This is a genomic window from Hymenobacter cellulosivorans (assembly GCF_022919135.1).
Taxonomy (GTDB): Bacteria; Bacteroidota; Bacteroidia; order Cytophagales; family Hymenobacteraceae; genus Hymenobacter; species Hymenobacter cellulosivorans.
Genome location: NZ_CP095049.1, coordinates 5,580,221 through 5,637,891, shown reverse-complemented (window position 1 = coordinate 5,637,891; position 57,671 = coordinate 5,580,221). Strand labels below are relative to the sequence as shown.

The 57,671-nt window shown below is 58.4% G+C and carries 45 protein-coding genes, 1 tRNA gene and 2 pseudogenes (1 of these 48 cut by a window edge); 20 read left to right on the top strand and 28 right to left on the bottom strand.

The genetic code is table 11. The annotated features are described in order from the left end of the window. Nucleotides 1–656 precede the first annotated feature (656 nt). The 12 genes and pseudogenes from MUN80_RS23820 to MUN80_RS23765 all read right to left on the bottom strand — a co-directional run bounded on the left by MUN80_RS23820 (nucleotide 657) and on the right by MUN80_RS23765 (nucleotide 15,500). Nucleotides 657–2,197 (bottom strand): annotated as a pseudogene (locus MUN80_RS23820) (carbon-nitrogen hydrolase family protein). A 521-nt stretch (nucleotides 2,198–2,718) separates the two neighbouring features. After that, nucleotides 2,719–3,516 carry a hypothetical protein gene (locus MUN80_RS23815; protein WP_244717051.1) on the bottom strand — a complete coding sequence of 266 codons (798 nt, stop codon included), beginning with the start codon at nucleotides 3,514–3,516 and terminating at the stop codon, nucleotides 2,719–2,721. Between the two features lie 215 nt (nucleotides 3,517–3,731). Beyond that, the gene (locus MUN80_RS23810; RefSeq protein WP_244717049.1) at nucleotides 3,732–4,892 is read right to left on the bottom strand and encodes a hypothetical protein; all 1,161 of its coding nucleotides are present in this window, start codon (nucleotides 4,890–4,892) and stop codon (nucleotides 3,732–3,734) included. Nucleotides 4,893–4,965: 73 nt separating this feature from the next. Then, nucleotides 4,966–5,622 (bottom strand): CoA transferase subunit B, encoded by a 657-nt coding sequence (locus MUN80_RS23805; RefSeq protein WP_244717047.1) that lies wholly within the window; start codon nucleotides 5,620–5,622, stop codon nucleotides 4,966–4,968. A gap of 81 nt (nucleotides 5,623–5,703) precedes the next feature. After that, on the bottom strand, nucleotides 5,704–6,033 hold the full coding sequence (locus tag MUN80_RS23800; RefSeq protein ID WP_244717045.1) for a cupin domain-containing protein: 330 nt from the start codon (nucleotides 6,031–6,033) through the stop codon (nucleotides 5,704–5,706). 12 nt (nucleotides 6,034–6,045) lie between these two features. Continuing rightward, nucleotides 6,046–6,750 carry a CoA transferase subunit A gene (locus MUN80_RS23795; RefSeq protein WP_244675404.1) on the bottom strand — a complete coding sequence of 235 codons (705 nt, stop codon included), beginning with the start codon at nucleotides 6,748–6,750 and terminating at the stop codon, nucleotides 6,046–6,048. A 156-nt stretch (nucleotides 6,751–6,906) separates the two neighbouring features. Continuing rightward, nucleotides 6,907–7,860 (bottom strand): bifunctional riboflavin kinase/FAD synthetase, encoded by a 954-nt coding sequence (locus MUN80_RS23790; protein ID WP_244717043.1) that lies wholly within the window; start codon nucleotides 7,858–7,860, stop codon nucleotides 6,907–6,909. A 53-nt stretch (nucleotides 7,861–7,913) separates the two neighbouring features. Next, nucleotides 7,914–8,738: a tRNA pseudouridine(55) synthase TruB gene (gene truB, locus MUN80_RS23785; protein WP_244717041.1), complete on the bottom strand. Its 825-nt coding sequence runs from the start codon at nucleotides 8,736–8,738 to the stop codon at nucleotides 7,914–7,916. After that, complete coding sequence (locus tag MUN80_RS23780; protein WP_244717039.1) at nucleotides 8,735–9,523, bottom strand: undecaprenyl-diphosphate phosphatase; 789 nt, start codon at nucleotides 9,521–9,523, stop codon at nucleotides 8,735–8,737. The genes truB and MUN80_RS23780 overlap by 4 nt, the downstream gene beginning before the upstream one ends. Beyond that, nucleotides 9,524–9,850: a DUF3098 domain-containing protein gene (locus tag MUN80_RS23775; protein ID WP_244717036.1), complete on the bottom strand. Its 327-nt coding sequence runs from the start codon at nucleotides 9,848–9,850 to the stop codon at nucleotides 9,524–9,526. 94 nt (nucleotides 9,851–9,944) lie between these two features. Then, entirely contained in the window at nucleotides 9,945–10,838 is an 894-nt protein-coding gene (locus MUN80_RS23770) for a cell division protein FtsX (protein ID WP_244717034.1), read from the bottom strand. A gap of 54 nt (nucleotides 10,839–10,892) precedes the next feature. Further along, entirely contained in the window at nucleotides 10,893–15,500 is a 4,608-nt protein-coding gene (locus MUN80_RS23765) for a translocation/assembly module TamB domain-containing protein (RefSeq protein ID WP_244717032.1), read from the bottom strand. Between the two features lie 238 nt (nucleotides 15,501–15,738). On the opposite strand from MUN80_RS23765, the gene tsaD reads away from it, so the two are divergent. The 6 genes from tsaD to MUN80_RS23735 all read left to right on the top strand — a co-directional run bounded on the left by tsaD (nucleotide 15,739) and on the right by MUN80_RS23735 (nucleotide 21,850). Then, nucleotides 15,739–16,749: a tRNA (adenosine(37)-N6)-threonylcarbamoyltransferase complex transferase subunit TsaD gene (gene tsaD / locus MUN80_RS23760; protein ID WP_244717030.1), complete on the top strand. Its 1,011-nt coding sequence runs from the start codon at nucleotides 15,739–15,741 to the stop codon at nucleotides 16,747–16,749. A 122-nt stretch (nucleotides 16,750–16,871) separates the two neighbouring features. Next, nucleotides 16,872–17,345 (top strand): SsrA-binding protein SmpB, encoded by a 474-nt coding sequence (gene smpB, locus MUN80_RS23755; RefSeq protein WP_100338930.1) that lies wholly within the window; start codon nucleotides 16,872–16,874, stop codon nucleotides 17,343–17,345. A 171-nt stretch (nucleotides 17,346–17,516) separates the two neighbouring features. After that, nucleotides 17,517–18,317 (top strand): C40 family peptidase, encoded by an 801-nt coding sequence (locus MUN80_RS23750; RefSeq protein ID WP_244717028.1) that lies wholly within the window; start codon nucleotides 17,517–17,519, stop codon nucleotides 18,315–18,317. A gap of 472 nt (nucleotides 18,318–18,789) precedes the next feature. Continuing rightward, the gene (locus MUN80_RS23745; protein WP_244717026.1) at nucleotides 18,790–19,287 is read left to right on the top strand and encodes an HNH endonuclease; all 498 of its coding nucleotides are present in this window, start codon (nucleotides 18,790–18,792) and stop codon (nucleotides 19,285–19,287) included. Nucleotides 19,288–19,515: 228 nt separating this feature from the next. Further along, nucleotides 19,516–20,583, top strand: a complete 1,068-nt coding sequence (locus MUN80_RS23740; RefSeq protein WP_244717024.1) for a fatty acid desaturase family protein — start codon at nucleotides 19,516–19,518, stop codon at nucleotides 20,581–20,583. Nucleotides 20,584–20,782: 199 nt separating this feature from the next. Next, nucleotides 20,783–21,850, top strand: a complete 1,068-nt coding sequence (locus MUN80_RS23735) for a fatty acid desaturase family protein (RefSeq protein ID WP_244717022.1) — start codon at nucleotides 20,783–20,785, stop codon at nucleotides 21,848–21,850. A gap of 87 nt (nucleotides 21,851–21,937) precedes the next feature. On the opposite strand, the gene MUN80_RS23730 is transcribed toward MUN80_RS23735, so the two are convergent. Continuing rightward, nucleotides 21,938–22,816 (bottom strand): alpha/beta fold hydrolase, encoded by an 879-nt coding sequence (locus MUN80_RS23730; RefSeq protein WP_244717020.1) that lies wholly within the window; start codon nucleotides 22,814–22,816, stop codon nucleotides 21,938–21,940. A 459-nt stretch (nucleotides 22,817–23,275) separates the two neighbouring features. Between MUN80_RS23730 and MUN80_RS23725 the strand changes: the two genes are divergently transcribed. From MUN80_RS23725 to MUN80_RS23715, 3 genes are all read left to right on the top strand, one after another. Beyond that, entirely contained in the window at nucleotides 23,276–24,823 is a 1,548-nt protein-coding gene (locus MUN80_RS23725) for a hypothetical protein (RefSeq protein ID WP_244717018.1), read from the top strand. 167 nt (nucleotides 24,824–24,990) lie between these two features. Continuing rightward, nucleotides 24,991–25,728 (top strand): class I SAM-dependent methyltransferase, encoded by a 738-nt coding sequence (locus tag MUN80_RS23720; protein ID WP_244717016.1) that lies wholly within the window; start codon nucleotides 24,991–24,993, stop codon nucleotides 25,726–25,728. 29 nt (nucleotides 25,729–25,757) lie between these two features. Further along, nucleotides 25,758–26,729 (top strand): glycosyltransferase family 2 protein, encoded by a 972-nt coding sequence (locus tag MUN80_RS23715; protein ID WP_244717014.1) that lies wholly within the window; start codon nucleotides 25,758–25,760, stop codon nucleotides 26,727–26,729. A gap of 15 nt (nucleotides 26,730–26,744) precedes the next feature. Here MUN80_RS23715 and MUN80_RS23710 read toward each other — a convergent pair whose 3' ends face one another. Next, a complete protein-coding gene (locus MUN80_RS23710) occupies nucleotides 26,745–27,344 on the bottom strand; it encodes a hypothetical protein (protein WP_244717012.1) in 600 nt (199 codons plus the stop codon). A gap of 176 nt (nucleotides 27,345–27,520) precedes the next feature. On the opposite strand from MUN80_RS23710, the gene rpsA reads away from it, so the two are divergent. The 3 genes from rpsA (at nucleotide 27,521) to cphA (ending at nucleotide 32,747) form a co-directional block, all read left to right on the top strand. Beyond that, the gene (rpsA, locus tag MUN80_RS23705) at nucleotides 27,521–29,548 is read left to right on the top strand and encodes a 30S ribosomal protein S1 (protein ID WP_244717010.1); all 2,028 of its coding nucleotides are present in this window, start codon (nucleotides 27,521–27,523) and stop codon (nucleotides 29,546–29,548) included. 216 nt (nucleotides 29,549–29,764) lie between these two features. Then, nucleotides 29,765–29,835, top strand: a tRNA-Cys gene (locus MUN80_RS23700). A 269-nt stretch (nucleotides 29,836–30,104) separates the two neighbouring features. After that, nucleotides 30,105–32,747 carry a cyanophycin synthetase gene (cphA, locus tag MUN80_RS23695; protein WP_244717008.1) on the top strand — a complete coding sequence of 881 codons (2,643 nt, stop codon included), beginning with the start codon at nucleotides 30,105–30,107 and terminating at the stop codon, nucleotides 32,745–32,747. 83 nt (nucleotides 32,748–32,830) lie between these two features. On the opposite strand, the gene MUN80_RS23690 is transcribed toward cphA, so the two are convergent. Further along, on the bottom strand, nucleotides 32,831–33,778 hold the full coding sequence (locus tag MUN80_RS23690; RefSeq protein ID WP_244717006.1) for a DUF8428 domain-containing protein: 948 nt from the start codon (nucleotides 33,776–33,778) through the stop codon (nucleotides 32,831–32,833). 113 nt (nucleotides 33,779–33,891) lie between these two features. Between MUN80_RS23690 and MUN80_RS23685 the strand changes: the two genes are divergently transcribed. From MUN80_RS23685 to kdsA, 3 genes are read left to right on the top strand one after another with little or no spacing between them, the layout of a single operon-like run. Next, complete coding sequence (locus tag MUN80_RS23685) at nucleotides 33,892–34,500, top strand: methyltransferase domain-containing protein (protein WP_244717004.1); 609 nt, start codon at nucleotides 33,892–33,894, stop codon at nucleotides 34,498–34,500. Nucleotides 34,501–34,510: 10 nt separating this feature from the next. Continuing rightward, complete coding sequence (locus tag MUN80_RS23680; RefSeq protein ID WP_244717002.1) at nucleotides 34,511–34,792, top strand: hypothetical protein; 282 nt, start codon at nucleotides 34,511–34,513, stop codon at nucleotides 34,790–34,792. Between the two features lie 42 nt (nucleotides 34,793–34,834). Next, the gene (gene kdsA, locus MUN80_RS23675) at nucleotides 34,835–35,659 is read left to right on the top strand and encodes a 3-deoxy-8-phosphooctulonate synthase (protein WP_244717000.1); all 825 of its coding nucleotides are present in this window, start codon (nucleotides 34,835–34,837) and stop codon (nucleotides 35,657–35,659) included. Between the two features lie 72 nt (nucleotides 35,660–35,731). Here kdsA and MUN80_RS23670 read toward each other — a convergent pair whose 3' ends face one another. Together MUN80_RS23670 and apaG are read right to left on the bottom strand one after the other, a co-directional pair. Beyond that, nucleotides 35,732–36,502 (bottom strand): O-methyltransferase, encoded by a 771-nt coding sequence (locus tag MUN80_RS23670; protein WP_244716998.1) that lies wholly within the window; start codon nucleotides 36,500–36,502, stop codon nucleotides 35,732–35,734. 153 nt (nucleotides 36,503–36,655) lie between these two features. After that, nucleotides 36,656–37,042: a Co2+/Mg2+ efflux facilitator ApaG/CorD gene (gene apaG / locus MUN80_RS23665; RefSeq protein ID WP_100338944.1), complete on the bottom strand. Its 387-nt coding sequence runs from the start codon at nucleotides 37,040–37,042 to the stop codon at nucleotides 36,656–36,658. Nucleotides 37,043–37,150: 108 nt separating this feature from the next. On the opposite strand from apaG, the pseudogene MUN80_RS23660 reads away from it, so the two are divergent. Next, nucleotides 37,151–37,815, top strand: a pseudogene (locus MUN80_RS23660) (uracil-DNA glycosylase). A gap of 100 nt (nucleotides 37,816–37,915) precedes the next feature. On the opposite strand, the gene lepB reads toward MUN80_RS23660, so the two are convergent. The 9 genes from lepB to MUN80_RS23615 form a co-directional block, all read right to left on the bottom strand. Beyond that, nucleotides 37,916–39,118, bottom strand: a complete 1,203-nt coding sequence (gene lepB / locus MUN80_RS23655) for a signal peptidase I (protein ID WP_244716996.1) — start codon at nucleotides 39,116–39,118, stop codon at nucleotides 37,916–37,918. A gap of 141 nt (nucleotides 39,119–39,259) precedes the next feature. Further along, nucleotides 39,260–39,979 carry a 4-hydroxy-tetrahydrodipicolinate reductase gene (dapB, locus tag MUN80_RS23650; protein WP_244716994.1) on the bottom strand — a complete coding sequence of 240 codons (720 nt, stop codon included), beginning with the start codon at nucleotides 39,977–39,979 and terminating at the stop codon, nucleotides 39,260–39,262. Beyond that, the gene (locus MUN80_RS23645) at nucleotides 39,976–40,635 is read right to left on the bottom strand and encodes a DUF5683 domain-containing protein (RefSeq protein WP_244716992.1); all 660 of its coding nucleotides are present in this window, start codon (nucleotides 40,633–40,635) and stop codon (nucleotides 39,976–39,978) included. The genes dapB and MUN80_RS23645 overlap by 4 nt, the downstream gene beginning before the upstream one ends. A gap of 10 nt (nucleotides 40,636–40,645) precedes the next feature. Further along, nucleotides 40,646–41,608, bottom strand: coding sequence for a ParB/RepB/Spo0J family partition protein (locus MUN80_RS23640; protein WP_244716990.1), 963 nt, complete (start codon nucleotides 41,606–41,608; stop codon nucleotides 40,646–40,648). Nucleotides 41,609–42,061: 453 nt separating this feature from the next. After that, nucleotides 42,062–43,693, bottom strand: coding sequence for a family 43 glycosylhydrolase (locus tag MUN80_RS23635; RefSeq protein WP_244716988.1), 1,632 nt, complete (start codon nucleotides 43,691–43,693; stop codon nucleotides 42,062–42,064). A 51-nt stretch (nucleotides 43,694–43,744) separates the two neighbouring features. Next, on the bottom strand, nucleotides 43,745–44,794 hold the full coding sequence (locus MUN80_RS23630; protein WP_244716986.1) for a glycoside hydrolase family 43 protein: 1,050 nt from the start codon (nucleotides 44,792–44,794) through the stop codon (nucleotides 43,745–43,747). Between the two features lie 159 nt (nucleotides 44,795–44,953). After that, the gene (locus tag MUN80_RS23625; RefSeq protein WP_244716984.1) at nucleotides 44,954–46,525 is read right to left on the bottom strand and encodes a RagB/SusD family nutrient uptake outer membrane protein; all 1,572 of its coding nucleotides are present in this window, start codon (nucleotides 46,523–46,525) and stop codon (nucleotides 44,954–44,956) included. A gap of 32 nt (nucleotides 46,526–46,557) precedes the next feature. After that, the gene (locus tag MUN80_RS23620) at nucleotides 46,558–49,659 is read right to left on the bottom strand and encodes a SusC/RagA family TonB-linked outer membrane protein (protein WP_244716982.1); all 3,102 of its coding nucleotides are present in this window, start codon (nucleotides 49,657–49,659) and stop codon (nucleotides 46,558–46,560) included. Nucleotides 49,660–50,102: 443 nt separating this feature from the next. Continuing rightward, on the bottom strand, nucleotides 50,103–51,203 hold the full coding sequence (locus MUN80_RS23615; protein WP_244716980.1) for a glycoside hydrolase 5 family protein: 1,101 nt from the start codon (nucleotides 51,201–51,203) through the stop codon (nucleotides 50,103–50,105). A 463-nt stretch (nucleotides 51,204–51,666) separates the two neighbouring features. On the opposite strand from MUN80_RS23615, the gene MUN80_RS23610 reads away from it, so the two are divergent. Then, nucleotides 51,667–52,737 carry a glycoside hydrolase family 43 protein gene (locus tag MUN80_RS23610; RefSeq protein ID WP_244716978.1) on the top strand — a complete coding sequence of 357 codons (1,071 nt, stop codon included), beginning with the start codon at nucleotides 51,667–51,669 and terminating at the stop codon, nucleotides 52,735–52,737. A gap of 164 nt (nucleotides 52,738–52,901) precedes the next feature. After that, a complete protein-coding gene (locus MUN80_RS23605; protein WP_244716976.1) occupies nucleotides 52,902–53,945 on the top strand; it encodes a LacI family DNA-binding transcriptional regulator in 1,044 nt (347 codons plus the stop codon). Nucleotides 53,946–54,031: 86 nt separating this feature from the next. Here the strand turns inward: MUN80_RS23605 and MUN80_RS23600 are convergent, their stop codons facing one another. Further along, entirely contained in the window at nucleotides 54,032–54,844 is an 813-nt protein-coding gene (locus MUN80_RS23600; RefSeq protein WP_244716974.1) for a ParA family protein, read from the bottom strand. Between the two features lie 102 nt (nucleotides 54,845–54,946). Beyond that, complete coding sequence (locus MUN80_RS23595; RefSeq protein ID WP_244716972.1) at nucleotides 54,947–55,627, bottom strand: metal-dependent hydrolase; 681 nt, start codon at nucleotides 55,625–55,627, stop codon at nucleotides 54,947–54,949. Between the two features lie 150 nt (nucleotides 55,628–55,777). On the opposite strand from MUN80_RS23595, the gene MUN80_RS23590 reads away from it, so the two are divergent. Continuing rightward, nucleotides 55,778–57,445 (top strand): ABC transporter substrate-binding protein, encoded by a 1,668-nt coding sequence (locus MUN80_RS23590; protein ID WP_244716970.1) that lies wholly within the window; start codon nucleotides 55,778–55,780, stop codon nucleotides 57,443–57,445. A 95-nt stretch (nucleotides 57,446–57,540) separates the two neighbouring features. Then, nucleotides 57,541–57,671: the 5' portion of a TonB-dependent receptor gene (locus MUN80_RS23585; RefSeq protein ID WP_244716968.1), read on the top strand. Its footprint extends 2,317 nt past the window's final position; the window shows 131 of its 2,448 coding nt (coding positions 1–131); its start codon is at nucleotides 57,541–57,543; its stop codon lies off the right edge, out of view.

Sequence of the window (57,671 nt, the reverse complement as noted above, 5' to 3'; positions counted from 1 at the left end):
CTGGCCTCGAGAAGGCGGGAAATAAAAAACGGTCCTTCCGAGAGGAAGGACCGCGTATGTAACCAGCCATCAATGTAAAAAATACCAATTCGCAGAAGCCGTAGGCTGTGTCGCGTGGGCATCGCAGCCGGTCGGGTGCCCACAAGGACCTCCTTTTGCTGAATGCTAGAACTACCGTTTCGCTGAACAGTTGTGCGCTCAGTAGTTATAAAAACAATGTGTGTTTTAGGGCCCACCGTTGCGGTTTTGAGAATATAGTAAGTGGTAGTGTCGCCCGAAAATTGAGTGGGGCTTGCGGCGCGCTGAACCGCCAGCCAACGGGGGTAAGCTTTCCGAACGATGACAAAGCGCCCCCTCTTTAGCTCCCATGCGGCGGGGTGACTGCTGGAATCGAGCAAGTGCCGATAGAGGTAGGTTGGGGTCGCCAGTTCCATAATGCGGACACGGACACAAAACCCGAATTGAAGATGAGTTTCGTGTACTGTTTTGGTAGACGTTTCCTGCTCCATTCGGCAGGCTCAGTGGGTAGCCACAGATGTAGCCGCTACACAAGACTTGCGGGGTACGCGAACTACACAGTTCGCGCTACTTCCTGACCATAAAAAAGGCCCCGCATCCTGCCAGGACACGGGGCCTTTGTACTTACTTACTATAGCTTACCCGGCGGCAATGGCCTTGCGCTTGCTCACGCGGGGGTGGCGTTCCTCCGAGCCCTGGGCCAGCAACTCGTCGTCGCGCTCAGACTTCTTGATGGTCCAGCTCAGCGAGTAGAGGTCCTTGCGCCGGTCGCGCAGGTTGCGCACGGCCCCGCTGGTGTTCAGGTCCTTGAGCAGGTCCAAATCCAGGTCGGCAATCAGGGTCATCTCTGTGTTGGGCGTAGCCTCGGCCACGATGGCGTCGTGGGGGAAAGCAAAGTCCGAGGGGCTGAACACGGCGCTCTGCGAGTACTGAATGTCCATGTTCTCTACCCGGGGCAGGTTGCCGACCGAGCCGGTAATGGCCACGTAGCACTCATTTTCGATGGCCCGGGCCTGGGCACAGATCCGCACGCGCTGGTAGGCGTTCTTGGTGTCGGTCCAGAAGGGCACGAACAGGATTTTCACCCCTTCGTCGGAGAGCATACGGGCCAGTTCGGGGAACTCCACGTCGTAGCACACCAGGATGCCGATTTTGCCGAAGTCGGTATCGAAGCACTTGAGCTTGTCGCCGCCGCGCATACCCCAGTAGGAAGCCTCGTCGGGGGTAACGTGCAACTTGTACTGCTCGTCCACGGTCCCGTCGCGGCGGCAGAGGTAGGCCACGTTGTGCAGCTTGCCGTCCTCGTACACGGGCATGGAGCCGGCCACGATGTTGATGTTGTAGCTTACGGCCAACTCCATCATCTTGGCCTTAATGGGCTCGGTGAAGGCCGCCATGGCCCGGATGGCCACAGCAGGAGAGTCCTCGTTGGTGAGGGCCATCAGCGGAGCGTTGAAAAACTCGGGGAACATCACGCAGTCGGCCTTGTAGCCCGAGACGGTATCGACGAAGAACTCCATCTGCTGCAACAAGTCTTCCAGGCTGCGAGTGGCCCGCATCTGCCACTGCACGATGCCGATCCGGACGTTGCTTTTCTGGTTGCCGATGAGCTTTTCCTCTTCCTCGTAGTACACGTTGATCCACTCCAGCAGCGTAGCAAAGGCCTTACTTTCGGAGTCGTAGGGCAAATAGCCGCGGATGATTTTGCGGACGTGAAACTCGTTGCTGAGCTGGAAGGTGAGGATGGGGTCGGTGATTTCCTTGTTGCGCACCATCTCCACGTACTTGGCCGGCGTCATCTCGTTGGCGTAGGCCGCGTAGCCCGGAATCCGGCCGCCGGCCACCATGGCCCGCAGGTTCAGATTTTCGCAGAGCTCCTTGCGGGCGTCGTAGAGGCGGCGTCCCAGGCGCAGGGAGCGGTACTCGGGGTCCACGAACACGTCGACGCCGTAGAGCGTGTCGCCGTCGGGTTGTGGGTGTTGAACTTGCCCTGCCCGGTGATTTTGGCGTAGGTATGCTTGTCGCCAAACTCGGAGTACTGCACGATGATGGCCAGGGCGGCGGCTACCACCTGCCCATTGTCCTCGATGCAGATCTGGCCCTCGGGAAACTTACGAATCAGGGCGCCGAATTCCTCGGCCGACCAAGCGCCTTCCATGTTGGAGTACACCTTGTCCATAATCTCCTTTACCGCCTTGAAGTCGGAGCGGCGCAGGGTGCGCAGCACCAGCTTGTGGGCCGGTACGGCCGTGGGGGTAAGCAGCTCAGGGTGAGTAGTCGATTTGTCTACTTTCTTAGCGTGGCTGCCGCTCGTTTTGCCATTTGCAGAAGTGGCCATATAAATCGGGGAAGAAGTGTCAAAAGTGAAAGACAAAGATACCAGGTGCGGGACCTGGGTCAGTATTCTACGGCAGCACAACAACTTTGGCAGAAAAAAGGCTTCCACGGGTAGGTTCAAGTCTGGCGTCGGGCTATACGTGTGCCGCTGCCAGTCCGGGTTGGCAGCTGTAGCCCAACAGCTAAACCATTCTGTCTGCGCACGGCACCAGCTACGTCGTGGTGATAACCCCGCCCGACGGAGCCGAACCAGTGGAAATCAGCTTTATCCGCCGCCTGCTGGTTGATGCCACTGCCGATGAACAGCCGCTGGCCATGTTCGGCACCGAGTAAAAGCCGGCCCCGGCCCGCTAGCCTGCATTCTTACCGCAGGGGCCGGGCAAACACCGGAATAAAGTGTCGGGCCCCGCCGCTCGACTCCAGCCGCGGGTGCCTGACTTTCTGCTCGTCGTAGTAGTAAGAGTTGCTCATGTACTGGGTTTCGAGCGTAAACATGGCCGGGGCTGCCGACTCGGCCAGGGCCGGGCGCGACACCGTGGCCTGCCGGCTCTGATTGTCGAGCCGGATAATAGAGCTATCCGTTACCCGCAACGAGTCCAGGTTGCGGGCGCGCCTACTGAGCGTATCCTGGCCCGCCGAGACTTTCACCAGCTGATACTCCTCGTCGTAGCCCTTGCGGATAGTCAGGGCCAGGTGGGCAGGCCCCGGCTGCTGGTAGAGCGACTCCAGGGCCAGCCAGTAGCCCAGTTGCCCGGAGTTGGCGCTAGTGGCTGTATAGTACCGGAAGTCCGGGCGTAAGAACGTGGCGGCAGGCTGGGCAGCGTTGATTTCCTGTATACCTACGCGCTGGCCGTTCTCGAAAAACTCCATGTAGTCATGCCCGGTGCCCTGCTTGGGGTATTTGAACTGCGCAAGCTGGCCGGGTTGGAGCCTCACCTGCAACAGCACCTTGTGGGTCGGCACAGTGACAAACTGGTAGTTAACCTCCCGAAAGCGCAGCAGCCGGATTTCCAGCGCTACCTCGCGGGCCGCTTGGTTGTAGAGCAGTAGGCGGTGCGTGAGCTTGGGTGTCTGTTGCTCCCACACGTCCCAGACCAGGAAGTTTTTCGACCAGATGCCCACCACAATCTGGCTGGCCCGGGTGGGCAGTTGAAGCAGCAAGAATAGGACGAGCAAAAAGTGTCGCACGAAAAACATGTAAGAGCGTGTAGGGCCCGCTCAGGTAGCAGGCCTAGGCGTTGAAGGTATGAATAGCGCAGTAGAGAGCCGTGCTGAGCCACGCCGCTACCGGCAGCATGAGCACCCACGACAAGCCAATGCGGGCAATTTTGTGGGTGTTAGCCGCTCGATTCGGGTCGCCTCGTGTACCGGTGCGGCTACTGGCGCACGAGGCGGCGCACCACCGTACCCTGGCTGGTGCCGATACGAAGCAGGGCCGAGCCGCGGAAAGCGCCGAAAGCCGCGGCGGGCACTACTACCGGCGCCTCAGTGGCCATGAGCTGGCGCTCAAATAGCAGGCGGCCGGCTAAATCCGTGGCCCGGAGCGTGAGCAGACCAGCCGGGACGCGCAGCAGCAGGGCCTCGGTCGAAGCGGCGGGGTTGGGGTAGGCGGCTACGGCGGCCAAGGCGGCACTTGGTGGGGTGCGGGCCAGCACCAGGCGGCGGTATACGTCGCGGTACTGCACGGCCGTCACGGTTTCGGTACCCCCGATTTCCTGGGTCGTGATAGTGAGCAGTGGAACGTGGTGCGTTTTGGCCAGCCACTTGTACTCCCGCGTGACGGGCACCGTGAAGCCCAGGCCAGGCATGTTGCCAACAGCAATGCTGTCGTGGTCGAGCAGCTTGCTCACTACCCGGATGGTTGGGAACGTGCCGAAGGGCGTGGTGAGCGTACCCCAGGCATCTACCTTGTTTACGCGCTTGCGCTTGCGGCTCAGGTAGCCCGTAGATGCCGCCGCGCTGGGTGTTTCGAAAAATGACAGGCAGGAATCTGGGGCGCTGGCGTAGCTCAGCGGAAAGTGGTAGATGATATCCTGCTCGGCTGCGGTGCGGTACGTTACCGGTACGGTGAAGCCGGCCAACGTGCCGCCGAAGCCTACTGAGCGGTAGTCCTGCGCGGCGGCCGTGGCGGCCGATACGGCGTAGAACTGGTAAGGGTCGGTGATGGGAAACAAGCCAGTAGCCGCTACCGGCAGGGGTTCGGGAGCGGCCACCGTGGCCCGGTTAGGCCCGGCAAAAGCCCCGAAGGAAAGTTGATAGATAGGTGCCGTAGCACTGACGGCCACGTAGCGGTCCACGGTTTGACCTGTCGCGACCAGGCCAGCGTAGTTCCAGGTTTGGTTGGCCCCGCGGCGGCTCAGGGGCGGGGCATTGGCCGGCAACATCGGCGCGGCCAGGCTTAGGCGCAGCGAGTCGACGGGGGCCTGGGTGGTTACGGCCGGCATATCGGTGCGGGTAATGATAGGCGACACCTGGGCCCGGGCCGGAGCGGCGGCTAGCGTGAGCAGAGCAAAGAGCGAGTAAAAAGTCCGGCGCATAGGCAGCAATAAGGGCGTATCCGAGAAGAGAAGTGTCTTCCAAGATACGCCCCCTACAGCTAACCCCAAAGTTTTACAGGCTCATCTCCGGTACGCCACTTTCGGGAATAACCAGCTTGCCGGCCGTAGCCGCCTGAATCTGCTCCACCGACACGCCCGGAGCCCGCTCGCGCAGCACGAAGCCGTCGGGCGTCACGTCGAGCACGGCTAGCTCGGTCACGATTTTCTTGACGCAGCGCAGCCCTGTGATGGGCAGGGTGCAGGCGGGTAGCAGCTTGCTACTGCCGTCTTTGGCTACGTGCTGCATAGCCACGATGATGTTCTTGGCCGAGGCTACCAGGTCCATGGCACCGCCCATCCCTTTTACCATTTTGCCCGGAATCTTCCAGTTGGCAATGTCCCCGTTTTCGGACACCTCCATGGCGCCCAGAATGGTCAGATCCACGTGTTCCCCGCGAATCATGCCAAAAGAATCGGCCGAGCTGAAGATGCTGGAGCCGGGCAGGGTGGTCACGGTTTGCTTGCCGGCATTAATCAGGTCGGGGTCCACTTGGTCATCGGTAGGGAAGGGGCCCATGCCGAGCAGGCCGTTTTCACTTTGCAGCTCCACGTTGATTCCTTCGGGAATGTAGTTGGCTACCAGCGTCGGGATGCCAATGCCGAGGTTGACGTAGGAGTTGTCTTTTACTTCCTGAGCTATTCGTTTGGCAATGCCGTGTTTGTCAAGCATAAGATAGGGGCGCGGGAATGGCCCGGTTAGGTGGGAAGAGGGGCGCGTGGCACACGCCCGTTGGGATAGTAAGCGGTGGGGCTAGGCGCTTTCCCCGCCAACAGGGCCGTAGAGAATAGCCCAAGTGGCGAAGTCGGACGAAAACACCTCGAAGAAGTGCGGCATGCCTGCCGGTACAAAAAGCAGGTCGCCGGGGTGGCACTGAATCATTTCGCCGGCCCGGTTGAACACTGCCTCGCCGCTAATAACGACGTAGACCTCGTCCTGGGGGTGGGGCGTCTGGGTGTCGACTTCACTGGGCGCGAAATACTCGGTGCGCATGCTGCCGTGGCGCAGTAGCACGGTGAAAGGAGGGTTGCCTTCCTTCTGAATCTGGGCCTGGGCCTGCAGCAAGGAGATATTCGCGTCCATGAGGAAGGCAGGTTAGATGGTGGCGGGGCGCACGGTACGCTGCTCGATGCGCTTTTCGTAGTCTTTGCCCTGGAAAATACGCTGCACGAAGATGCCGGGCGTGTGAATCTGGTTGGGGTCCAGCTCGCCGGCGGGCACCAGCTCTTCCACTTCGGCTACGGTAATCTTGCCGGCCGTAGCCATCATCGGGTTGAAGTTACGGGCCGTACCTTTGTAAATCAGGTTGCCGGCCGTATCGCCTTTCCAGGCTTTGACGAAGGCAAAATCGGCGTGCAGGGCGGTTTCCAGCAGGTACATCTTGCCGTTGAACTCCCGACTTTCCTTGCCTTCGCCCACCTCGGTGCCGTAGCCGGCCGGGGTGTAGAAGGCCGGAATGCCGGCACCGCCGGCCCGGCACCGCTCAGCCAGGGTGCCCTGCGGAATCAACTCTACTTCCAGCTCGCCCGAGAGCAGCTGCCGCTCAAACTCGGCATTCTCGCCTACGTAGCTTGAAATCATCTTGCGCACCTGCTTGGTTTGCAGCATCAGCCCGATGCCGAAGTCGTCGACGCCGGCATTGTTGCTAATGCAGGTCAGGTTCTTGACGCCCAGGCGCAGAATTTCCTGGATGGAGTTTTCGGGAATGCCGCACAGGCCGAAGCCGCCGAGCATCAGGGTCATACCATCGGTGAGGCCGTGCAGGGCCGCCTGAGCATCGGCTACTACTTTATTAATCATGGGGTGGGAAAGGAGGGTTTGTGGGTCGAAAATAGCAAGATGCCCGGGAGTAGGCGCGGCACGGGGCGAAAAACGTGGGGGCTAAGCCGGAAAAGAGAAGCCCAGCCGCCTGGGCAGACGACTGGACTTCCTGGATGGTTGCTGCGGTGGCTTACCTCAGCCGCCGACCAAGTGCTGGCGGGCATCCTCGGCGTCCTTAGCCAACTGGGCTTTGAGCTCGTCGAGTCCGTTGAACTTCTGCTCGTCGCGTAGGCGGGCCACCAGCTGCACGGTCAGGGGTTGGTCGTATAGGTCACCGTCGAAGTCGAGCAGGTGGGTTTCCACGGTCTGGTCGAGGTTGCCGGCCACGGTGGGGCGCACCCCGATGTTGAGCATGGCTTGGTGGTGAGTGCCGGCGGCGGTGGTGGCCATGACGGCGTACACGCCCCGGGCCGGCACCAGCTTCAGGGGCTCTTCTACTTGCATGTTGGCCGTTGGGAAGCCGATGGTGCGGCCCAGCTGCTTTCCGCGTACCACGGTGCCGGTCAGCGGGTAGCTGTAGCCCAGGTAGCGGTTGGCCGTTAGCACGTCGCCGGCCTCCAGGGCCCTCCGGATGCGGGTGCTGCTCACAGCCAGGGCGTCCACGTCCTCGCGCGGAATTTCTTCTACTTCCAGTCCGTAGCGGTCGGCATGCTGGCTCAGGTGCTCAAAGCCACCTTCCCGGTTTTTGCCAAAGCGGTGGTCGTAGCCAATGACCAGCTTACGGGCACCTACTGTGTCGAGCAGAATCTGCTGGATGTACTGCTCGGAGGTCAGCTCCGAAAATTCCTTGGTAAAGGGCACAATTAGCAGATAGTCCACGCCGAAGTCGGCCAGCTGCTTGGAGCGCTCTTCCAGGGTGGAAAGCAGCTGAATGTTCAGGGGCTCGGGATGCGTGAGCGGCGGCTCCAGCACCAGGCGCGGGTGGGGCCAGTAGGAAATGACCACCGAAGGGCCGCCGGTTTGCTTGGCTACTTCCAGCAGGCGGCGCAAAATCTTCTGGTGCCCCAGGTGCACGCCGTCGAAAGTGCCGGTCGTAACGGTGGCATTGCCGAGGTGAGGAAACTGCGCCGGGTCGTGAAAGACTTCCATCGGAGGGAAATAAGTGAAGTGGTGAATGAGCGAAGTCTCGCCCGGGTAGCTTTTTACGAAGCCGAAGCCGTTGGGTCTGAGTCGGGAGCCGGATTGGTGCTGGCCTGGAAATACTCCAGGCCGGCGCGCTGCTCGGGGCGGCGGGCTTTAGCCGGGCGCGGGGGCCGGTTGGCGTCGCCCTCGGGCCGCGGCAGCCGCAGGGCTTCCAGGGTTTCCATCGTCAGGGCATCCTCCACGCGGTACTCGCCAATGCGGGTGCGAATAAGCTTGGTCAGGTGAGCCCCGCAGCCCAAGTGCTGGCCAAAGTCGCGGGCCAGGCTGCGGATGTAAGTGCCTTTTGTGCATACCACCCGGAAATGCACGTCGGGCAACGCAATGCCGGTCAGCTCAAACTCCTTGATGGTAACTTCCTTGGACTTGATTTCGGCCGTATCGCCGCGGCGGGCTACCTCGTAAGCCCGCTCCCCGTTGATTTTTACGGCCGAGTACAGCGGCGGCGTCTGCTGAATTAGGCCAGTGAAGGCCCGGGCGGCTTCCTGCAGTTGCTCGGTCGTAATGTGGGCGTAGGGCAGCTCAGCGTCCACGGGCGTTTCCAGGTCGAACGACGGGGTGGTCTGGCCCAGGCGGAAGGTACCGGTGTACTCTTTTTCCTGGGCCTGAATCAAGTCAATCTGCTTGGTTTTCTTGCCCGTGCACAAGATCAGCAGGCCGGTAGCCAACGGGTCGAGGGTGCCGGCGTGGCCGATTTTCTTGATGCGCAGCGTGTTCTTGACCTTGCGCACCACGTCAAACGAAGTCCAGGTCAGGGGTTTGTCGAGCAGCAAAACCTCGCCGGTTTCAAAGTCGAACGTGCGCTGAACCGTATTTTCCTGGCTCATATCAACTGCAGATTAATTCCCAGGGCAATCATGACCAAAATGGTGACGCCCACGATGATGCGGTACATGCCAAAGGCGCGGAAGCCGAACTTCGAGACAAAGTTTACGAACGACTTGACGGCCAGCAGCGCCACGATAAAGGCTACCACGTTGCCGAAAGCCAGCACTTTCAGGTCGCCGGCCACGGGCGCATTCACCTTGTAAGTTTTGTACATCTCGTAGGCCGTAATCACGAACATGGTAGGCACGGCCAGTAGAAAGGAGAAATCGGCGGCCGAGCGGCGGTCGAAGCCCTGGGCCAGGCCGCCCACGATGGTAGCCGCTGAGCGCGACACGCCGGGCACCAAAGCCAAACACTGAAACAGGCCGATTTTGAGGGCCTGCAGCGTGCTGGGCGTCGTTACCTGCTTGCGCGACTCGCTAAACCAGCGGTCCACAAAGAGCAGCACGATGCCGCCCACGACCAGCGAGGAGGCCACCACTGTCACGCTCTTGAGCAGGTCGGCAATGACGTCTTTGAGCAGAAAGCCCAGCAAGCCAAAGGGCACAAAGGCCACGGCCAGCTTCACGTAGAAGTCGAAGCTCTGCAGAAAGCGGCGCCAGTAAAGCACCACCACCGACAGGATAGCCCCAAACTGGATGGAGGTAATATAGGTTTCGGTAAACGGTAATTGGCCGATACCCAGCAGGTTGGCCACGATAATCATGTGGCCGGTGCTGGAAACGGGTAAAAACTCGGTTAAGCCTTCGACAATAGCCAGAATTAGGGCGTGCCAGTAGTTCATTTAGGAACGCTTGTAGGTAGGAGCCGTGGGAGCGGGGGCTACCGGAGCCACGGGAGTGCCGGGCTGCGGGGCCGTTTCGGTGCGGGTTACGGTGTCGGTAGCCACAGGAGCAGCCTCACCGGGCTTGGCCATGATGGCCCAGAACTCGATGATAAAGCCCACAGCCAGCAAGATCGGGCCCAGGGTGATACCCAGGAAACCTTCGCCGTAGTCGGCCGAGTCCAGGGTCATGGTGATGAAGCCCGCGGCCAGAATAGCCAGCCCGAGCCACATCAGACGGTAGTTGCGCTTGCCGAAGGCAAAGCGGGGAGTTTGCGTGGGTTCCATAGGTAGTTGTTAGTTGCTGGTTGTCAGTTGTTAGGTTGTTCTGCTTGTCGGTATATTCTAACAACTGACAACCAGCAACTAACAACTAAAAAAATCAATATAAATCGTCGAGTGACATGCCCAGGTACTTGCGCACGGCGCGGTAGGAGCTCAGAAAGCCGATGCCGCAGCCCAGCAGCACCATGCTTACCATCAGGATGCCGATGAGGCGCTCATCGCGCAGCAGGCGGAGCTCCTCCAGCTGCAAATAGGCGTATTGAAGGCCGGCTAGCAGCAGCAGCGCGGCAATGGTGCCGCTGGCAAAGCCCTGCCAGGTGGCCCGGCGCAGGAACGGCCGCTGAATGAAAAAGGACGTGGCGCCTACCAGCTGCATGCTCCGGATCAGGAAGCGCTGCGAGAACAAGGCCAGCTTGATGGTGTTGTTAATCAGGACCGTGACGACTAGGGTTAGCACTAAGGCAAAGCCCAGCAGCACCAAGCTGATCTTGCGCAGGTTCTTATTGACCGAGTCGATAAAGCTCTGCACATATTCGACCTCGAATACGCCCGGCTCGGCCCGCAGCTCCTGCACGATGCGCCGCATCTGGGTCGAATCAGTGTAGTCGGCGCTGATTTTCAGCAGGTAGGCGTCCCGCAGCGGATTGTCGCCGAGGAACTGCACGACGTCTTCGCCGGTCTGGTCCAGAAACTGTTTGGCACCTTCTTCCTTGGACAAGAACCGGACCTGGGGCTGGTCATTCTTGTAGGCCACGTACTTCTTGCGGCTCAGATCCTGCTGTAGTCGAAGGAGCTGGGTTTCGGGCAGGTCCCGGTCGAGGTAGACCTGCATTTCAATATTTTCCTTGACCAGATTGCTCAGCTTGTGGGCATGAATGAGCAGCAAGCCAAACAAGCCAATGACCAGCAAGGACAGCGTGATGCTGAACACGACCATCAGGTGCGGGTAGCTACCAAGCTTTTTCTTACGGGTCGGGCGGTTTTGGGCCATGCAGGCAAAGGTAACTTTGGTTAATGAATTCTGAATTGAGAATGCTGAATTCGATTAAAGGACCGTGCGCGGGTCGTCGTCCACGTTGAGCACTTCCCGGGCCTTACGGGCGGCAGCGGCCCGGCGACTCAGGCGTTTGCGCGAAAACAGCTCCCGGAACGAGTCGAACTGCTCGGTGTGCAGCAAGCTAATGCCGGCCCGGGCCTGGTTGGTCAACGCCGATTCGTCGGGGGTGAAGTCGCGGGGCGTGGTTTCGTAGCGTAGCTTGGCCCGGAACTTTCCATCGGGGCGCAGGTAGTATTCCAAACTTAGGTCGCCGAGCAGGGAAGCCTGGGCGGTGGTGCCCGTGCCGGTTCCGGTGCCTGTGCCGGTTCCCGCGCCGTTGGTCGTGGTGGTGTTGCTAAAGCCGCCCTCCCGGGTCACGCGCAGGCGGCCGTTGAGAAAGTTATAGCTCAGGCGCACCTGCAGGGCCTGGAGCTGCTCGGAGGTCAGGCCGTTGATGTTGAAGTCGATTTCCAGATTCTGATCAATCTGGGAAGTGAGCAAGCCCAGCTGAGTGCTCAGAATCTGGCCCAGACTGTTCTGCACCGTGTTGTCGTTGCCGCGCAGGCTGATCTGGGTGAACTGGCCGGGTGGGGAAAGTTGCTTGAATACCAAGAGGCTGAATACCTGCCGGTTGAGTTCCTGCTCGTCGTTGCGCAAGGATGAGGTGAAGGCCGTCAGGTCGCCTTCCAGGGACGAGGGCGCGTCGTTGAACTCCAGGCTCAGGCGAATCACGGGCAGCAGCAGCGGGCCGCTCAGGTTCATTACGGCCGTTACGGGCACCACGGCCCGGCTGTTGAGGGCTGCCTGCCCCAGAATCGGGGCCAGGGAGGTGCGCTGGGTGTAGGCCGCCGTCACGTTCATTTCGCCAGCCAGCGGGTCGCCGTTCCAGGAAATCGTACCGCCCGGCCGCACTACGAATTCCTTGTTGATAAGGCCCTGCAAAGTGAAGTTGTACGCCCCGCGCACAATCTCAATCTGGCCGAACATGTTGAAGTCGCCGCGGGTGTCGATGTTGAGGCGCAGCTGCCCGGCCGCTGAGCCCCGAATAACGTCGCCGGTGCTTTCGTCGAGCAGGATTTCCACGTAGGCGTCGGGCGTCACGTCCAGGTTCATGTTCAGGCGCAGGCCCGACAAGTCAATTTTGCCTTCCCCTGCCGTGGGCACCTTCACTGTGGTCGTGGTGTCGCGCAGGTTGCGGTTCACGAATTTGATGTAGCTGGCCTGCTCGGCCTTGGCGGCATTGTCGAGCGGCAACGACAGGCGGGTGCCCGCGTCGCTGCGGGCCCGCACGTTCACCACCAGGTTGTTGGTGGGCCCAAAGATTACCGCGTTGCCGGTGGCATAGGCCGTGCCGAAGTACAGTTCATTGTCTTTGCGGGTCGTGTTGAGCACCAGCAGGCGGGTAAAGTCGGCCCGCAAACCCAGGCGCATGTTCTGGAAGCCCTGGTGGAAAATATTGCCATCGAGTACGCCGGTATTGCCCAGCGGGTCGCGCAGCTTGATTTCGCGGAAGCTAATCCGGTCTTCGCCGAAGCGGATTCGGTCGGAGAAGGTGTAAGTGGTGCCCAGGTAAATAAAGGTGAGCTTGCCATTGGTCACGTCTACGTTGCCGGTCAGGTTAGGTGCGGCCAGGCGGCCGGTCAGGCGCAGGGTGCCCGCAGCCGTGCCGCCCATGTCCCGGAACAGGAAGCTGAGCAGGGGTTCGGCCAGCTTCACCGGAGCATTGTCGAGCACGGCCGTCAGGTTGAGCTGTTGTTCCTTGGCGTGGGGGGCGTAGGTGCCGGCCAGGCGCACCACCCGCTGCTGGTCCCGCAGCACATCGGCGTCGATTAGCAGCTGGCCGTTGCGGTTGTTCCACTCGCTGCTGCCGCGCACGTTGCCAATCAGGGTTTTGTCGAACTGCAGCGAATCCACGCCGAGCGTGCTGTTGATTTTCAGGGGGCCGTACACGCCGCTGATGGTGCCGGCGGCATTTACCCGGCCCGCAATGTTCTGGTTGGTCAGGGAGTTGAGCGTGGTCAGATCAAAATCCTTGACGGCCAATTGCAGCTGCTTGCTGGGGTCGTTGGAAATAAAGCCCTGGGCGCTGATGCTCTGCGGACCGTTGCTGAGCGTAAAGTTCTGGATATTAAATTCCTTACCACCGCCCGAAATAACCACTGAGTTGTCGGCGGCAATGTTCCAGTCCTTGCCCAGCAGGTTCACCCCCGACTGCCGGAAGATAATCTGCACGGATTGGGGCAGAAATACCAGGGAGCCGTTGATGGCCGCTTTGTTGGTCGTGTTGGTTTGGGCCAGGGAGGTGGAGAAGTTGATGCGTTCCTGGTCCCAGACGCCTTCCACGTAGAACTTCTCGGTGTTGCCCAGGCCCGGCAGCACCTGCCGCTCGGAGGTAATGTTGGCTTGAGCCAGCACCTCGGGCTGGTAGGGCAGCTTACTGGTGTTGAATTCAAAATCGGTATTGACGGCCCGCACGCTGTCGTACTGAATGCCGTTGAAGTGGCCGGCCAAGGAGAAAATAGAGGTCGGGCCGTTGCGGAAGGAGCCGTCGATGCGGGAGAAGTCGGACAGGGTAAGGCTGGGCACAAACAGCTGCAGCACGGGGTTGGCCCGCTTCAAATACAAATCCAGGGCAATCTGGTAATCCTGAATGGGGCGCTGCTTCTTGCGGCGGTAGTAGCTGGCAATGGCCGCGTCGTTGCTTTCAAAGTTGAGTTCGTACTCGGTCAGCAGGGTTTGCACGTCGCGGGCCACGGTGCTGAAGTTGAAGTTGCCGTCGGCCGTGAGGTTGAGTACTTCGGAGCGGACCGTCACGCGGCGCTGCACGCCGGTCTGCTGGCTCACCACGTCGAAGGTGTCGATGGGTACGGTACGGCCGGCAAAGCTGAGGCGGGAGTTGCGCAGAATGGCGCGGCCGATGAGGGCATCGAGCTTGAGGCCGGCAAACTGCACGTCGGCGGTGGTGGCTATGACCACGCTTTGCTTGGTCAGGCCCAGGGCCCGCAGGTCGGCGCGCCGCACCCGGGCCTTCACGTCGAAGGCCTGCCGGGCCTTATTCAGGTCGATGGTGCCGTTGGCGTCAATCTGCAGGTTGGGGTCATTCACGGCCAGCTGACCATCAAACGACTGGCGGCTGAACTGCCCGTTGGTGGTGATGTTGTGGAAACGGTAGCCGTTGAGCCAAATGCTCTGTACGCTAGCGTTGGCCTTGAGCCGGGCCCGCTCGGGCGTAAAGCCCACGCCTTCGACCCGGCCGTTCATGGTAATATCGCGCACCACCGACTCGTCGCCGAGCAGCTTGCCCAGCTGGAAGGCGGTGGTTTTGACCTGTCCCTCGTAAGTGGAGTAGGCCGGGTCGTTCTTGAATTTGATGTTCACGTCGGACACCACGTCGCCGAGGGCCGTGCGGAAGGCGCCGTTGGCCACAAAGTCGTTGTAGAAACCCAGAAACTGCCCGTCGAGCCGCACCGTGCCCAGGCGCGCCACGTAGGGCCAGCCCGAGGCCGGAATGTAGCGCCGGATGTCGCGCCCGTCGATAATGGAAGGCTTGAGGCGCATTTCCACAAAGCTTTCCTTTAGGTTGGGTAGGCCCTGCACGTTGATGTTGCCCCGCACCCGAGTGTTCTGACCGTAGACGACGTCCAGGTTCTTGGTTGTGAAGTTTTTCACGTAGCCCTTGGCCTCGCCCGAAATCAGCACGGTTTCCTTCAGGTCCCGGATAAAGGGCTGGGGCGCAAACAGGGCAATATCGTCGGAATATACCCGCGACGAATCCAGCCGGGCCGTAACTTTTACCGAGTCGTTGAAATCGACGAAGTTGAGGAAGTGCTTGAAGTCGAACTTGATATAGGGCTTCAGGCGGCTATTGCCCACCCGCAAATCGAGGCCGGCAAATTCCCAGAACTTATCGGCGTACGTCATGTTGGCCGTCAGCTCCCGCAGGCGGGTTTGGGAGGGAGTATCCACGGCCCGCAGCCCGTCAATCTGGGCGTGAATCGTGTCGGCGCGCAACCACAGCTGCGACACGTCGCCGTAGATGCTGTCGATGTACATGTGGTCGTAGTCGATGGTGCGGCCGTAGGTTTCGGCCCGCGGCTTGTTGCGCCGGTCGAGCACGAAACGGCCGTTGCGCAGCCCGATTTCCTTGATCTGAAAGTCGAAGGGCTTGGAAACCTTGGTCGTATCCGAAGGCCCGATCAGGCGCTTGACCGAAGCCAGAAACTGCGACAGGTTGGTCGAGTCGGGCTGGTTGGCGTAGGTTATCTGGGCAAAGCGGGGCTCCTCCAGCGTGAGCTTGCCTACGTGCAGGTGGCTGGGGTCGAAGATGGAAAACAGCTCGATGTCGGCGTCGGCCTTGCCAATGTTGAACAGTTCGCCGCCCTGCCGGTCCAGTACCCGCACGCCCTCCAGCACCACGCGGGTAAAGGGCCGCACGTCGACGCGGCCCACAATGACGCGCTGCCCGAGCTTTTCGGTCAGGATGGCGGCGGCGCGGTGGGCCAGATTGGTTTGCACGCTCGGAATCCGCAGGGCTACCAGCACGCCGCCCAGCACCAACCCCAGCAGCAGGAGCAGGCTCAGCAGAATTTTAAGCGTGATAGAGACGAACCGGGGCACAGAAAGGGAACTGGAAAATGTTGGGCTTGCGTACGAAGATGCGGGATTTGCGGCAATGGCTGCCTGGCCTACCGAACTACTTATAAAATAGGGACCGGAGCGGCCACCTGCTCTTTATAATACACAGACACTGGACAAACTGCTTGGTTTAGTGTTTTAAACGACCTTTGTTGTAAAATTATGCAGCCCGCCGGCCTACAAGAGCTGGCCGGGCGGCCCCTAACACCACAAAATACGCATGCATTCCCCCGTCATTCTGGCCATCGAGTCTTCCTGTGATGATACCTCCGCCGCTGTTATGGCCGGCGGCGAAATCCTGGCCAACGTGGTAGCCACGCAGCAGGTGCACGAACAATACGGCGGCGTGGTGCCCGAGTTGGCCTCCCGCGCCCACCAGCAGCACCTGATTCCGGTGGTGCAGGAGGCGCTGCGCCGGGCAAAGGTAGACAAATCCGCCCTCGACGCGGTGGCTTTCACCCAGGGGCCGGGCCTGCTGGGCTCCTTGCTGGTAGGCAGTATGTTCGCCAAAACCTTTGCCCAGGCCCTGGATAAGCCCCTGATTGCCGTCAACCACATGCGGGCCCACATCCTGGCCCACTTTATCCGGGCCCCACGGCCGGCGTTTCCGTTTTTGTGCCTCACCGTCAGCGGTGGCCACACCCAGCTGGTGATTGTGCGCAGCCCCATGGACATGCAGGTCATTGGCCAAACCATTGATGACGCAGCCGGGGAGGCCTTCGACAAAACGGCCAAGCTGCTCGGCCTGCCGTATCCCGGCGGCCCTCATTTGGATAAGCAAGCCAAGCTGGGCAACCCCACGCGCTTCCCGTTTCCGGTGGGCGCCATGCCGGGCTACGACTTCTCGTTTAGCGGGCTAAAAACTTCGGTGCTGTACTTCCTGCGCCAGCAAACGGCCCAGAACCCGAACTTTGTGCAGGAAAACCTGGCCGACCTCTGCGCCAGTATTCAGTACACCATTATCCAAACCCTGCTGCGCCAGCTCGTGCGCGCCGCCCAGGATAATAGCCTGACCCAGATTGCCCTGGCCGGGGGCGTGGCGGCCAACTCCGGCCTGCGCGCCGCCCTGACCGAGCTAACCGCCGAGAAAGGGTGGGAGGTCTTTATTCCCGATTTCGAGTTCTGCACCGACAACGCCGGTATGGTGGCCATGACGGCCCACTTCCAGTACCAGGCCGGTGACTTTGCCGAACCCCTGGTAAGTCCTGACCCGCGGTTGAAGCTCACGTAGAGACGCATAGTTGCGTCTCTACCTCCTGCTGTCAGCCCAATCCGGCGAATTTGCGTACCTACGCTACTCTCTAGAATACCCGCTGCGCTGCCCAGGTCGCGCGGCGGCTTTTGCACCCCATCATGGCCAAACAAAAAGACGATACCCCCAAGCGCGTTAATATCCTGAACCGCCGTGCCAGCTACGAATACAGTTTCCTGGCCAAATACGACGCGGGCATGATGCTGCAGGGCACCGAAATCAAAAGCATCCGGGAAGGCAACGTGAACATGCAGGACGGCTTCTGCACCTTCCACCCCGACGGCTCCCTGTGGGTACACAACCTGAGCATTTCGCAGTACACCCTGGGCACCTACAACAACCACGAACCCAAGCGGGAGCGGAAGTTGCTGCTCAACAAAAAGGAGCTGCGCCAGCTCGCCAACAAAACCCAGGAGCAGGGCGTCACCATCATTCCCGTGCGCCTCTTCGTCAACGACCGGGGCTTTGCCAAGCTCGAAATTGCCCTGGCCAAGGGTAAAAAGCTCTTCGACAAGCGTGACGACATCAAGGCCAAAGACCAGAAGCGCGAAATGGACCGCGCCCGGGAGTACTAGGTGGTGAAATAGTGGGCAGTGAAATGGTGAGTTTTGGGGAAGATATTTGGCCAACTGGCTTTTAAGCGGGAGTTTCGTGGATATTTGTAATAAACTGGTGACGCTGGCTGGAAACAACTAACCCAGCGGAACAATAGCTCACCATTTCATCACCTCACCATTTCACTATCTGTGAACCACGGAATCTGCGCCCTGAGCGTCGTGCCGGTGCGGGCCGAGCCTGCGGATAAAGCCGAAATTGTTACGCAGCTGATTTTTGGCGACTGCTACACCGTGCTCCAAGCCCAGGCCAACTGGCAGCAAATCCGGACCGCGGCCGACAACTACGTGGGCTGGATGGATCCCAAGCAGCACCAGCCCGTGACTAGTGAGTATTTGGCCGCCTGGAACGCCCAGGACCACCCCCGCAGTCTCGATGTGGTCCAGGTCGTCAGCAACGCCCAGGTCCGTATTCCCGTGACTATTGGGGCGCGCCTACCGTTTTTCGACGGCATGACGCTGCGGCTAGGGGAGCAGACCTACTTCTACAACGGAGCGGCTACCAACCCTCAGAACGGCCATGGCCTGCAGGGCCCCACCGATAAACGGCTGGCGTTGCTGCTCAAGGCCGGCCAGATTTTCCTGAAGGCGCCCTACCTCTGGGGCGGCCGCAGCCTGTTTGGCGTCGATTGCTCGGGTCTGATGCAGCAGCTCTACGGCCTGATCGGGGTGCAGCTCCCCCGCGACGCCCGCCAGCAGATTGACCACGGCCGCACGGTGCACTTCGTGTCCCAGACCCAGCCCGGCGACCTGGCCTTCTTCGACAACGCCGACGGCAACATCATCCACGTGGGCCTCTTGCTCGACGACCAGCAGATCCTGCACGCCAGCGGCGAAGTCCGAATCGACCCGCTCGACCACAACGGCATCTTCAACCGCAAAACCCAGAAGTACACCCACAAGCTCCGCCTCATCAAGCGTCTGCTAGATTAAGGTGGGGGTAATGTGCTAAGGTGCTAATGCACAACCTGGGTCCTTGCGAGGAAGCAGGATATTCCGCGCATCAAAAGGCGTCAAGCCGTCTTCTGCTAGCGACAACCGTCCTTTTACCACAAAGCCCTTTATTCCAGCCAGAGTAAGAGGCGGGCGGCTTTCTGGCCCAATCCTATCCGCAACCCCGCTGCGGGCCTTCCACACCTGGCCGGGAACCTCCGCTACGCTGGCGCGGGCTTCCTACACGTGTCCGCGTGCATTTATCAGCCTTTGGGAGGCCCTAGGGCATATTCCCAAATGGGCAGGTTGGCCCCAGGCCGGCGGGCAGCGCTTACTAGCAGGGGCCCAAATACTGCTATATAGCGCCGCCGTGTAACCACTTTCGCCGGAGGAAACTTAAGCCAGCCGCTATTGTTAATACGCTTAGAATCATCTAGCTTTCGCTGTATCAGATGATCTTTTCACCGAGCGTATGGACCAAAAAGTGCTAGTTCTCAATGGCGACTACACCGCCATTACGCTGTGCAGCGTGCAGAAGGCTTTTGTGCTACTCTTTCTCGATAAAGCCGAGATGATAGCCAAGTCGGAACACGGGGTGCTGCGTACCATTTCTTCTGCCTATCCCAAGCCCAGCATCATCCGGTTGCAGCGCTACGTGCGGGTGCCCTACAAGGGCATTGCCTTGAGCCGGCACAACATCATGAAGCGGGACCATTTCGAGTGCCAATACTGCGGCTCGACCAAAAATCTGACCCTGGACCACGTACTGCCCCGCTCCCGCGGCGGCGACTCATCGTGGACCAACCTGCTCACGGCCTGTGCCCGCTGCAACCACGCCAAGGGCCACCGCACACCTTCCGAGGCCGGGCTCACCATCAGGCAACAGCCCAAGAAACCGACCCTGTCGGGTTTTCTCAGGCTCAGTGCTGGTACTATCGACCAAAACTGGCATCCGTATCTGACCAACTAACGCCGGGAGCAGCAGCTTCCGGCTTTTTTTTGCCCGGCCGCTTCGGGTAGCGCCGCGGCTTCGGCAGGGGTGGCTTAACGGGTAACCCACTGACGAGTAGGGAATAGAGCCCGAAGTGGCAACGCCGGAGCTAACTGGAATTGTGCAAAATGTGGGTCTGACGCACCAATTGCGCGGCGGCTGCTGTTAAGAGCAATATCTTTGCAGCAGTTCACCCAGCCTTCATTCATGTCAGCAGTACCCAAATTTGCGGCTTCCCGCTCTTTCCACACCGAGTTAAAAAACCGCATCAACGCCTACTTCGAGGAGTCGGGCCAAGAGCCGACCGGCACTACCAGCCTGTTCGTCAAGGCCATCGTGCTGACGAGCATCTTCGTGGCGCTGTATATCCATGTAGTGTTTTTTACCCCCTCGGCGCTGCTGGCCGTGTTGGAATGTGCTTTAATGGGTGCCGTGGGCTCGGCCGTGGGCTTCAATGTGATGCACGACGGGTCGCACGGTTCGTTTAGCAAGTCGAAGTTCGTGAATCAGTTTGCGGCCTTTACCCTGAACGTGCTGGGTGGCAGCAGCTTTATGTGGAACATGAAGCACAACCTGATTCACCACATGTACACCAACGTGGACGGCTTCGACGACGACATCGACGCCCAGCCCTGGCTGCGCCTGAGCACCACCCAGCCCCGCCACCGCTTCCACAAGTTTCAGCACCTGTACTTCTGGTTTTTCTACGCCCTGCTCTTCATTGCCTGGATTTTCTTTATGGACTACCAGAAGTACTTCAAGGGCAAGATAGGGGAGGTGCCAATCAAGAAAATGACGGCCACCGACCAGGGCGTGTTCTGGGGTTTCAAGGCCCTGCACCTGTTCCTGTTCATGGGTATGCCTATCTACCTGCTCGGCTTCGGGGCCTGGCTCGTGGGCTTTATCGTTTTCGCTACCGTGGTAGGTTTTACCATGAGCATCGTGTTCCAATTAGCGCACACCGTGGAGCACGCAGCCTTCCCCATGCCCCACGAAACGACCAACAAGCTCGAAGACGAGTGGGCGATTCACCAGATCAAGACGACGGCCAACTTTGCCACGGACAACAAAGTCATCAGCTGGCTGGTGGGGGGGCTGAACTTCCAGGTTGAGCACCACCTGTTTCCCAAGATTTCCCACGTGCATTACCCGGCCATCAGCAAGATCATCCGGCAGATGTGTGAGGAGTTTGGCGTGACCTACAATGAATATCCCAAGATGCGCTATGCCGTGGCGTCCCACGTGTCGTTTCTGCGGCAGATGGGCCGGGCCTAAGCTGGTCAAAACAGAGTGGAAAAGCCGGGCTGCAAACTAAAAGCCCGGCTTTTTCGTTGGTATTTTGGTATTGTTGACTTCCGAGTCAGAATTAGAGTAGATATCCGCAAGGTGTGGACGTCAGAATAAGTGCCGGAGGCCTGCTGCCCTGGCGCTGACCCAGGCTTCCAGCCGGGTTGCACAACCCATTCCCTTGTCGATGGCCCTGCCCAAGTTTGCTCCTCCGCGTAATTTTTACGCCGAGTTACGAGCCCGTACAAACCAATATTTTGAGGAAGCCGGCAAAGCCAGTACCGGCGGCTTCAGCATCTTCAGTAAAGCCTTACTGCTGACGGCAGCCTTTGTGCTGCTCTACGTGCACCTTGTGTTCTTCACGCCCGCTACGGCATGGGCGCTGCTGGAATGCGTGCTACTGGGCGGCGTTATCTCAGCTATCGGCTTCAACGTGATGCACGACGGAGCCCACGGCTCGTTCAGCAGCAACAAGTGGCTCAACCATTTTGCCGCTTTCACCCTGAACATTCTGGGCGGTAGCAGCTACATGTGGAACGCTAAGCACAACGTGGTGCACCACATGTACACCAACATCGAAGGTGCCGACGACGATATTGACATCCGGCCCTGGATGCGGATGAGCGTCGGCCAGCCCCGGCACAAATTGCACCGGTTTCAACACCTATACTTCTGGTTCTTGTACTGCATGCTGTACATTTCCTGGATTTTCGTGATGGACTATCAGAAGTACTTCACCAAGAAAATCGGGGCTATGCCACTCAAGAAGATGGATACCGCCGACCACCTCATTTTCTGGGGTTTCAAGGTGCTGAATCTGTTCCTCTACATTGCTCTGCCCATCTACACGGTCGGCTTCCTAGGCTGGCTGGCAGGTTTTGCTGTCACGACCTGCTTCGCGGGTCTGGTGTTGAGCCTGGTGTTTCAATTGGCGCATACCGTGGAGCACACGGCTTTCCCCGTGCCGCACGAAACCACGGGCAAAATGGAAGACGAGTGGGCGATTCACCAAATCAAGACGACGGCCAACTTTGCCACGGACAACAAAGTCATTAGCTGGCTGGTGGGGGGGCTGAACTTCCAGGTTGAGCACCACCTGTTTCCCAAGATTTCCCACGTGCATTACCCGGCCATCAGCAAAATCATCAAGCAGATGTGCCAGGAGTTCAATATTGAGTACATCGAATACCCCAAGATGCGCTATGCCGTGGCGTCCCACGTGTCGTTTCTGCGGCAGATGGGCCGGGCCGCCTAGGCTTCCAGTAATCGTTGCCACGAAAAAAGGCCTGCTCATGGAGCAGGCCTTTTTTAATTATCTATGATTACAAAAAACGTCGCGTTTCTAGAAACGCTGAGTGCCCGTTGCTGAAGTCCCGGCCACCGACTGCACACCGGCAAAGGCCAGCAGGTCCTGGTTGAGCCGGTCCTTCTCAGTCACGAACAAGCCGTGCGGAGCGCCGTCGTACTCGATGTACTGGGCATGGGGCACGTACTGGGTCATGCGCTGCCCGCTTACTTTGTGGGGTACGGTTTCGTCGCTGGTGCCGTGGATGACTAGTGTGGGAACTTTGATAGCCTGCAAATCCTGGCGGAAATCGGTGGCGGCAAAGGCGTACACGTCCTGCTCGGTGGCCCGGGGCGAAGCAATCTGACACATCGCCTGCATCCAGTCGAGGGTAGCTTGGCTCACGGGGTGGCTCAGAGTACCCACGCCGAAGAATTGCTTACCGAAGGTGGATAAGAAGTCGAACCGATCTTTGCGCAAGCCCTCAATCATCTTGTCGAAGTTTTCCTTGGGCGCGCCGTCGGGGTTGTCGTCGGTTTGCAGCAAGTAAGGCGTCACGGCCGAAACGAAAGCCACGCGGCCCACCCGTGCGCCGCCGTGGCGGCTCATGTAGCGGGCAATTTCGCCGCCGCCCATCGAGAACCCCACCAGGGTTACATCTTGCAGATCCAGCTCTTCGAGCACCGCCTTCAAATCGTCGGCCAGTGTATCGTATTCGTTGCCTTCCCAGGTTTTGGAAGAGTTGCCGAAGCCGCGGCGGGTGTAGGCAATTACGCGGTTGCCGTGCTTAGGAAGCTCGGCCAGCTGGTATTCCCACATTTCGTGGGAAGCGGGCCAGCCGTGAATCAGAACTATTGGGTTACCCTGGCCTTGGTCAGTATAATGCAGTTTAACGTCGTGGCCATTGGCATCTTTGCCGGCGGTGATGTAGCTCATGGAATAGGGGAGTTGGTTGTAGGGGTTAATACTGACGGGTCCTGCGTCAAGTTGCTACCCTTGCGGCGGGTGTTGGCCATGAGCACCGAGATTGCCAGATCAACCGCACAGGCTGGACGGCCAACCCGGTGAAATGCGGGATAAAGTATAATCTAATTGCCAAAATTTTGCACATTGTTGCTTGTCCTGTGCCGAATGCCAAAAGGTGTGGGAGGCTAGTTCCTACTAGCTGCTTTTGCTGATGGTTTGCCCCGGGCTGCGAGAGCCCGTATTCTGGCAAATTCTAGCGGCTACTGCTCGGGCAGCAAGCCCCACTAAACCACTTTTTGATGCATATTGCACGTTCAAATTCATTGTTGCGCGTAGAATATGCCGTTTTATCAGTCACTTAGAACGTTCAAAGACTTTCCGGAAGACAAGCAGCGAAAGTGGGCGGTTGGAGGCTTCTTCCTCGTTTTATTGCTGGTCGGGCTGTTTATTTTTAAGGACTACGGGGTATCCTGGGACGAATCTATTGACCGGGTCAACGGCATGGTCAACGCCAAGTATATGCTCGGACAAGTAGCGCCTACCTGGGTGGCCGAGCAGCCGGTTTTTGCCAACGTACCTGAGTTTTACGGTCACCCTGAAATCGACCACGGCGTGCTGTTTCACCTACCGCTGGCCTTCGTGGAAGTCCTAGGAGGCGGCATTGATTCGCGCACCTATTACTTGCTGCGGCACTTCTGCATTTTTCTAACCTTCATGCTGGGCGCCTGGTCTTTGTATAATCTGGGGCGTATCCGATTTAACAGCTGGAAGTTAGGCTTGCTGGCCAGCGCCCTGCTCGTATTGTCTCCCCGCATTTTTGCCGATGCTTTCTATAATGGCAAAGACTTGGTGTTTATGGCCTTTTTTACCGTAGCCATCTACACGCTCGTGCGGCTGCTCCAGCGGCCCACGCTGGGCCGGGCCGTGCTACACGGGCTAGCCACTGCGGCGGCTACCGACATGCGCATTCTGGGTTGTCTGCTGTTCGCTCTATCGGTGGGTATGCTAGCGCTGGAAGCGTTATTTGGCCCCGCCGAAAAAAAGTACCGTCTGCTTCTGCTACGCGTGTTTCTGGTGTATTGCGTTGCTACCTGCATCTTCACCATCATCGGCTGGCCGTTTTTGTGGGAAGCTCCATTTGCCAACTTCGCCCAAGCCTTCGACAACATGCGGCAGTATGCCTGGGCTGGGTCGCTGCTGTATCTGGGCGAGGTGGTTCAGGGTACTAATCTGCCCTGGCATTATACCCCGGTCTGGATTGCCATCAGCACTCCGGTAACCTACACGTTGGCTTTCGTGGTCGGTGCCCTCACCTACGTGTACTCCCTACTGCGGGGCGGCATCATTCGGCCGCTACGCACTGTCGAGGGCCGGTTGGACCTGCTGTTCAGCGGCTGGTTTATTATTCCGATTCTGATGGTAGTCGTGCTGCACTCCGTCATCTACGACGGTTGGCGCCACCTTTACTTTGTATATCCAGCCATGCTGCTACTAGCTGTGCGGGGCATACATGCTGTGTGGCAGGTAAGCCGCCCGCATGTGGCTGCCCAGCGCCTGGCTTTGGTATTAGGTTTCCTGCTAATAGCTGAAGCAGGCTATACGCTGGGGCGTATGGTGAAGTCGCACCCGCACCAGCAGGTGTATTATTCCTTTCTGTCGGCTGATTCCGCCGAGAGGCTCTTTGAGCGGGACTATTGGGGATTGTCGTTCCGGCGTGGCCTGGAATGGCTGCTGGCCAATGACTCCTCTGACTCTATTGCTGTCGACTGCGGCCAGTTCCTGATTCTGCTCGAAAACAACTTGTCCATTCTCAAGCCCGAAGACCGGTCCCGCCTTAAGATCAGTACTGACCGCAAAGGCTACTATTTTGCCGGTTACCGCACCCACCCCGAAGCCTACCCCGACACGCTGGGCAACGAGGTATACACGGTGAAATCTAATGGCATTAAACTTCTGTCGGTATACCACCGCTGGTAAAGCCCGCCGCTGGTTCATACTCTGGCCCGCCCTCGAACTTGGGCAGCCGGAATAAAATCAGCATTTTTGTCTTTTCAATCCCCGCTGCTCAGGGTACTCCCGACCCGCAACATCCTGTTTCGACAACGCCGTGCGTGGGAAGGTCGGGCTTTTAATATTACCCAGTAATGAACCTTGAGTACGAAGTAAAATATCACCAGATTGAAGAAAATTACTGGTGGTTTCAAGCTCGGCGCGACATGGTTTTTCGCCTGATTCAGGAAATGCATCTACCCTCAACGGCCGAAATTTTGGAGATTGGCTGTTCCGGCGGGCCACTGTTGCAGCGCTTAAGCAATACGGGCTACACCAACCTCACCGGCATTGATGTAAGCGAGGCTGGTGTGGCCGTAGCCCGGGAGCGGGGGCTTACCAATGTCTCGTGCATGGATGGGGCCCACCTGGACTTTTCCAGCGACTCCTTCGACCTGATTATTGCTTCGGATGTTCTTGAGCATATCGCCGATGAGGCGCAAGCCCTGCGCGAATGGACTCGGGTGCTGCGTCCCGGTGGGCAGCTTTTAGTATTCGTGCCGGCTTTTCCCTTTATGTGGGGTAAGCACGATATTATCAATCAGCACTTCCGCCGCTACACGGCCGCACAACTCACCAGCCGCCTGCAACAAGTTGGCTTGCATATCAAGCGCCAGTCCTACTGGAATGTAGGCCTGTTTCTGCCTACTGCCGTGGTGCGGTTGCTCAGCCGGGTAATTCCTGGTACTGAAACGCCCGCCAAAGATGATTTCTTTGCGACGCCGCCGCTGCTGAATAAATTGCTGCGCAATCTTATTACCATCGAAAACCGCCTCTTGCGCCTAATCGATGCCCCGATCGGCGTGAGTGTTTTTGTCCTCGCCCGCAAGTAGCTGCTCTTCACTTATCCATTCCCAGCCCCGTGGATCTATCCATCATCATCCCGATTTACAACGAAGAAACGAACCTGGCTGCGCTCAACGCGCGCGTGAGTGCCGTGCTCGACGCGCTGCCGCTGCAAACGGAGCTGATATATGTAAACGACGGCTCGCGCGACCGGTCATTGGAAATGATTCGCGAAATCGTGGCCCGCGACCCGCGCATTCACTATATCAACTTCAGTCGCAACTTTGGGCACCAGATAGCCATTACGGCCGGCCTGGATTTGTCGACGGGAGCCGCCGTGGTGGTTATGGATGGCGATTTGCAGGACCCGCCGGAGCTGATTCCCGAACTGCTCCAGAAGCTCAAGGAGGGCTACGAAGTCGTGTACGCCAAGCGTCGCACGCGGCAGGGGGAAAGTGCTATTAAGCTGCTCACTGCCAAAGTATTCTACCGCCTGCTGGCCCGCATCACCTCCGTCAATATTCCACTTGATACCGGCGACTTCCGCATCATGAGCCGTAAGGTGGTGAATGCCCTGAAGCAGATGCCAGAGCAGAACAAGTTTATCCGCGGCCAGATTGCCTGGATTGGCTACCGCCAGACCTTCCTCGAATTCGACCGTTCCGAACGGGCTGGCGGCGTGCCCGGCTACACCTACAGCAAGCTCATTGGGCTGGCCATGGACGGTATTACCAGCTTCTCGGATCTGCCCTTGCGCATGGCTACCATCAGTGGCTTTGTAGTATCGGGCGTGGCCTTTCTGGTCATGCTCTACGCCATCTACGCCCGGTTTTTCGAACTCCAATCCGGCACGGGCTGGCCTTCCATTATGGTCAGCATCCTGTTTCTGGGTGGTGTGCAGCTTATGGCCGTCGGCGTTATTGGCGAGTACATTGCCCGCCTTGGGGCCAACTCCCGGCAGCGCCCCCTCTACATCATCGACGACACTGATTTGCCGGATGTGCTGCCCACCGAAAGCAAGTCCGTGACGCGGGCCTTCGGCCGTTAAACTGCGCAAATGGGTTCAGGCAACCCACAGACCGTGCCGCTGGGTAATTACCCAGCGGCCTTTTTGTTTGCGGACAAATAACAGCGTGCCTTCTGCGCAGTCCTCTCCGCAGGCCAGGGAATGCACAAAACAGGCTTGGGTAAAGTCGCGGTTGAAGATGACCCGGGACAGCGAAATCCCTATAGCTGGCTGCGGCACATGCCCCCGCCGATGGCCTGTTATAACATGAAAGCCCTGCCGTTTTATAAGAGCAACCACGGCGCCCGGGAGAGCAACTGTTTCAGTCAGCGAGTCATTATGGACCATTAGCAGGTTTCTCTGCGTGGCAGAAACTGCCTTGTGAGTTCCAGCTTTGTGGTGGCGGGGCCATTGACTTTTCTTACCAAACAGAGAGTCAGCAACGTACAGCGGCATCCCAATTGTGTCAGCTGCCTGGGTACCGGGTAGTGGCGGAAGAGCCATTCTATGAGCAGCAATGATTTCGTTAAACAGATCAACGAGCACCTGCGTCTCCTGCTGGCGGTAATATGCGGGGTCGGGCAGACTTATGTCAGAAGGCTTTTGGCAAGCGCTACTCAGCAGTACCAATGCCCCAATCAGCAGCCAGTTCTTCATCTGCTCAAAGTAATGCTTTTCAGCTGGTTTGGGCTCTAGTAAACTTGCCGCAAACTCCGTATCTTTGCCGCCCCGCCAGGGTGGCAGGGTCTGGGGCTGTGCCTCAGGAAGTTACTCATAACGCGGACCCGGATTTGATCCTAGGCCGGCCGTGTATAGTAGGATCAACCAGTATTATGGCAGTAGAAGTAGTTGACAACTTCGATTGGGACAACGTCGGAGCTTCGCAGTTCGGTGGTAACTATACCGCAGAGCAGCGCGCCGAGATGGAGCAGATGTACGGCGACACGCTGACGACTGTGCAGGAAGAAGAAGTGGTGAAAGGTACCGTAGTTGGTATCACCGACCGCGACGTAATCCTGAACATCGGCTTCAAGTCGGACGGCCTGGTGCCCCTGTCGGAATTCCGCGACCTGACCGACCTCAAAATCGGTGACCAGGTTGAGGTATTCATCGAAGACCAGGAAGACTCCAACGGTCAGCTGATCCTGAGCCGCAAGAAGGCCAAGATCAAGCAGGCTTGGAAGTCTATCTACGACGCTCTGGAGAATGACACCATTCTCGAAGGCGTGGTAAAGCGTCGGACCAAAGGTGGTCTGATCATGGATCTGGACGGCGTAGAAGCCTTCCTGCCCGGCTCGCAGATTGACGTGAAGCCTATCCGTGACTTCGACATTTATGTCGGCCGTCGTATGGAAGTGAAAGTTGTGAAAATCAACGCCGCTTTCGACAACGTAGTAGTATCGCACAAAGTCCTGATCGAGAAAGACCTCGAGAAGCAGCGCGAAGCTATCCTCAACAACCTGGAGAAAGGCCAGATCCTCGAAGGCGTTATCAAGAACATGACCAACTTTGGTGTGTTCATCGACCTTGGTGGTGTCGACGGTCTGCTGCACATCACGGACATCTCGTGGGGCCGCATCGCGCACCCTTCGGAAGTTCTGCAGCTCGACCAGAAGCTCAACGTGGTTGTTCTGGACTTCGACGAAGCCAAGAAGCGTATCTCGCTCGGCCTGAAGCAGCTGACTCCCCACCCATGGGATTCGCTCGTAGCCGAAATGGGCGTAGGCTCGAAGGTGAAAGGCCGTATCGTGAACGTTGCTGATTACGGCGCGTTCATGGAAATCATCCCCGGCGTTGAAGGTCTGATCCACGTTTCGGAAATGAGCTGGAGCCAGCACCTGCGCAACCCGCAGGACTTCATCAAGCAGGGCGACGTAGTTGAGGCTCAGATTCTGACCCTCGACCGCGAAGACCGCAAGATGAGCCTGGGTATCAAGCAACTGACCGAAGACCCATGGACCCGCGCTGACTTCGGCACGAAGTACGCCGTAGGTTCCAAGCACAACGGTCTGGTGCGCAATCTGACCAACTTCGGCCTGTTCGTAGAGCTGGAAGAAGGTGTAGACGGCCTGGTGCACGTTTCCGACCTGTCGTGGACCAAGAAGATCAAGCACCCCTCCGAAATGGTGAAGGTGGGCGACCGTCTGGACGTGCAGGTACTGGAGCTCGACGTAGCCAACCGTCGTCTGGCCCTGGGCCACAAGCAGCTGGAAGAAAACCCCTGGGATACGTTCCAGACGGTATTCACCCCTGGCTCGGTTCACAAGGCTACCATCACCGAGAAAAACGACCGTGGTGCCGTGCTCGAGCTGCCTTACGGCATCGAGGGCTTCGCCTATCCTAAGTCGCTGCAGAAAGAAGACGGCTCGCAGGCTGAGAACGGCGAACAGCTGGACTTCCGCGTAGTTGAATTCTCGAAGGATGACCGTCGTATCGTACTGTCGCACACGGCTGCTTACAACCAGCAGGCTGAAGAGGATAGCCGCGCTTCGAAATTCACCAAGAAGAAGCCTGCCGGCGGTGCTGGTGCTGCTGCTCAGGGTGAAGGCAAGCTGAGTGACCTCAAGAAGCCCGCCGCTGGCGAGAAGTCGACCCTGGGTGACCTGGACGCTCTGTCGGCACTGCGCGACAAGATGATGGGCACCGAGCGTCAGGCTGGTGAGCAGAAGCTGCAGGCTACGGCTGAGGCTAAGGCTCCCGCCACCGAGGCTCCTGCCGAAGGTGGTATCCTGGCTGCCGTAACCGGTGCTGCTTCGGCCGCTCTGGACAAGGTAACCGAGGTTGCTGGCGACGTAGTTGACACCGTGAAACACGCACTGGGCAACGACGACGCTGACAAGAAAGACGAAGAGAAAGCCTAAGCTTGCTTTTAGTCGAAAATAGAAGAGGCCCCGGCGCAAGTCGGGGCCTTTTTTATGAATTACCGGTACCTGCTTCTTGTGGCGCTTGCAAGCGTTACCTGCTTGGGTATTTCTTTTGCCAGAAAGCCAACGTATTAAGCATATCAAGAACGAAAAACGCCCGGTTGATTTGGAAAAGGAAGAATATGCCGTAGCTTTGCAACCCAATCCACACACGGTGACGTGACCGAGTGGCTAGGTAGAGGTCTGCAAAACCTCCTACAGCGGTTCGAATCCGCTCGTCACCTCTCTTTATTAGTTCCTGTTTTCAGTAGCTCTGTGCCCCGGTCGATTAGCCCCGACCGGGGTTTTTTGCTTATTAGGCAGTTGATATAGTAAACTATACATATTTTTTCGGCGATTTATACGGAGGTCATCTAGTTGATTGGCTGAAACTGAAAGAGTTTGCGGGGAAAGCATAAAATCAGGCAAACTAGGGTTTCCTAAATCATTATCCCTACATTTCATTCCCGCGTACAAACGGGCTCCTAACTATCCTTTCCCTCCCTTTCAACCTATGAAAATCATTGACCTGCGCACGATGCGCGGCCCAAGCTACTGGTCCGTCAAGCATTACAAGCTGATTGTAATGAAAGTCGACCTGGGCGAGCAGGCCGATGTGTGGTCGACCCACTTTCCGGCCCTAGCCGAGCAATTACCAACATTACTACCCGAGCTGGACCAGGTCCCGGCCAGCGAAACCGAAAAATCAGTTCATAAGCACCCACCTCTGACCACAGAGCAGCTTCTGGACGGCGAACCGCTGGGCCACGTTATCCAGCACGTGGCGCTGGCTTTGCAGCGTATGGCGGGCATGCCCGTGTACTGGGGCAAGTCGTACCCGGCTCACCAGGCCGGCGTGGAATTCGTCGTGTTTGCCTACCAGGAAGAGCGGGCCGGGCGCGTGGCAGCCGAAGCCGCCGTGCAGCTCGTGGAAGACCTGTGCCTGGGCAAAACCGTCGACGTGAAGCCCATTGTCGACGAGTTGCACGAAATCCGGGAAGACGAGTTTGTGGGGCCCAGCACCTGGAGTATTGTGTCGGAAGCCGCCTCGCGCAACATTCCCTACATCCAGCTCAAGAATAGCAGCATCATCCAATTGGGCTACGGAGTGAACCAGAAGCGCATCTGGGCCACGACGACCAGCTACACCTCTCATGCGGGCGTGGAGGTGGCCGGCAATAAAAACCGCACTAAGGCCATGCTCAAGGATGCTGGCGTGCCGGTGCCTACCGGCACAACGGTGTATTCGGAAGCAGGCCTGCGTGATGCTGTGGAAGACCTGGGCTACCCCATCGTGACGAAGCCGCTGGATGGCAACCACGGCAAGGGCGCCACGATTCGTATCACCAACTGGGAAGATGCCGTGGAAGGCCTGAAAGCCGCCCAGGTGTATTCCCGCGCCGTTATTGTGGAGCAGTTCATTGAGGGCGACGACCACCGCCTGCTCGTGGTCAACGGCAAGCTCATTGCCGCCGCCAAGCGCACCCCAGCCGCTGTTACGGGTAACGGGACCAACACCATTCAGGAACTGATTGATGAGGTGAACAAGGATCCGCGCCGCGGTATTGGCCACGAAAAGGTACTTACCAGTATTAAGGCTGACCAGCACACTCTGGACATTCTTAAGTCCCAGGACCTAACTCTGGACTCGGTATTGCCCGAAGGCCAGCAGCTGTATCTGAAAAGTACGGCCAACATCAGCACCGGTGGCACTGCTACCGACGTTACGGACCTGGTGCACCCCTACAACGTGTTATTGGCTCAGCGCGTGGCGGGCATCGTGGGCCTCGACATTTGCGGCATCGACGTGCTGACTTCCGACATTGCCATTCCTTTGAATGAAACCCGGGGTGCGGTGATTGAGGTAAACGCAGCTCCCGGCTTCCGGATGCACATTTCTCCGGCCGACGGCCTGCCCCGTAACGTGGCGGAGCCAGTAGTTGACATGCTGTTTCCGCCCGGCGTAAACGCCCGGATTCCGATTTTCGCCGTGACCGGCACCAACGGCAAAACTACGACGACACATATTTTGTCGCACATTGTAGCATCCAAGGGCTACAAAGTTGGCCACACGACTACTAGCGGCATTTATATTCAGGGGGTACAGCTGCAGAGCGGTGACTGTACCGGTGGGCAAAGCGCCGAGTTTGTGCTCAAGGACCCGACGGTGAACTTTGCGGTGCTCGAAACGGCCCGCGGCGGTATGCTACGCTCCGGGCTGGGCTTCCATACTTGCGACGTGGCCATTGTGACCAACGTAGCGGCCGACCACCTGGGCATGCGCGACATTTACACCGTCGAGGAAATGGCGCAGGTAAAAGGCGTGCTGCCCCGTACCGTGCGCAAAAACGGCTGGGCCGTGCTCAATGCCGACAACGACTACACCTACGCCATGCGCGAGAAGCTGGAGTGCCGGGTCGCCTTGTTTAGCATGCACGAACACAGCCCCCGAATTCGGGAGCATGTCGAGAATGGGGGCCTGGCTGCCGTGTACGAGGAAGGCTATATCACCATCTACAAGAATAGCTACAAGCTGCGCATCGACCGGGCCGCGGAGTTTCCAATTACGTTTGGGGCCCGGGCTACGTTCAACATCGAAAACTGCCTGGCGGCAGCTTTGGCTTGCTACTGCTACGGCTTCGACAAGGATGACATTAAGCTGGCTCTGCGCACTTTCGTGCCCTCGGCGGCCAAGACGCCGGGCCGTATGAACGTGTACAAGTTTCCGACCTTCGAGGTCATCGTCGACTATGCCCACAACACCCACGGCATTGAGAAATTCGCCGAGTTCCTGAATGCTACCGAGGCTACTCACAAAGTCGGGGTGGTATCGGGCCTGGGCGACCGGCGCGACGAGGATACGCTCAGCTTCTCGCGCGTGGCGGGCCGCATCTTCGACGAGATTATTCTGCGGCAAGACCGGGATTTGCGTGGCAAGACCAAGGAGGAGCTCAAGGAAATCATGACCCGCGGCCTGCGCCTCGACAAAGCCGATTTACCCATCACCTATATCGAGGACGAAATGGACGCCATTGACCACGTGATGCAAACGGCCAAGCCGGGCTCGGTTATCGTGTTGCTCACCGAGAATATTAAAGCGACGCTGCAGAAGCTGGACGAATACGAATCCAAGATTCCGGCGGAGCTAGCTTCATAAAAAGTAGTAAGCCCAATAAAAAAGCCCCGACGCAGGTCGGGGCTTTTTTATTGGGCTTACTACTAGCAGCGTAGTGCCCCGACCTACTTGAGTGTGAAGGTCGATTTGCCAATCATTACGCCGCCGGAATACAGCTCCACGGTGTGCAGACCGGTTTTGTAGGGTGCGCCCTTGGCGTAGAGGAACTGCACGGGCTGGCGGGTGTTGTCGAACACGATATCCTGCTTGGCCGTGTAGAAAGCCTCCGAGCCTTCAATCATGAAGGTGCCACCACCGGTGCTCAGGTTGTAGAGGGCCGCGCCGTCGGGCTCAATTAGGCGCATCATGATTTCCTTGGTTTCCTTCGGCGACACGTCGTTGCGGGCCAGGTTGAAGGTTACTTTCACCTTCTCCACGCGCTTGGCCTTGAACTCGTTATCGTCGTCGTCCTTTTCCTTGTTGCGCGAGTTGACCACGCCCACGCGGATATTCTCGGCCTGCAGGCGCGAGGCAATATTGACTTTTTCGGTCAGCTCCTGGTTGGACCGCACCACCGTGGTAATTGTGTCGGTAAGGCGGTTCTGGCGCTCTTTCAGCGTATTGGTTTCGGTGTAGAGGGCTTCATTGTCGCTTTTCAGCTGAGCAATTTCCTCATCTTTCTTCCGCAGTTGGTTTTCGAAGTTGGCGGCGCGCTGTTTGAAGCGGCGCTGCTCGGAAATAGAAAAGCTGCCGGCCTTGAAGGAGCGCAGCTTGAGCAGATCGGCATTGATGGACGCAATTTTGGCTTCCAGCGAGTCGTTGGCCAGGCCCATACCCTGCACTTCCTGGCTCTGGCGCTCGAAATCGGCTTTCAGCGCTTCGTATTGCTTGATCTGTTCTTCCAGCTTGGCATCCTTGACTTTGATATCGGCTGTGAGCTGTTCATTTTGTGCGCCCTTTTGCTGGTTCATATAAAACAGCACGCCGTTAATGCCCAGCAGAACCAGGATCAGGGCCACTATCAGCAGGACGCGGTTGTTGTTCTTGGGCTCGGAGCTTTGGTCTTGTTCCATTGCGGGAAAGGGTTAAATGAAGCCCGGACAGTCCGGACGGTGGGTTACCTTTATGCACAAAAATAAAGGGATTGCCTACCTAGGCAAGTTTCGCGAATAAATACTACATCCGCATGCATTCGGATTCAGAGCTTGATGCCGCCTACTGGAGCGGGCGTTACAACACCGGGCAAACCGGCTGGGATGCTGGCGCGATAACGCCGCCCCTGCGCGATTATTTTCAGCAAATGAGCCTGCCCCACGCGGCCCGCATCCTGATTCCGGGTGCTGGTCGGGGCTATGAGGCTGAATATCTGCATACTGCCGGTTTTGAGAATGTTTTCGTGGCCGATATTGCTCCCGAAGCCTTACGTGACCTGCACCAGCGGGTTCCCGGATTTCCGGCCGAACATCTGGTGGAACAGGATTTTTTTGCGCTACCCACCGTGCCAGCCTATGATTTAATCGTGGAGCAGACATTTTTCTGCGCCCTGAACCCCGGATTACGCCCCGACTACGCCCGGCAGTGCGCCGCGCTGCTCCGGACCGGCGGCACGCTCATGGGTTTGCTCTTCGACACCGAGTTTGCTGCGGCCGGCCCACCGTTTGGTGGGAGCCGAGTCGAGTATGAAGCCTACTTCGCGCCTTATTTCGACTTCGTGCATTTCGCGCCGGCTTTTAATTCTATCAAGCCCCGGCAGGGCAAGGAGCTATATATGTGCCTGCGCAAAAAAGCAGGCTAACCGAAGATCAATGTGGAACCTGCTCTTGCTCTTGCTCAAGCTTCTACTTGGCAGTGTGGCGCTGCTGCTAGCTTTGCTGACGGCATTGTGGGGCTACGGCATTTATAACTCGATTGGTCGGGTGCGCACCCAGTCGGCGGCCGGTGAGTTCATGACGCCGAATGATGCGGACGTCTACCCAATCTTTTTTGTTTTCTGCGCCGTGCTGCTCTGGGCCGTTATTTCATTGTTTCGTGACATCCCTTGGCCCTGGCTTTCGGATAATCGCCGTAGAAAAACAGGTGCCAACTAAGATTCTGACGACCTTTGTCTGCTACACTTCCAGAAACTACCTATGATAGAGTCCCTCACCGCCGCGCTGCCTCACTTCCGCAATACCAACTCCGGTCAGTTTTTTCTGATGGCCGGACCCTGCGTCATTGAGGGCGAAGACATGGCCCTGCGCATCGCCGAAAAGGTGAAGCACATGACCGACAAGCTCCAGATTCCCTATATTTTCAAGGGCTCTTACCGCAAGGCCAACCGTTCCCGCCTGGATTCCTTTACCGGTATCGGCGACGAAACGGCCCTGCGCATCCTGCAGAAAGTAAGCCGCGAAATCGGCGTGCCTACCGTGACCGACATCCACGAATCCGACGAGGCGGCCATGGCGGCCGAATACGTGGACGTGCTTCAGATTCCGGCTTTCCTGTGCCGACAAACCGATTTGCTGATTGCGGCCGCCAAAACCGGCAAAGTCGTCAACGTAAAGAAAGGCCAGTTCCTGAACGGGGAATCCATGCAGTTTGCTGTGGACAAGATTAAGCAGTCGGGCAATGAGCACGTAATTCTTACCGACCGGGGCAATTCCTTCGGCTATTCTGACCTGGTGGTGGACTTCCGCAACCTGCCTGCCATGCGCAGCTTTGGCGTGCCCGTGGTGATGGACGTAACCCACTCTTTGCAGCGCCCCAACCAGGCCAGCGGCGTCACCGGCGGCCAGCCCGCCCTGATTGAAACCATTGCCAAAGCCGCCATTGCCGTTGGCGCCGACGGTCTGTTCATCGAGACCCACCCTACACCTGCCACGGCCAAATCAGACGGCGCCAACATGCTGGCTCTCGACCAGCTAGAGGCCCTGCTGGTGAAGCTCACCCGCGTGCGGGAAGCTGTGCGGTAGAGTTTAGTGGTCTGTTCTTAGTTGTCCGTTCTTACTAACAACGGACAACTAAGAACAGACCACTAAAAAACGCTAGGGAGCTAGCGGCTTAACGCGGTTCAGGAGCTTGTCTACTAGATTGTTAAAGCGTAGGGTGAAATGCTGCTTGGGCTGATTGGTGCGAAAAAAGACCAGCCCAATAAAGAACAGGTCGATGGTGAGGCGCACGTCGGGGTGCGCCTTGATGGTCGTCCAGGCTTGTTCCATTTCGGCCGACCAGTGAATGTCGTCCAGCACAAACACGCTTTGCTCGGTGCGGTAGGGCAGGCACTGCTCGAAATAGCGCACGGTAGGTTCATAGCGGTGGTTGCCGTCGAAAAAGGCGAAGTCCAGTGGCGCAGTCAGAGCGGCCAGAGCTGGGGCCAGCGTCTCATCCAGGTTCCCCTCGACTACCTCGATATTGTGCAAGTTCAGTCCCTCGAACGTCTGCCGCGCTACGGCTGCGGTCTGCGGGCAGCCTTCGAACGTTAGAACCCGGGCCCGGGAATCGGGGGAGGCCAGGTAGGCAGTGGTAAGCCCCAGTGACGTGCCTAGTTCCAGAATCGTGCGGGGCTGGAAATGATTGACCAGCCGATATAGCAATTGGCCGAAGGGGCGGGGCTTGGCCGCTGTGCGCACAATGCTGCTCAGGCGGCGCTGCCGGCCCGCCCCGGTATGGGAGCCGGCCCCAAAGTCGCGCACCGTTATTAGGGTATCATCCTGGCGAAGCTGTGCCCGGCGTGCTTCAATGGGCGCGTAAGCAGCCCGGACGTTGTCGGCACTGATGACTTGCGTGTAGAGTCCAAAAACGAACGGGGAATGCAACCCATGTGCATTCCCCGAGCGGAACAAAAAGCGGATGTAACTGAAAGCCTGGAAAAGCAAGAATCGGTGCTTAGTGCCTGGGATATAGTGCTTGGTAGGGTAAAGTTACCGTTCGAGCCAAGCACCAGGCACCAGGCTCGAAGCACCAAAAATCTAGTTCAGACGGTAGGGGACTACCAAGGTAAATTCCGGAATTTCGACGCTGAACTCACGGCCGTCCACGAGGCGTTCCATCTGATAGGAGCCGCACATCTTGCCCAGGCCCGACTTTAGGTTGCAGCCCGACACGTACTGGTGCGACTCGCCGGGCTCCAGCACGGGCTGCTGGCCCACTACGCCTTCACCTTCCACTTCGCGCACGACACCGTTGGCATCGTAGATGTACCAATGGCGGCGCAGCAGCTTCACGGTGTATTCGCTGCCGTTGAGAATATCAATCTTATAGGCAAACACGTAGTGTTCCTGAGCCGGGCTGGAATAGTCCGGCAAATAATTGGTCGTAACGCTAACGGTAACGCCCTGCGTAGTCGTCGTATTCATGGCTCCTGTGCGGTTCTGTGAAGGACTAACAACCGTGTCCGGAATTTGGTTTATCTACGCAGCAGCACCCCGAATGGGAGGGCCAATTCGCAAAAAAACTTTCCCCTTATGTCCGTAAAGATAGAAGAAAGCTGGCGCAAGGTACTCGCCGACGAGTTCGAAAAACCATATTTTCAGCATCTGCTGAATTTCGTACGGGGCGAATACGCCACAACGACCGTGTACCCGCCCGGCCCGGCCATTTTCCACGCCTTTGATGCCTGCCCGTTCGACCAAGTCAAGGTCGTTATCCTGGGCCAGGACCCTTACCACGGCAAGGGGCAGGCCAACGGCCTTTCTTTCTCCGTGGCCGAGGGCGTACGGACGCCACCTTCCCTGCAAAACATCTTTAAGGAGTTGCAGGATGATATTCCGACCACCCCGCCACCGGCCAGCGGCAACCTGGACCGGTGGGCCCAGCAGGGCGTGTTGCTGCTCAATGCCACACTTACAGTGCGAGCCAAGGAGCCCGGCTCCCACCAAAAGAAAGGCTGGGAGCAGTTCACTGACGCCGTCATTCAGAAAATTTCTCAGCAGAAAGAACACGTCGTCTTTATCCTTTGGGGGCCTATGCCCAGAAGAAAGGCGAGGTCATCGATGAGAAAAAGCACCTGGTTATTCGCTCGGCCCACCCGTCGCCCTACGCCGCCGACCGGGGCTTTTTCGGTTCCCGCCCTTTCAGCAAAACCAACGCTTACCTGCAGCAGCATGGCCAGCCACCGATAGAGTGGTAAGGAAAACAAAAAGGCCACCCGAGCGGGTGGCCTTTTTATTGAACTCTAGCTAATCGTCTACAAGATCAAACTAATTCAGAAAATCCGACGAATCCGTGGCTCAGTCAATGAAGTTAAACAAACGGCTCCAGCGGATTTTATGGAAGGCGTCGGCGTAGGGGTCTACCGACATCCAGATTAGCACGGCCTTGCCCACGATGTGGTCTTCGGGCACGAAGCCCCAGTAGCGCGAGTCGAGCGAATCGTGGCGGTTGTCACCCATCATGAAGTAGTAGTTCTGCTTGAAGGTATAGCTAGTCAGGGGCTTGCCATTCTGCAGCAGCACGCCGTTCTGCATCGTCACGCCCTCATTGTGCTCGTAGCGCATGATGATTTTCTGGTATATAGGCGTGTTTTCGGGCGTCAGCTGCACCGTCTGACCTTCCTTAGGTAGCTGCAAAGGCCCGTAGTTGTCCTTGTTCCAGGTCTTGGCTACGTTGGTAAAGACGGGGGTGCTGTGGGGGTAGTCGGGGTTGTTAGGGAACACCTCCGCTTCACCTTGTCCGGCCGGAGCCTTATCCTGCACGACGCCTTTGATGAAGGGTTGCTTGCGGAAATAATCGGCCGTTTGGGGTGTAGCATCTACCACGTAGGCGGGGCCCATCTGGGTCATTTGGGCCTGGGGTACGCCTGTGGGGCTGTTGAAGTCCGAAATGCCCTGCTCCTGAAATACCTTGTCGCGCACAGGCTCATTTACCTGCAGGAAATAGCGGTTCTGGCTCTGGGGCGGGTTCTCGGCAGGCTTGCCGTTCACGTACACCTGGGTGTCCTTTACTTCCAGTACGTCGCCAGCTACGGCTACGCAGCGCTTGATGTAGTTGGTGCGCAGGTCGGCGGGGTGCTGGTCTTCGAAGGGCACGTTGAAAACCACCACGTCGTTGCGCTTCACTTCCGAGAAGCCGGGCAGACGGTAGGAGGGCAGCTGAATAGCATCGGAGTAGCTTTTCAGGCTGGTGCCCCACACCGTCTGGTGTGTAAGCGGAACCTGAAGCGGGGTTTGCGGAGTGCGCGGCCCGTAGTGCAGCTTGCTCACAAACAGATAGTCGCCTACTAGCAGGGAGTGTTCCATCGAGGGCGTCGGGATGGTGTAGGCCTCGAACGTTGCCCAACGAATCAGGGTCGCCGCCACGACGGCAAACAGGATGGCGTCGCCCCATTCCCGAAAGAAGCCCTTTGGCTTTTTGTGGGGCGTCGAGGTCGTATTATTAGTAGTGGCAGCGGCGTTGGCAGCGGCAAGGCGCTCCTCCCAGGATTGAACAGCCATAAGTCGGCAAGATGAAAGCGAATCTGCGGCCCGGTCAGGCAGCATTAGAACGCTGTAATATCTGAATAATTACGTCGGCAGCACATAGCTCCTCACCAACCTGGGCTGCCCGCTAGGCCAGCGCCCTGGTCGGCAACCGTATTACAATCCCAGCAAATCTTTCATTCCAAACACTCCCCGATGACCCGGCAGCCATTCGGCGGCCAGCAGGGCGCCCAGCACAAACCCGTCGCGGGAGTGGGCCTCGTGGGAGAGTTCAATCTGGTCGACGCCGGAGGTGTAGGTCACGATATGCGTGCCGACCACCTGGCCTTCGCGCTCCGAAATGATGGCCAGCTCGCTCGGGTTCTGGGTGGCTTCGTTGCGCCAAGTAGTTTTGCCGGGAAAATTCCGCAGAATGCCTTCCGCCGCCGTTAGAGCCGTGCCGCTGGGCTGGTCGACTTTCTGGGTGTGGTGAATTTCCTTGACCTGCACGTCGTAGCCGCCAAACTGATGCATTTTGGCCGCGATGTACTCGTTGAAGTGGAAAAACAGATTGACGCCCACGCTGTAGTTGGAAGCGTAAAACAAGGCACCGTCTTTCTGCTGGCACAAGGCCTGCGCTTCGGCAAAGTGGTGCAGCCAGCCCGTGGAGCCGCACACCACCGGAATTCCCTGCTGCAGACAGGCCATGACGTTGGCAAAGGCCGCATCGGGGTGGGTAAACTCAATGGCCGCGTCCACGGTCGAAGAGTCGAAATCGGTGATGCTTACGGCGGGACGGGTAGGGTCGACGATACCAACAATCTGGTGGCCGCGGGCCACCGCTTGGGCTTCGATGGCCTGGCCCATTTTGCCGTAGCCAATCAGGAGCAGCTTCATTTAAGGGGGCGCCTGGAGCGCGTATTATTCAAGGTAAGAGTAAGGGAGAAGCCCGGCGTAAGGGCTGCCGTGGGCATCCAGATCAGGGTCGGCTGCCACTGCAAGCCCAGGTCGTCGCTGATGTCGAAGTCCTTGAGGTGGGCGTCGACGACAGCGTCGAGGATGGTCAGGCCGTAAGCCACTGCCGTGTAGGCAATGAATACGTCGCGCTGGGTGCGGTATGCCCGAAGGTAGCGCTCGGCCCGGGTGCTGTCCGTCAGCAGGACTGCGTTCGGGCCCGAAGGCTTGCGACCCTGGGCGAAGTCCTCCAGCGCCGTGAGGGATTCTTTGTAGCGGGTTTGGTAGAAAAACTCGCCGTAGAGCGTGCCACCGATGGCGCCGTACACCAGTGGCAGCTTCCAGAACTTGCGGTTGTAAATCTGGCCGGCCCCGGGCAGCATAACCGCTAGCAGCCCGGCCTTGGAGGGCCGGGTCATAGCAATGCCGAACAGGGAGGCCGTGCGCCGGGCGGAGTCCGTGACGATGGGCGTGCTTACCGCCAAAGAGTCGGGGCCGGCCGTCACGACCTGGGCCCGGGCCGGGGCCCAGGTCGTGACGGCCAGCAGCGTGGTGAGCAGTGCGACTACCGCGGGTAGTTGGCTCCGATTGCCGGTCATCAAATAGGGTTTAAGCAGGTTGCAGAATATGCAGAATGCGCTGCATGTCTTCTACCGAGTCAAACGCAATTTTGATTTCACCATTGCCCTGGGGCCCGGGCTTCACCAATACTTTGCTGCCAAACCGGTCGGAGAGGAACCGCTCGGTACGGCGCAGCTCGGCCACCGGAATAACCACCTGAGTATCCTGCACGGCTTGGGCATTGGGGGCGTCGGCTTTCCTGGGCGAGGCCAAACCAGCGCGTACCAGCTGCTCCACCTTGCGCACCGACAGCTCCTCGGCCACGATGCGGTGGAACAGAGCCAGCTGCTGCTCGGCGTCGTCGATGTTGATCAGGGCGCGGGCGTGGCCCATGCTGATGACCGTATCGCGCAGGCCAATCTGAATATCGGGCGGGAGTTTGAGCAGGCGCAGGTAGTTGGTGACGGTCGAGCGGTTTTTGCCAACCCGGTCGCCGAGCTCTTCCTGCTTGAGGTTGCACTCGCTCACCAGGCGCTGGTAGCTGAGGGCAATTTCAATGGCGTTGAGGTTTTCGCGCTGAATGTTCTCAATCAGGGCCATTTCCAGCATCTGCTGGTCGTCGGCCTTGCGAATGTAGGCCGGAATCGAGTCGAGGCCGGCCAGCTTGGAAGCCTGCAAGCGCCGCTCCCCGGAAATAAGCTGGTAGGCGTTGGTGCCGGTCTGGCGCACCGTCACGGGCTGGATGATGCCCTGAATCTTGATGGATTCGGCCAGCTCCTGCAGCGCCTCCTGGTCGAAGTGGGTGCGGGGCTGGTAGGGGTTTGCCTCGATTTGGCCGACGGGAATGAAGCCTACGGAGTTCATGGGATGAGGCACCAGGCCCACCCGCTCACTTTTCTTTTCGTAGCTGCCTTCAATGAGGGCGTTCAGGCCGCGGCCCAGGCCGCCAATCTTGCGTTTGGCTGCGGCGGGAGCCGCCGGAGCGTTTTTCTCTTCGTTCTTCTCTGACATACCGACATTCCGTTTCCACCCAGTGCCAGGGGAAAGCAGGATTCAAAAATACACAAACGACCGGGAAGCGGCAGAAAAAATGTTCCACGCAACAGAAATAGTCGTGGAACATTGGCGGGGGAGGCTGGCAGTCAATGGCTTGAAGCAGCTGTCGGCTGCCGTGACAAAGACGACAAAGAAACAGTAGCTACAACAACGCCCCGTGACCAGCGCAATGGCGTGTAACCTCTTTACAATGCCTGTCGAAGGAGTGGCAACGCATTGCGTCCGGAGCGCGAAACGCTGAAGCCATGCAGCATCATAAATTATACTGTGGCTTTGCAGGCAGGTTCGCAGCAAAGCAGACAAGTATAGTCACTCGAAGAGGTATAAGCGCATAAGAAAGGCCGACAAATCTTGTCGGCCTTTCTTATATCATGAGAAGTAAAAGCTTGGCTGGATAACCGAGCCGGGCTATTTGCCGGTGGCCTGGGCCACGGGGAGCTGGCTGTCGAGGCGGAAGCTTTCAAATACCGCCGTGGCCGTGGCCGGGCCTTTAGCTAGTACGCCGGCCCGCACGCCCCGGTCCCAGGGCGGCAGATAGGTACCGTTGACGGGAGCTGTGAGGCCGGGCAGGTTTTGCCAGGTTTTGCCGCCATCCGTGCTCCAGGCAAACTGGAACTGGTTGCCGCCCTGGGCCTGCATTCGCAGGGTGAGGGCGGCCGTAGCGGGAAGCTTTACTTCGCTCAGGGTCTTCTGCTTGCCTTTTTCGAGCTGCCAAAGCTGGAGCTTGCCGCTACCGGCCGTCAGGGCCAGGGTGTTTTCCGGGTCGCCGTGGGCAGCAATGCCGGCGACGGTGCCGGCGGGCAGCTTGGCGGGGCTAAGCAGGGTAGTGGTGGCGGTGTACTCGGCCGTGAGGGTGTGCTGGCCCAAGACGGCGCCGCTGTGCTGGGGCCGGGCCCGGAGCAGGAGCTTACCGCCCTGCAGGGCCACGGTGGGCCGCTCCTCGATTGGCCACTGCCAGGAGGGTAACAGCGTAGGTTGGTCGAACTCGTCGTTGAAGGCGCGGGGTGCTACCGGGGCCGACCGGGTCGGAATAGAGTTGCTGTTTTTGAAATCGGGCCAGTCGGAAGCTGTCCAGGTAAACTCGCTGATGACACCCTGACGGCCCACAAACTCGAAGCTGTTCGTATCGTAGGCGTGGTGCAGCATGTACCAGCGCTTGCCGCGGTTGAAGACGGTGCCGTGGCCGGGGCAGGCCCATTTCTCATTTTTGGTCAGGATGGGGTTCTTGTCGTACTTCTCCCAGGGGCCAAGCAGGCTCTTGGACCGGGCTACCCCGATGCCGTAGGTGCAGGTGTGGCCGCAGCAGCCGTTGCCGGCATAGAAGGCGTAGAAATACTCGTTGCGCTTGATCATGCAGACGCCTTCCACCAGGTTGCCTTCCCAGGGGGCGGTATTGCGAAACAACTCCTTTTTCTCGCCCACCAGGGCCGTGTGCTCTTCATTCAGGCGCTGGGCCCAGATAGGGGTGGGCTGCTGGATGCTGTTGCCGTCCTCTTTCCAGATCAGGTAGAGCTGGCCGTTTTCGTCGCGCATCGGGAAACCATCGATGGAGCCGTCGGGCTGGGCCACCATCGGGCCGTGGTCGGTGTAGGGGCCCTCGGGCCGGTCGGCGCTGGCAATGCCGACGGCCAGGTTGCCGCCTTTTTTGTGGGCCGTATAATAGATGTAGGTCTTGTTGCCTTCTTGACTGATTTCCGGGGCCCAGAAGTAATAGTCGGCCCAGGCGGGCAGCTCCTTGGGAAACACGTGGCCCACAAGCTTCCAGTCAATCAGATTGGTGGATTGGAGCAGGGGAAAGGCCGGGCCCCAGTTGGACGAGGTGGCCGTGGCCCAATACGTGTCGCCGACCTTAGTAATGGACGGGTCGGGAAAGTCGCCGGCCAGTACCGGGTTGACGATGTTCAGGGCGGGCACATCAGCCTCGGCTACGGTTTCGGCGGTAGTGGCGGTAGGCGTGCTGACGCTGGTAGTGGCGCTCTGGCAAGCCCCGAGCATAAGGCCCAGGCTAAGTACCAGCGGATTTTTGAGGGGAAAGACCATGAAGAAAGCAGCTTGTGGGAAAGAAAGTAGCGGATGGAAAGCGGGTCACGCTTATTCGCCGGCCGGCTTGGGCAAAGCGGTGCCGACGGCTACCGGGGAGCCGAAATTAGGCGTGCCGTCGGCATTCCAGGTGAACTTCTGCATCCGCGGGCTCCGGTTGTCGCCGCAACCCTGGCCGGTTTGCGGGTTGGCGTGGTAGATTATCCAGTCCTCGGTGCCGTCCTTGCTTTGAAAAAAGGCGTTGTGCCCAGGACCGTAGGCTTGGCCGGCTGGGTTCTTAACAAACACCGGCGTGGCCGACTTGGTCCAGGACGTAAGCTTCAGGGGGTCGGCGGTGGCGGAGGCCGTGAGCAGGCCCAGGGCGTAGTCATCGGTGCTGCAGTGGCTGGCCGAGTAAACGATGAAGGTTTTGTCGCCGTGCTTCAGCACTTCAGGCCCTTCGTTGACGGCCGGGCTGCCGTTTCGTTCCCAGCTGTATTGCGGGCTGGAAAGCTCGACCCGAGGGCCAATGAGCGTCCAGGGGTTGCTCATTTCGGCAATGTAGAGGCGCTGCACCTGGCTGTTGGCCACCTCATGACCCGACCAGAGCAGGTAACGTTTACCGTTCTGCTCCAGTACCGTCCCGTCGATGGCCCAAAGGTCGTTGCCCGGCACGGCAATCCGACCCTTGTCGACCCAGGCACCGGTGGTGGGGTCCGCGTTGGCATTTTCTAGTACGTTGATCCGGTGTCCGTCGCAGCAAAGCGGGTCGGCAGAATAGTAGATATACCACTTGCCATCCAGGAAATGCAGCTCCGGAGCCCAGATGTCGCGCTGAGTGACGCTGGCCTGCTGGGGCGTCCAGACCACGGTACTCACGGCCGAGCCCAGCTCCGACATTTTCGCCGTTTTGCGAATCACCAGGTTGTTGCCGGTGGTATGCATGTAGTAATACGTGTCGCCGCGGCGGATGACCCAGGGGTCGGGGCCGGCCGGGAGCAGCGGATTGGTAAAGGTGGTGTTCGTGGGCGGGGCCACGGTGGGCTGGGCCGGAGCAGACTTCTGACAGGCTAGGGTCAGGGCCAGCAGGCTTAGCGGGAGCAGGCGGGAAAGGGCGAACATACGGGAAGGAGTAAGGAGCAAAAAATGGGGCAGCATAAAAGCCCATACCTCAAGCATGGCAGTGGCCTGGCAATGCCGTGCCGCTGGAAAATAGAAAATGAAAGGGCCGCTCCGGCACGGGGGCGGAGCGGCTCTTTCATTTTCTGAAGCAGAACCAGGCTACCACTGCGAGTTTTGTTGCAGGCGGTTCAGGTCGACTTCCGTTTGCAGCAACGGCAGCAGGCGCGACTTGCCAACAATGAAATTATTGAAGTCAGGGTCGCGGGCCTTGAGCTCGTTTACCTTGGCCGCATCGGTCAGCAGATCCCAGCGCTGCAGATCAAACCAGCGGACACCCTCGCCCGTGAGTTCCGTCACCCGCTCGTGCATCAGCTGGGTGCGCAGGGCCTCTCGGGATAGAGTGCCAGGCAGCGGCGCCAGGCCGGCCCGCTGGCGGACCTGGTTTACCAGCGGAATGGCCATGGCAGGATTATTCTGCTCATTCATCGCCTCCGCCTGCAGCAGGAGCACATCGGCGTAGCGCATCACCCGATGGTTAATGGGCGAGTCAAAATCCTCGAACGTGCGGTAGTAGTCGGTCTGGTACTTGCGCCAGTACACGCGGGAGCGGTTGCGGGCCTCGTTGCCATAGCGCGTCAGAAATCCTACGCCGTATACCAGCGTATCGGCATCGGAGGCCAGGGCCGTGGGAAACTGCGTCTGATCTTTACGGTTGTAGAACACGGTAGCGGCCAGGCGCGGGTCGCGCTGCCCGGTAGCCGTGGGCTCCTGCAAAAACTCGCGCACCACCCAGGGCCGCACCTCCCCGTCGTTGAAGCCATAGCCGGGCACGCCCCAGAACTGGGAGCGCTGCCCGCCCTGCGAGGAAGTAGCATCGGGGCCGTTACCGGCATCATTGCCACCTTTCTTTTCGTCGGTGAACTGTACCTCGAAAATAGATTCCGAGTTGTTTTCGGTGGTGTGGCGGAAATTATCGGTGTAATTAGCCGCCAATTGGTATCTGCCCGAACTGATAACCTGCGCAAATTGCGCCTGCGCATCGGCCCAGCGCTTGTTCTGCATGTAAGCTTTGCCCAGCAGCGTCGTGGCCGCACCCTTGGTGGCCCGGCCTATATCGTTGCCGGTGTAGGATACCGGCAGATCGGCTTGCGCGGCTTGCAAGTCGCTGATAACCTGAGACCACACCTGGGCTTCGTTGCCTTGGGGAGGCACAGTGTTCAGGTCGGTAGCGGTGGCCAGTACTAGCGGCACATTGCCGTAGAGCGAGACGAGGTTGAAGTAGCACAAGGCGCGCAAAAAACGGGCTTCGGCCAGTACCCGCTTTTGCAGGGTCGCGTCCATGCCCTGAATGCTGGGCACTTTGCCCAGGACTTGGTTGCAGCGGTAAATAGTGCGGTAATGGTCGCGCCAGATGTTGTTCGACACCTCAAAGTCGTAGTTCGTCTGGATGAAGTGCGTGAAGTCGGCCAACTCGCCCCAGGGGCTTTGACTAAAGCCAGTATCATCGCGCAGGTCGAAGGCAAAGTTGAGCCAGCGTCGGTACATGCCCAGCCCTTGCAGGCCGGCGTAGCAGGCGTTGGCTGCCCTCACCGCGTCGTCGCTAGTCTTAAAAGAACCTTCCGAGGTCGGCAAGTTGGGATTCACCTGGTTGAGAATATCCTTCTCGCAGGCCGTGGCGCTCAGTAGTAATACACTGGCCAGGCCCAACCGAGTCAAAAAAGAAGCTTTCATATCCGTGGATGATGTAGATGAGTGGAAAGGGCCTAGAAGCCAGCCTGAATGCCCAGCGTGAAGGAACGCAGGTTGGGGTAGGAGCCTTCGTCGACGCCGCGGGCCAGGTTGTTGCCCAGGGTATTGAAGGCTCCGCTACCCACGGTTTCGGGGTCGTAGCCGGTGTAGTCGGTTACCGTAAACAGGTTCTGAGCCGTAGCAAATACGCGCAGGGAGGCCACATACTTGGTTTTTTCAAGCGTGGCTTTGGGCACGGTATAGCCCAGTTGCAGGTTCTTCAGGCGCAGGTAAGAGCCATCTTCCAGCCAGCGCGTCGTGTTAAACCGGGCATTGTTGCCGGCGGCGTCACCGTTCTGGGGTCCACCCGATTTGATGGCGCGGGGCGTCGTGTTAGATGGGTTGGTCGGCGTCCAGGGGCTGAAATCTGCGCGGTAGTTGCTGTTGTCGGCCGTGTTGTCGGTCAGAAACTTGCTCAAGTTCATCACGTCGTTGCCCTGCACGCCCTGTAGGAACCCCGTCAGGTCGAAGCCACCGTAGCCCAGATTCAGGTTCAGACCATACTGCAGCTTCGGGAACACCCGGCCCACGTGGGAGCGGTCCTTGTCATTGATGACGCCGTTGTTGTCGATATCCTTATAGCGCACATCCCCAGGAGCTAGGCCGGTTGGGATGTTGGCGTCACCGGTTTGGTAAATGCCGTCGAACTGATAGAGGTAGAACGAGCCTACCTCGTAGCCCACTTCCGTGCGGGTAATGTCGCGGGGGCCACCGCTGAAGAAGTTGGCCGCGCCGCTGCCTTCACCGCCAGCTCTGCCCAGGTCCAACACCGTGTTTTTGAGCGTGGTCAGGTTGGCTGTAGCACCGTAGCGGAAAGTGTTCCGGTTATCGTTGTACCCCAGAACTACCTCAAAGCCTTTGTTCTCCAGCTTGCCCAGGTTGCGGAACGGGTTCGGACCAGCGTTGCCGAAAGTCAGGGGCAAGTTGGGGTTGATCAGCGCGTCGTTGGTCTGCGATACGTAGTAGTCGGCCGACAGCGTCAGGCGGTTGTCGACGAAGCCCGCATCGAAGCCTACGTTGGTCGTGCGCCGGTCTTCCCACCGAATGCCCGTGCTGGCATACGCCGTCTGAATGGCACCGTTGCCATTTTGAACGCTGCCATTTAATGCGTAGTTGACATTGGTATTAATGAAGCCTTGCGACAAATAAGAGCCACCGTAAGCCCCATTCAGCAAATCGTTGCCCAGGCGGCCGTACGAAGCCCGGAGCTTGAGGTCAGAAACGGCGGTAATGCCCGCAAAGAAGGCCTCTTTCGACACGCGCCAGCCCACTGACGCGGCGCCGAAGTTGCCCCAGCGGTTGTTCGGATCAAAGCGCGACGAGCCGTCGCGGCGGAAAGCAGCAGTGAGTAGGTAACGCTGGTCGTAGTCGTAGGTGACCTGTCCAAAAAACGACTGCTTTGCCCATTCATACGACGAGCCGATGGCCTGCGGCGTCTGGCTGCCGGCATCCAGCGCCCAATAGTAGACGGGACCGGTACCGTAGCCAAAGTTCACGCCGCGCGTAAACTCTTGGCGGAAGCGCTGCTGGCTGTAGCCACCCACCACGGTCAGATTGTGGTTGCCAAAGCTGCGGTCGAAGGTGAGGGTATTTTCGGCCATGCCGAACAACTCGTTGCCTTGGTTTTCGCCGAAGTTAGACAGCTGAGTGATGTCGTTTTGCCGCCAGTTGCCGTATTGGCGCTTCTGCTGGTCGTGGAAGGCGTGGAACTCGGTGGCGAGATTGAGGCGGTAGCGCAGGAAGTCGAAAATGGATACCTCACCATACACGTTGCCCTGCAAGCGGTTAGAGGTGCCAGTGTCGTTGAGCAGATCCTGGGAGGCAATCGGGTTCAGGCCAAACGTACTGGCATTGGCGTTGCCGATGCCGTAGCCGCCGGGCGTGGTGGGGTCATACACCGAGTTGACGGGTAGCATCTGCACCACGTTGTAAAACGGTGAGCCATAGAAAGGAATGACGTTAAGGCGGGTCTGGTTGGTGCGCGAAAGCATGGCATTTTCCCCAAACCGGAACCGTCCGCGGTTGAAGCCCGTGTTAACACGGAAGCTGTAACGCTCAAACTCCGGCCCCTGCACCGTGCCAGTCTGCTTGAAATAGCCTCCCGATACGTTGAAATTAGAGTTGGGGCCGCCCCCCGAAAAGCCCAGGTTGTAGTCCTGAACAGAGCCCTGCTTAAAGAACTCCTCCTGCCAGTCGGTGTCCACGCCGGCCGGAATGTTGGCGGCAAATGGCTGGCGCGGTAGCCCGGCATTGTCGTAGGCCTGGTTGTTGACAGCGGCCCATTGTGCTGCGTTCATCAGATCCAGGCGCCGCACCAGGTTTTGCACCCCACCGTTTGCGCTGAAGTTGACAGCCGTGGTGCCGGCTTTGCCTTTTTTGGTGGTAATGATAATTACGCCGTTTGCGCCCGAGGCTCCATACGGAGCTAACGCGGCGGCGTCTTTGAGTACCTGCACCGACTCCACATCCGCAGGGTTAAAGTCGCGCTGTCCTCCTTGACCCTGCACCCATAGCCCGTCGATAACATAAAGCGGACCGCTGCCGCTGGCAATGGTACCCAGACCGCGGATGTTAATGCTGGGAGCCTGCCCCGGCTGCCCTGAGTTGGTCACTTGCACGCCCGGCATCCGGCCCTGAATGGCTTCTCCGACAGAGGCTACCGGTGCCCGGCGCACTTCCTGCGCGCTTACGCTGGCCACCGAGCCGGTCACATCCTGACGGTTTTGGGTCAGATACCCTACTACCACCACGTCGGTAAGCATCTTGGCATCTACTCCCATAGCCACGTTCACCTCACTGCGCCCGCTGACGGGTACATCCTGGCTCAGGTAGCCCACGAAGGAAAAAGTCAGGGTGGCATTATCGCCCACCGTGAGCGTGTACCGCCCATCGGCATCGGTCGTCACCCCGTTGGTAGTGCCTTTTTCGAGTACGGTTACGCCCGGCATAGGCTGGCCTTTTTCGTCGAGCACCCGCCCGCTGACGGGAGCCGCCACGGGCGCGAAGTACACCGCGGACGGAGCCGCCGGCAACCGCAGGGCAGTTGCCTGGGCGTATACCGTTGGGAGCAGGAGCAAACCACATAGGGTTGCGGGCACTGGCAACCTACGGATTCTGAGTAAGGAGTTGTTCATAACACGAATGGGTAGGATTAGGTGGAAGGAGAGAAAGAGGAGTAGGAATCGTTTGCAGAAAACAAGAGGAATTGCAAACGTTTGCGTTGTAAGCCGGAAAAAAGGCAGATTTTCAGAAGACAAGGCTTCTGCGCAGGGCACCAGCGGGCGGGTCTCACTGGCATTTAAGGGAAGCCAGAGGGTATATTACCCTGTAACTATAGAGACAAATTAAAGGAATGTCAAGGAAATACATGAAATGTTTATAGTAGATAACTCATAACGCAGTGGTTTACTGGTTATGACTATTTACTAGTGAAGAGCTTGTTTGCTCGCAAACGTTTGCGTTTGTATTGATCTTTGAACTCATACAGGGCGGCCCGGTGAGGCCTGTGCTAGTAGTCAGCCTACTTCCCGTTTAGCTTACGAATCAGCTCAGTTTCCTCTTTGCGATACGGAGTGCCATCACGCCGAAATACTTCGTGAAACCACTCGGCAGGCTCACTGCCATCCGGAATCGGGGTTTCCCACTGATACTTAGTGTTGGTTTTACCATCAACGAGCCCCCAATTGATGGCCCCTACATTCTGGGTCTTGAGCATGGGCATGATGGTCGTAAAGCGCGAGTTACGGGGGCGGGCCATGTATTCGGTGCAAATCAGGGGGCGGCCATGCGTTTCCAGTAGTTCGATCAGGCGCTGGTGCACCGGGACATCATCGTAACTATGGTACGTAATGATGTCGGAGTGCTGCGCCTGATACGTATTCAGCGCCTGAAAATCCCAGGCCCACAGGCCCACACTCAGGGGCTGATCCGGGTTTACGGCCCGGGCCCAGGCAAAAACATTACGCAGCAGGGGTAGGGAAGAAGTAAGCTTGCCGGAGTTGCCCGGCTCATTATACAAGTCCCAGAGCAAGATTCGCTTGTCGTGTTTAAAGCTGTTCAGCACGTCTTGCACGTAGGGCTTTAGGGCTATAAAAGTGGCCGAGTCCCGGGAGGCAGGGTCGCCGGGGTCCTGAAGCCAGCCAGAGTTATGAATTCCCGGTTTCGGTACGGGCTGAGCCCCCACGTTAGCCTGCTTGTTCCAGCAGTCGTCGAAAAAGACGAACATCGTCTGGATGTGGTGCTTATCGGCCAAGGCCAGATAAGCATTGATCCGCTCCTTGAAGCCTTTCGGGTCCTGCTTCCAGGCCAGGCTGTGCAGAAAAACCCGCATCGTGTTAAAACCGATGCCTTCGGCAAAGCCCAGTTCCCGATCAATGGTAGCTGGGTCGAAGGTATCGGCCTGCCACATTTCCAGTTGGTTGATAGCCGTGCTGGGCGTAAAGTTGGCTCCGCTGATCCAGGGGTGAGCCTTATACCAAGCCTGCGCCCTTTCTGTCGTCCAACGCTGGCCAGCAGTCTGGGCGGCGCTACCGACAGAGCCATTGCCTCTGGTTTTAGAGTTTTGAGCGTACGTACTGCTACAGGCCAGCAGTAAGGAGATACCTAGTAGAAGCTTCTTCATACAATACGAGCGAGACTAATTACAAACGTTTGCGTGCGATTGGTAAGAAGTTGGCTATCTGCGGTAAGCAGTGGCGAGTGTGCCGCAGTAGTAGTATGGGGAGAAATATAGTGCTCATCTTTCTGAGATATATTCTATATTGTCGTTCAGGCGTTGCTATTACAGGTTTTGCAGTCCCTTGGTGTAGAGCATTGAGCTTGCTACTTAGCTTTTTTGCCCAAGGTGATAGTACCTGTAGTGAGCACTTCTACGTAAGTTCTAACGCAAACGTTTGCATATTGTTCAGCCATTGCCAAAAAGCGAATGCGCAGGCATTAAAGAAAAAGGGCTGTAATCGAGTTTGTCGGCCCCGCCAGCTGCAGTTCATGCCTTGTTTTGCTCGGCGGAAATGATCTGACCTACGGTCAGCTTGAATGCAGCTCTTTGGTAACATCCTTTCTGCTATTCCCACCAACCTTTCCTTATGCCCTCACGTCGTCATTTCCTGCAGCAAGCCAGCAGCGGCCTGGCTGCTCTGGCCCTGCATAGCCAGGCCGTAGCCCGCGCCGCGGGCCGGACTTACACCAACCCGGTGTATGCAGGCCAGTTTCCCGACCCATTTGTGCTCCGCCATCAGGGTCGCTACTATGCCTTTGGTACCACCGGGCAGGGCCGCACTGCCGATGGTCGCATCTTTACAGTACTTACCTCAGCTAACCTAGTCGACTGGAAGCCGGCTGGGGGTGCCCTCACCCCGCCGGAGGGAGCCACTGGAGCCGATTTCTGGGCTCCGGAGGTTATTTATCATCAGGGCACGTTTTATATGTACTACTCGATGGGCGGTGGCGCGATTGGGGCGGCAGTGGGGCACCGGCTGCATGTGGCTACCAGCAAAACTCCGCAAGGTCCCTACACGCAGGTGGCCTTACTCGACGTGCCCGAGAGCAAGTTTACCATAGATGCCCACCCGTTTCAGGATACTGATGGGCAGTGGTATCTGTTCTACGCCCGCGACTTTATTGACTCGGACAATGGCTACCGACCGGGTACCGGTCTGGTGGTCGACCGGCTGCTGGATATGACCCGCCTGGCCGGGAAAGGCCGCACGGTGATGCGGGCCCGGCACGACTGGACGGTGTTTGAGAAAAACCGCCTGATGCCGCTTTACGACAACCGCACTTTTGCGGAGTGGCATACGCTGGAGGGGCCTTTTGTACGCAAGCATGGCGGCAAATACTACTGCTTTTACAGCGGCGCCAACTTCCTGACCCCACGCTACGGCGTCGACTACTGCGTGGCCGACTCGATTATGGGGCCTTATTCGGATACGGGTGCCGAAAAAGGGCCGCGGGTGCTGCACGCCGTGGAAGGCCATGTGCGCGGGCCGGGGCACCATTCCCACGTTCTGAGTCCGGATGGCAAGACGGAATATCTGGTGTATCATGCCTGGGATAAGGCCATGAAAGAGCGGCAGTTGTGCATCGACAAACTGGCCTGGACTGCTCAAGGGCCTCGTTGCCAGGGACCGAGCTATACGCCGCAACCTTTGCCGTAAGGAATCCGCGGGAGGAATGTGTTCTGGTAGGCAATACAGGTACTAGTGCAAAACAAAAAAGCGCGGGCTCTCCGCAAATTTTGCATTGGTTGGCCGGTTATTTGCGTAAGTGTTGCACATCTGGTACGGAGTGCCGGTTTCTTCATTTTCAATTTACTACGGTTGTGGCCCGCACAAAAGCTTCAATTTCAGATCTGGCGCAGCAATTGGGCGTTTCGGTGTCCACGGTTTCCAGGGCCCTGAGCGACCATCCTACTATCAGCGCAGCTACCAAGAAAAAGGTCTGGAAACTGGCCCAGGAGCTGCATTACCAGCCCAACCACATGGCCGCGGGCCTGCGCAAGGGCCGCAGCAACCTATTGGGAGTCATTGTCCCGCACATTGATGGCCACTTCTTTACCATGGTGGTAAAAGGCATTGAAACCGTGGCCACCAAGGCGGGCTTCAACGTGATGATCTGCCAGTCGAACGAGGACGTGAAGCACGAGCAGAAAAACATTGAGTCCCTGCTCAGCGCCCAGGTCGAAGGGATTCTGGTGTCATTGGCCCGCAATACGCTTGACTTCAGGCATTTTGACAAGGTGCGCAAACAGGAAATTCCCCTGGTTTTCTTCGACCGGGTGCTGGATGGGCTCGATGTCAGCGCCGTGGTTATCGACGACCGGGAGGGTGGTTACCAGTCTACGAAGCACCTGATTGCCCAGGGCTGCCGCCGGATTGCGCATTTCGGCGGGCCGCTGCACCTGAATATCTACAAGAACCGGCGGCTGGGCTACCTCGATGCGCTGCAAGAAGCGGGGCTGCCCGTGGACGAGGAGCTGATTTACCACTGCGACATGACCCAGGAAGACGGCGTGACCGGTATGCAACGCATGCTGCAGCTTAAGAAACGTCCCGATGCTATCTTCTCCGCCAGCGACTTTTCCATCGTTGGGGCCTTACAGGAGTTGAAGCGGCAGGGGCTGCGGGCTCCGCAGGACATTGCGCTTTCCGGGTTCAGCAATGAGACGTTTACTTCCATGACCGAGCCCATGCTGACTTCCGTCGACCAGCGCTGTGAACAGATGGGACAGGCGGCCGTGCGGCTGTTTCTGGAGATGTTGGAAGAGCGCAGTGCCCTGTTTTCGCCCCGCCGCATCGTGCTCCAGCCTGACCTGCTGATCCGCGGCTCGTCGTTGCGGACGCTAAAAGACCCGGCGGGGAAATAGCTGCAAAAGCGTTACTGGACCCTAACAAACAACAAGAAGGCCGGCGAATCTCGCCGGCCTTCTTGTTTTACTAAAATCAGCAACACTTACGCCGCCTCGCCTTCCGTTTCCGTGGCTTCGGGTGTACCGGCTTCCACGTTCTTTTCCACGATTTCGCGGGCCAGGTTCAGGTAGCTGATGCTGCCCTTGCTTTCGGCGTCGTGCAGGATGACGGGAATGCCAAACGAGGGCGACTCCGACAGCTTCACGTTGCGGGGGATGATGGTGTCGAAGACGAGCTGCTGGAAGTGGAGCTTTACTTCCTCCACCACCTGGTTAGAGAGGCGCAGGCGCACGTCGTACATGGTGAGCAGGATGCCCTCGATTTCCAGCTCCTCGTTGAGGCGGCTCTGGATGATCTTGATGGTGTTGAGCAGCTTGCCCAGGCCTTCCAGGGCGAAGTACTCGCACTGCACGGGCACGATTACCGAGTGAGCGGCCGTGAGGGCATTGACCGTAATCAAACCCAGGGAAGGGGAGCAGTCGATGATGATGAAGTCGTACTGGTCGACGAGGGGGCGCAGGGCATCCTTCATCTTCTCCTCCCGGTTGGGCAGGTTGATCATCTCTACTTCAGCACCCACCAGGTCGATGTGGGAGGGCATTAAGTCGAGGTGAGGCAGGATATTAGTGTTGAGGATGATGTCGTGGGCATTGATGCCATCCACCATGCACTCGTAAATGCTGTTCTCGATGTCCTTCGGGTCGAAGCCGACGCCGGAGGTGGCATTGGCCTGCGGATCAGCATCCACCAGGAGCGTCCGGTACTCCAGCGCCGCCAGACTGGCCGCCAGGTTGATGGCCGAGGTGGTTTTGCCAACGCCGCCCTTCTGATTGGCTACCGCAATGATTTTTCCCATGAGTTGTAGAAGCTGTGAGCTACGTTAAAGATAGCTGTTAGCTTGTCGATAGTTAATGTTCAAAGGTAAAAAGCTGGCCGCACTTAAGCAGCCCAGAACTCTTTACAGCGAAATTGTTTCCCCGACTTGCATCAGCACCAACTCTTTACCGGCGGCTTCAGCCTTAGTCTTGGCGCTGGCGTGGTCGATGGCAATGGGGGGGAAGGTGTCGAAGTGCATGCCGACGATTTTGCTGGTGCCGGTCCAGTCGGCGGCTACCAGCGCATCGTCGATGCCCATCGTGAAATGGTCGCCGATGGGCAGCAGGGCCGCATCCAGCTTGTACCGCTCGCCGATGAGCTTCATGTCGTAGGTCAGGGCCGTGTCGCCAGCGAAGTACAGCGTCTTGCCTTCCGACTCGATGATAAAGCCCGCGGCCAGCCCGGCGTAGGAGCCGTCGGGCAGGGAGGAACTGTGGGCCGCGGCTACCAGCTTCACGGTGCCGAAGGGCAGCTTCACGGTACCGCCCAGGTTCATCTGGTAGGTGGCTTTGAGGCCTTTCTCCCCAAACCAGCTCAGCAGCTCGACCATGCCCAGCAGCTCGGCGCCGGTGTTCTGGGCAATTTCGACCGTATCGGCGACATGGTCACCGTGGCCGTGGCTAAGGAAGATGTAGTCGGCCTGAATGGCGGCTACGTCGATGTCCTTGGCTAGGGGGTTGGGCCGGATGAAGGGGTCGAAAAGGATTTTGCTGCCACCGGTTTCGAGGAGAAAGCTGGCGTGGCCGTAGTATGTCAGGTTCATGGAAAGAGCAGTAGGGCGGTGGTTTTCGGGACGGAGCTCAGGAAAAGCAACCGTAAAAAAACACGGCGAAGGGAAAGACCACAACTATTAGCCAAAAGCTAATAGCTATACGCGTAGTTTTGCACAAATATAAGCGATTCCCCCGTTCTCATGCTGTTGTCCGCCCGTCGTTTTGCTGGTTATGTTGTCCCGTTGCTCACGGCGTTAGCCAGCTGCGGCGGCCCGGCGCAAACCACCGATGCGCGGCGAGTTTTTCGCTACAATCAGCCCGAAGCTCTGACTTCTCTAGACCCGGCTTTCTCGAACAAGCAAGCTAATATCTGGGCCGTGACCCAGCTCTATAACGGTCTGGTGGAGCTGGATTCGACGCTGCAGCCGGTGCCCTCGGTGGCCCGGCGCTACGAAATTTCCCCCGACGGCAAGCGCTACACCTTTCACCTGCGGCCCGACGTGCGCTTTCACGACGCCGAGGTGTTTGCCGGGGGCAAGGGCCGGGCAGTGGTCGCCCAGGATTTCGTGTATAGCTTCCGCCGCCTGCTCGATGCCCCGACGGCCAGCCCCGGCGGCTGGATATTCCGGGGCAAAGTGCTGGAAAACGGGGCGGGGGAGCCGTCGGATACCTGCTTCGTGGCCGTAAATGACTCCACCTTGCGCATCCACTTGCAGGCACCGTTTATTCCGTTTCTGGGCATTCTGGCCATGCCTTATGCCTATGTGGTGCCCCGGGAGGCCGTGGCGAAGTACGGCAAGGACTTCCGGGAGCACCCGGTGGGCACCGGGCCGTTCCGGTTCAAGGAGTGGGACGAGGGCAACGCCATCATCTACCACCGCAACTCGACCTACTGGAAAAAGGACGAGCAGGGTAAGCAGCTGCCCTACGTCGATGCGGTGCAGATCAGCTTTATCCAGGACCGCAAAACCGAGTTCCTGACTTTTATGCAGGGCAAGCTCGACTTCCTCTCCGGTATCCGGGCGGGTAGCCGGGACTTAATCATGCACCCCGACGGCACCGTACGGAAGGATTTTCAGGGCAAGTTTCGGCTTCAGAAAGCGCCTTACCTAAACACCGAGTACCTGGGCTTTCAGCTCGACCCCACGAACCTGCGCGGGGATGCGGCTAGCCCCGCTCTGCGCGACAGGCGGGTGCGGCAGGCGCTGAGCTACGCCCTGAACAAGCCCGAGCTGATTGCCTACTTCCTCAACAACGTGGGCGTGCCGGGCCACTCGGGTTTTGTGCCGTCGTCGCTGCCCTCGTACAGTGAAAAGCTGGTGCCCGGCTATACCTACCAGCCCCAGAAGGCCCGGGAGCTACTACAGGCCGCGGGCTTTGGGCCCAATAATCCGCTGAAGCTGCGCCTGGGCACGGTGGCCGAGCGCAAGGAAGTGTGCGAATACCTACAGAAGAAGTGGGCTGAGGTGGGCGTCACGGTAAGTATTGAGGTAAACCAGTCGGCGGCCCAGCAGGAAATGGTGGACAATGGCCGGGCCGCCTTCTTTACCAAGAGCTGGCTGGGCGACTACCCCGATGCGGAAAACTACCTGGCCTTGTTCTACAGCAAGAACTTCGCCCCAGCCGGCCCCAACAAAACTCATTATCAGAGTGCCGAGTACGACCAGCTCTACGAGCGGGCTATCCGGGAGCAGGATGTGCAAAAACGCTACGCCCTCTACCAGCAAATGGACCGGATGGTGGTGGAAGAAAGCCCCGTCATTCCGCTCTATTACGACCAGGTCGTGCGCCTGACGCAGAACAACATCCGCGGCCTGACGCCTAACCCCATGAACCAGCTGGTGCTGGAGCGGGTGCGTAAAGACTAGAGACGAGGCGGCGCTTATTTCGGGCGAATGTGGCTGCGGGCTAAACCCACGCGTTGGCTAACGGTTGTTGGTATATTCACCCAGCCCTATTCTCCATGCTTCACCGCTACTGGTTGCTCTTGCTGCTGCTTGGCCTCACCTTTCACCTCCAGGCCCAAACCACAGGACAAATCAGTGGGACGGTGCGCGACCGGGCCACCCAGGAGGTGCTGCCAGGCGTGACGGT

What these genes read in the sequence shown, in the direction of transcription:
- MUN80_RS23810 (WP_244717049.1), bottom strand. Translation starts at nt 4,892, where the DNA reads ATGCGCCGGACTTTTTACTCGCTCTTTGCTCTGCTCACGCTAGCCGCC.
- MUN80_RS23805 (WP_244717047.1), bottom strand. Translation starts at nt 5,622, where the DNA reads ATGCTTGACAAACACGGCATTGCCAAACGAATAGCTCAGGAAGTAAAA.
- MUN80_RS23800 (WP_244717045.1), bottom strand. Translation starts at nt 6,033, where the DNA reads ATGGACGCGAATATCTCCTTGCTGCAGGCCCAGGCCCAGATTCAGAAG.
- MUN80_RS23795 (WP_244675404.1), bottom strand. Translation starts at nt 6,750, where the DNA reads ATGATTAATAAAGTAGTAGCCGATGCTCAGGCGGCCCTGCACGGCCTC.
- MUN80_RS23790 (WP_244717043.1), bottom strand. Translation starts at nt 7,860, where the DNA reads ATGGAAGTCTTTCACGACCCGGCGCAGTTTCCTCACCTCGGCAATGCC.
- truB (WP_244717041.1), bottom strand. Translation starts at nt 8,738, where the DNA reads ATGAGCCAGGAAAATACGGTTCAGCGCACGTTCGACTTTGAAACCGGC.
- MUN80_RS23780 (WP_244717039.1), bottom strand. Translation starts at nt 9,523, where the DNA reads ATGAACTACTGGCACGCCCTAATTCTGGCTATTGTCGAAGGCTTAACC.
- MUN80_RS23775 (WP_244717036.1), bottom strand. Translation starts at nt 9,850, where the DNA reads ATGGAACCCACGCAAACTCCCCGCTTTGCCTTCGGCAAGCGCAACTAC.
- MUN80_RS23770 (WP_244717034.1), bottom strand. Translation starts at nt 10,838, where the DNA reads ATGGCCCAAAACCGCCCGACCCGTAAGAAAAAGCTTGGTAGCTACCCG.
- tsaD (WP_244717030.1), top strand. Translation starts at nt 15,739, where the DNA reads ATGCATTCCCCCGTCATTCTGGCCATCGAGTCTTCCTGTGATGATACC.
- smpB (WP_100338930.1), top strand. Translation starts at nt 16,872, where the DNA reads ATGGCCAAACAAAAAGACGATACCCCCAAGCGCGTTAATATCCTGAAC.
- MUN80_RS23745 (WP_244717026.1), top strand. Translation starts at nt 18,790, where the DNA reads ATGGACCAAAAAGTGCTAGTTCTCAATGGCGACTACACCGCCATTACG.
- MUN80_RS23740 (WP_244717024.1), top strand. Translation starts at nt 19,516, where the DNA reads ATGTCAGCAGTACCCAAATTTGCGGCTTCCCGCTCTTTCCACACCGAG.
- MUN80_RS23735 (WP_244717022.1), top strand. Translation starts at nt 20,783, where the DNA reads ATGGCCCTGCCCAAGTTTGCTCCTCCGCGTAATTTTTACGCCGAGTTA.
- MUN80_RS23730 (WP_244717020.1), bottom strand. Translation starts at nt 22,816, where the DNA reads ATGAGCTACATCACCGCCGGCAAAGATGCCAATGGCCACGACGTTAAA.
- MUN80_RS23720 (WP_244717016.1), top strand. Translation starts at nt 24,991, where the DNA reads ATGAACCTTGAGTACGAAGTAAAATATCACCAGATTGAAGAAAATTAC.
- MUN80_RS23710 (WP_244717012.1), bottom strand. Translation starts at nt 27,344, where the DNA reads ATGAAGAACTGGCTGCTGATTGGGGCATTGGTACTGCTGAGTAGCGCT.
- rpsA (WP_244717010.1), top strand. Translation starts at nt 27,521, where the DNA reads ATGGCAGTAGAAGTAGTTGACAACTTCGATTGGGACAACGTCGGAGCT.
- cphA (WP_244717008.1), top strand. Translation starts at nt 30,105, where the DNA reads ATGAAAATCATTGACCTGCGCACGATGCGCGGCCCAAGCTACTGGTCC.
- MUN80_RS23690 (WP_244717006.1), bottom strand. Translation starts at nt 33,778, where the DNA reads ATGGAACAAGACCAAAGCTCCGAGCCCAAGAACAACAACCGCGTCCTG.
- MUN80_RS23685 (WP_244717004.1), top strand. Translation starts at nt 33,892, where the DNA reads ATGCATTCGGATTCAGAGCTTGATGCCGCCTACTGGAGCGGGCGTTAC.
- MUN80_RS23680 (WP_244717002.1), top strand. Translation starts at nt 34,511, where the DNA reads ATGTGGAACCTGCTCTTGCTCTTGCTCAAGCTTCTACTTGGCAGTGTG.
- kdsA (WP_244717000.1), top strand. Translation starts at nt 34,835, where the DNA reads ATGATAGAGTCCCTCACCGCCGCGCTGCCTCACTTCCGCAATACCAAC.
- apaG (WP_100338944.1), bottom strand. Translation starts at nt 37,042, where the DNA reads ATGAATACGACGACTACGCAGGGCGTTACCGTTAGCGTTACGACCAAT.
- lepB (WP_244716996.1), bottom strand. Translation starts at nt 39,118, where the DNA reads ATGGCTGTTCAATCCTGGGAGGAGCGCCTTGCCGCTGCCAACGCCGCT.
- dapB (WP_244716994.1), bottom strand. Translation starts at nt 39,979, where the DNA reads ATGAAGCTGCTCCTGATTGGCTACGGCAAAATGGGCCAGGCCATCGAA.
- MUN80_RS23645 (WP_244716992.1), bottom strand. Translation starts at nt 40,635, where the DNA reads ATGACCGGCAATCGGAGCCAACTACCCGCGGTAGTCGCACTGCTCACC.
- MUN80_RS23640 (WP_244716990.1), bottom strand. Translation starts at nt 41,608, where the DNA reads ATGTCAGAGAAGAACGAAGAGAAAAACGCTCCGGCGGCTCCCGCCGCA.
- MUN80_RS23635 (WP_244716988.1), bottom strand. Translation starts at nt 43,693, where the DNA reads ATGGTCTTTCCCCTCAAAAATCCGCTGGTACTTAGCCTGGGCCTTATG.
- MUN80_RS23630 (WP_244716986.1), bottom strand. Translation starts at nt 44,794, where the DNA reads ATGTTCGCCCTTTCCCGCCTGCTCCCGCTAAGCCTGCTGGCCCTGACC.
- MUN80_RS23625 (WP_244716984.1), bottom strand. Translation starts at nt 46,525, where the DNA reads ATGAAAGCTTCTTTTTTGACTCGGTTGGGCCTGGCCAGTGTATTACTA.
- MUN80_RS23615 (WP_244716980.1), bottom strand. Translation starts at nt 51,203, where the DNA reads ATGAAGAAGCTTCTACTAGGTATCTCCTTACTGCTGGCCTGTAGCAGT.
- MUN80_RS23610 (WP_244716978.1), top strand. Translation starts at nt 51,667, where the DNA reads ATGCCCTCACGTCGTCATTTCCTGCAGCAAGCCAGCAGCGGCCTGGCT.
- MUN80_RS23600 (WP_244716974.1), bottom strand. Translation starts at nt 54,844, where the DNA reads ATGGGAAAAATCATTGCGGTAGCCAATCAGAAGGGCGGCGTTGGCAAA.
- MUN80_RS23595 (WP_244716972.1), bottom strand. Translation starts at nt 55,627, where the DNA reads ATGAACCTGACATACTACGGCCACGCCAGCTTTCTCCTCGAAACCGGT.
- MUN80_RS23590 (WP_244716970.1), top strand. Translation starts at nt 55,778, where the DNA reads ATGCTGTTGTCCGCCCGTCGTTTTGCTGGTTATGTTGTCCCGTTGCTC.